49 protein-coding genes and 4 pseudogenes (2 of these 53 cut by a window edge) are annotated in these 56,776 nt (G+C 61.6%); 29 read left to right on the forward strand and 24 right to left on the reverse strand.

Translation table 11 applies throughout. From position 1 onward, the window contains the following. The 4 genes from ACVTFQ_RS21660 to ACVTFQ_RS21675 all read left to right on the forward strand — a co-directional run. Positions 1-729 carry the 3' portion of a LysR family transcriptional regulator gene (locus tag ACVTFQ_RS21660; protein ID WP_112949735.1) on the forward strand. 159 nt of this gene lie to the left of the window's left edge, so 729 of the gene's 888 nt are visible here — the last part of the coding sequence; its start codon lies beyond the left edge, outside the window; it ends in the stop codon at positions 727-729. 194 nt (positions 730-923) lie between these two features. Then, positions 924-1,412, forward strand: coding sequence for a hypothetical protein (locus ACVTFQ_RS21665; protein WP_413397548.1), 489 nt, complete (start codon positions 924-926; stop codon positions 1,410-1,412). After that, positions 1,409-1,807 carry a hypothetical protein gene (locus tag ACVTFQ_RS21670; protein ID WP_112949737.1) on the forward strand — a complete coding sequence of 133 codons (399 nt, stop codon included), beginning with the start codon at positions 1,409-1,411 and terminating at the stop codon, positions 1,805-1,807. Before ACVTFQ_RS21665 ends, ACVTFQ_RS21670 begins: the two co-directional genes overlap by 4 nt. Positions 1,808-2,050: 243 nt before the next feature. Next, complete coding sequence (locus ACVTFQ_RS21675; protein ID WP_112949738.1) at positions 2,051-2,329, forward strand: hypothetical protein; 279 nt, start codon at positions 2,051-2,053, stop codon at positions 2,327-2,329. 636 nt (positions 2,330-2,965) lie between these two features. Here the strand turns inward: ACVTFQ_RS21675 and ACVTFQ_RS21680 are convergent. After that, entirely contained in the window at positions 2,966-3,250 is a 285-nt protein-coding gene (locus ACVTFQ_RS21680; RefSeq protein ID WP_112949740.1) for a hypothetical protein, read from the reverse strand. 378 nt (positions 3,251-3,628) lie between these two features. Here ACVTFQ_RS21680 and ACVTFQ_RS21685 point away from each other — a divergent pair. Then, positions 3,629-3,883: pseudogene (locus ACVTFQ_RS21685) on the forward strand (IS110 family transposase); the annotation flags it as partial. Positions 3,884-3,993: 110 nt separating this feature from the next. On the opposite strand, the gene ACVTFQ_RS21690 reads toward ACVTFQ_RS21685, so the two are convergent. Genes ACVTFQ_RS21690 through ACVTFQ_RS21700 form a run of 3 tightly spaced genes read right to left on the reverse strand, consistent with a single transcriptional unit; the run spans position 3,994 to position 7,588 of the window. Further along, positions 3,994-4,998 (reverse strand): site-specific integrase, encoded by a 1,005-nt coding sequence (locus ACVTFQ_RS21690; RefSeq protein WP_269704331.1) that lies wholly within the window; start codon positions 4,996-4,998, stop codon positions 3,994-3,996. After that, positions 4,995-6,362: a tyrosine-type recombinase/integrase gene (locus ACVTFQ_RS21695; RefSeq protein ID WP_269704329.1), complete on the reverse strand. Its 1,368-nt coding sequence runs from the start codon at positions 6,360-6,362 to the stop codon at positions 4,995-4,997. The genes ACVTFQ_RS21690 and ACVTFQ_RS21695 overlap by 4 nt, the downstream gene beginning before the upstream one ends. Further along, the gene (locus tag ACVTFQ_RS21700; protein ID WP_269704327.1) at positions 6,359-7,588 is read right to left on the reverse strand and encodes a site-specific integrase; all 1,230 of its coding nucleotides are present in this window, start codon (positions 7,586-7,588) and stop codon (positions 6,359-6,361) included. The genes ACVTFQ_RS21695 and ACVTFQ_RS21700 overlap by 4 nt, the downstream gene beginning before the upstream one ends. 131 nt (positions 7,589-7,719) lie before the next feature. On the opposite strand from ACVTFQ_RS21700, the pseudogene ACVTFQ_RS21705 reads away from it, so the two are divergent. Beyond that, positions 7,720-8,496: pseudogene (locus ACVTFQ_RS21705) on the forward strand (IS110 family RNA-guided transposase); the annotation flags it as partial. Between the two features lie 262 nt (positions 8,497-8,758). On the opposite strand, the gene ACVTFQ_RS21710 reads toward ACVTFQ_RS21705, so the two are convergent. The 7 genes and pseudogenes from ACVTFQ_RS21710 to ACVTFQ_RS21740 form a co-directional block, all read right to left on the reverse strand. Further along, positions 8,759-9,948, reverse strand: a protein-coding gene (locus ACVTFQ_RS21710) for an IS3 family transposase (RefSeq protein ID WP_112989818.1) whose coding sequence is annotated in 2 segments (ribosomal slippage) — positions 8,759-9,696 and positions 9,696-9,948 — 1,191 coding nt in all. Because the reading frame shifts where the segments join, the coding sequence is not laid out codon by codon here. Between the two features lie 331 nt (positions 9,949-10,279). Further along, positions 10,280-11,398, reverse strand: a complete 1,119-nt coding sequence (locus tag ACVTFQ_RS21715) for an IS110 family RNA-guided transposase (RefSeq protein ID WP_112989820.1) — start codon at positions 11,396-11,398, stop codon at positions 10,280-10,282. A 386-nt stretch (positions 11,399-11,784) separates the two neighbouring features. Beyond that, positions 11,785-12,561, reverse strand: a pseudogene (locus tag ACVTFQ_RS21720) (IS110 family RNA-guided transposase); the annotation flags it as partial. Positions 12,562-12,645: 84 nt separating this feature from the next. Further along, positions 12,646-13,650 carry a site-specific integrase gene (locus ACVTFQ_RS21725; RefSeq protein WP_269704331.1) on the reverse strand — a complete coding sequence of 335 codons (1,005 nt, stop codon included), beginning with the start codon at positions 13,648-13,650 and terminating at the stop codon, positions 12,646-12,648. After that, on the reverse strand, positions 13,647-15,014 hold the full coding sequence (locus tag ACVTFQ_RS21730) for a tyrosine-type recombinase/integrase (protein ID WP_269704329.1): 1,368 nt from the start codon (positions 15,012-15,014) through the stop codon (positions 13,647-13,649). Before ACVTFQ_RS21730 ends, ACVTFQ_RS21725 begins: the two co-directional genes overlap by 4 nt. Continuing rightward, positions 15,011-16,240: a site-specific integrase gene (locus ACVTFQ_RS21735; RefSeq protein WP_269704327.1), complete on the reverse strand. Its 1,230-nt coding sequence runs from the start codon at positions 16,238-16,240 to the stop codon at positions 15,011-15,013. The genes ACVTFQ_RS21730 and ACVTFQ_RS21735 overlap by 4 nt, the downstream gene beginning before the upstream one ends. A 157-nt stretch (positions 16,241-16,397) precedes the next feature. Continuing rightward, positions 16,398-16,652: pseudogene (locus tag ACVTFQ_RS21740) on the reverse strand (IS110 family transposase); the annotation flags it as partial. A 480-nt stretch (positions 16,653-17,132) separates the two neighbouring features. Here ACVTFQ_RS21740 and ACVTFQ_RS21745 point away from each other — a divergent pair. The 6 genes from ACVTFQ_RS21745 (at position 17,133) to ACVTFQ_RS21770 (ending at position 23,367) form a co-directional block, all read left to right on the forward strand. Then, positions 17,133-17,855, forward strand: coding sequence for a FadR/GntR family transcriptional regulator (locus ACVTFQ_RS21745; RefSeq protein WP_112949487.1), 723 nt, complete (start codon positions 17,133-17,135; stop codon positions 17,853-17,855). Further along, positions 17,852-19,018, forward strand: coding sequence for a PLP-dependent transferase (locus ACVTFQ_RS21750; RefSeq protein WP_112949488.1), 1,167 nt, complete (start codon positions 17,852-17,854; stop codon positions 19,016-19,018). The genes ACVTFQ_RS21745 and ACVTFQ_RS21750 overlap by 4 nt, the downstream gene beginning before the upstream one ends. Before the next feature lie 42 nt (positions 19,019-19,060). Continuing rightward, positions 19,061-20,320: an ABC transporter substrate-binding protein gene (locus ACVTFQ_RS21755; protein ID WP_018901262.1), complete on the forward strand. Its 1,260-nt coding sequence runs from the start codon at positions 19,061-19,063 to the stop codon at positions 20,318-20,320. 214 nt (positions 20,321-20,534) lie between these two features. Beyond that, entirely contained in the window at positions 20,535-21,470 is a 936-nt protein-coding gene (locus ACVTFQ_RS21760) for a carbohydrate ABC transporter permease (RefSeq protein WP_018901263.1), read from the forward strand. A gap of 3 nt (positions 21,471-21,473) precedes the next feature. Next, positions 21,474-22,304, forward strand: coding sequence for a carbohydrate ABC transporter permease (locus ACVTFQ_RS21765; protein WP_047503993.1), 831 nt, complete (start codon positions 21,474-21,476; stop codon positions 22,302-22,304). A 4-nt stretch (positions 22,305-22,308) separates the two neighbouring features. Continuing rightward, positions 22,309-23,367, forward strand: a complete 1,059-nt coding sequence (locus tag ACVTFQ_RS21770; RefSeq protein ID WP_112949489.1) for an ABC transporter ATP-binding protein — start codon at positions 22,309-22,311, stop codon at positions 23,365-23,367. 6 nt (positions 23,368-23,373) lie between these two features. Here ACVTFQ_RS21770 and ACVTFQ_RS21775 read toward each other — a convergent pair whose 3' ends face one another. Together ACVTFQ_RS21775 and ACVTFQ_RS21780 are read right to left on the reverse strand one after the other, a co-directional pair. After that, complete coding sequence (locus ACVTFQ_RS21775; RefSeq protein WP_413391916.1) at positions 23,374-24,510, reverse strand: calcium:cation antiporter; 1,137 nt, start codon at positions 24,508-24,510, stop codon at positions 23,374-23,376. 107 nt (positions 24,511-24,617) lie between these two features. Next, a complete protein-coding gene (locus ACVTFQ_RS21780) occupies positions 24,618-25,547 on the reverse strand; it encodes a LysR family transcriptional regulator (protein ID WP_112949490.1) in 930 nt (309 codons plus the stop codon). A gap of 174 nt (positions 25,548-25,721) precedes the next feature. On the opposite strand from ACVTFQ_RS21780, the gene ACVTFQ_RS21785 reads away from it, so the two are divergent. From ACVTFQ_RS21785 to fhuB, 3 genes are read left to right on the forward strand one after another with little or no spacing between them, the layout of a single operon-like run. Continuing rightward, positions 25,722-27,851 carry a TonB-dependent siderophore receptor gene (locus ACVTFQ_RS21785; RefSeq protein WP_112949491.1) on the forward strand — a complete coding sequence of 710 codons (2,130 nt, stop codon included), beginning with the start codon at positions 25,722-25,724 and terminating at the stop codon, positions 27,849-27,851. Positions 27,852-27,871: 20 nt separating this feature from the next. After that, positions 27,872-28,777: an iron-siderophore ABC transporter substrate-binding protein gene (locus ACVTFQ_RS21790; RefSeq protein ID WP_112949492.1), complete on the forward strand. Its 906-nt coding sequence runs from the start codon at positions 27,872-27,874 to the stop codon at positions 28,775-28,777. Continuing rightward, positions 28,774-30,741, forward strand: coding sequence for a Fe(3+)-hydroxamate ABC transporter permease FhuB (fhuB, locus tag ACVTFQ_RS21795; protein ID WP_112949493.1), 1,968 nt, complete (start codon positions 28,774-28,776; stop codon positions 30,739-30,741). The genes ACVTFQ_RS21790 and fhuB overlap by 4 nt, the downstream gene beginning before the upstream one ends. Before the next feature lie 3 nt (positions 30,742-30,744). On the opposite strand, the gene ACVTFQ_RS21800 is transcribed toward fhuB, so the two are convergent. The 6 genes from ACVTFQ_RS21800 to ACVTFQ_RS21825 all read right to left on the reverse strand — a co-directional run bounded on the left by ACVTFQ_RS21800 (position 30,745) and on the right by ACVTFQ_RS21825 (position 37,484). Continuing rightward, positions 30,745-31,806: an Ldh family oxidoreductase gene (locus tag ACVTFQ_RS21800; RefSeq protein WP_112949494.1), complete on the reverse strand. Its 1,062-nt coding sequence runs from the start codon at positions 31,804-31,806 to the stop codon at positions 30,745-30,747. A gap of 35 nt (positions 31,807-31,841) precedes the next feature. Next, positions 31,842-32,807: a hydroxyacid dehydrogenase gene (locus ACVTFQ_RS21805; protein ID WP_112949495.1), complete on the reverse strand. Its 966-nt coding sequence runs from the start codon at positions 32,805-32,807 to the stop codon at positions 31,842-31,844. Between the two features lie 74 nt (positions 32,808-32,881). Beyond that, positions 32,882-33,871 carry a 4-hydroxythreonine-4-phosphate dehydrogenase PdxA gene (gene pdxA, locus ACVTFQ_RS21810; protein ID WP_112949496.1) on the reverse strand — a complete coding sequence of 330 codons (990 nt, stop codon included), beginning with the start codon at positions 33,869-33,871 and terminating at the stop codon, positions 32,882-32,884. A gap of 30 nt (positions 33,872-33,901) precedes the next feature. Then, entirely contained in the window at positions 33,902-35,035 is a 1,134-nt protein-coding gene (locus ACVTFQ_RS21815; RefSeq protein WP_112949497.1) for an iron-containing alcohol dehydrogenase, read from the reverse strand. Between the two features lie 346 nt (positions 35,036-35,381). Then, positions 35,382-36,566: a sialidase family protein gene (locus ACVTFQ_RS21820; protein ID WP_112949498.1), complete on the reverse strand. Its 1,185-nt coding sequence runs from the start codon at positions 36,564-36,566 to the stop codon at positions 35,382-35,384. A gap of 12 nt (positions 36,567-36,578) precedes the next feature. Next, positions 36,579-37,484 carry a dihydrodipicolinate synthase family protein gene (locus ACVTFQ_RS21825; protein WP_112949510.1) on the reverse strand — a complete coding sequence of 302 codons (906 nt, stop codon included), beginning with the start codon at positions 37,482-37,484 and terminating at the stop codon, positions 36,579-36,581. Positions 37,485-37,788: 304 nt separating this feature from the next. On the opposite strand from ACVTFQ_RS21825, the gene ACVTFQ_RS21830 reads away from it, so the two are divergent. The 8 genes from ACVTFQ_RS21830 (at position 37,789) to ACVTFQ_RS21865 (ending at position 46,197) form a co-directional block, all read left to right on the forward strand. Continuing rightward, positions 37,789-39,438, forward strand: coding sequence for an ABC transporter substrate-binding protein (locus tag ACVTFQ_RS21830; protein WP_111560449.1), 1,650 nt, complete (start codon positions 37,789-37,791; stop codon positions 39,436-39,438). Between the two features lie 158 nt (positions 39,439-39,596). Beyond that, on the forward strand, positions 39,597-40,553 hold the full coding sequence (locus tag ACVTFQ_RS21835; protein ID WP_026283501.1) for an ABC transporter permease: 957 nt from the start codon (positions 39,597-39,599) through the stop codon (positions 40,551-40,553). Between the two features lie 2 nt (positions 40,554-40,555). Continuing rightward, positions 40,556-41,515 carry an ABC transporter permease gene (locus ACVTFQ_RS21840; protein WP_112949499.1) on the forward strand — a complete coding sequence of 320 codons (960 nt, stop codon included), beginning with the start codon at positions 40,556-40,558 and terminating at the stop codon, positions 41,513-41,515. Next, positions 41,515-42,522: an ABC transporter ATP-binding protein gene (locus ACVTFQ_RS21845; RefSeq protein WP_018901280.1), complete on the forward strand. Its 1,008-nt coding sequence runs from the start codon at positions 41,515-41,517 to the stop codon at positions 42,520-42,522. Before ACVTFQ_RS21840 ends, ACVTFQ_RS21845 begins: the two co-directional genes overlap by 1 nt. Then, entirely contained in the window at positions 42,522-43,514 is a 993-nt protein-coding gene (locus ACVTFQ_RS21850) for an ABC transporter ATP-binding protein (protein ID WP_112949500.1), read from the forward strand. Before ACVTFQ_RS21845 ends, ACVTFQ_RS21850 begins: the two co-directional genes overlap by 1 nt. Then, a complete protein-coding gene (locus ACVTFQ_RS21855) occupies positions 43,511-44,572 on the forward strand; it encodes a four-carbon acid sugar kinase family protein (protein WP_112949501.1) in 1,062 nt (353 codons plus the stop codon). The genes ACVTFQ_RS21850 and ACVTFQ_RS21855 overlap by 4 nt, the downstream gene beginning before the upstream one ends. 19 nt (positions 44,573-44,591) lie before the next feature. Next, complete coding sequence (locus ACVTFQ_RS21860; protein WP_112949502.1) at positions 44,592-45,350, forward strand: FadR/GntR family transcriptional regulator; 759 nt, start codon at positions 44,592-44,594, stop codon at positions 45,348-45,350. A 79-nt stretch (positions 45,351-45,429) separates the two neighbouring features. Further along, positions 45,430-46,197 carry an SDR family oxidoreductase gene (locus ACVTFQ_RS21865; RefSeq protein WP_112949503.1) on the forward strand — a complete coding sequence of 256 codons (768 nt, stop codon included), beginning with the start codon at positions 45,430-45,432 and terminating at the stop codon, positions 46,195-46,197. Between the two features lie 18 nt (positions 46,198-46,215). Here ACVTFQ_RS21865 and uxuA read toward each other — a convergent pair whose 3' ends face one another. Both uxuA and ACVTFQ_RS21875 read right to left on the reverse strand, forming a co-directional pair. Continuing rightward, on the reverse strand, positions 46,216-47,403 hold the full coding sequence (gene uxuA, locus ACVTFQ_RS21870; protein ID WP_112949504.1) for a mannonate dehydratase: 1,188 nt from the start codon (positions 47,401-47,403) through the stop codon (positions 46,216-46,218). Positions 47,404-47,446: 43 nt separating this feature from the next. After that, positions 47,447-48,169, reverse strand: coding sequence for a GntR family transcriptional regulator (locus tag ACVTFQ_RS21875; protein ID WP_112437235.1), 723 nt, complete (start codon positions 48,167-48,169; stop codon positions 47,447-47,449). A gap of 212 nt (positions 48,170-48,381) precedes the next feature. On the opposite strand from ACVTFQ_RS21875, the gene ACVTFQ_RS21880 reads away from it, so the two are divergent. The 6 genes from ACVTFQ_RS21880 (at position 48,382) to recX (ending at position 53,421) form a co-directional block, all read left to right on the forward strand. Further along, positions 48,382-49,557 (forward strand): extracellular solute-binding protein, encoded by a 1,176-nt coding sequence (locus ACVTFQ_RS21880; protein ID WP_047503942.1) that lies wholly within the window; start codon positions 48,382-48,384, stop codon positions 49,555-49,557. A 57-nt stretch (positions 49,558-49,614) separates the two neighbouring features. Further along, complete coding sequence (locus ACVTFQ_RS21885; RefSeq protein WP_112949505.1) at positions 49,615-50,712, forward strand: ABC transporter ATP-binding protein; 1,098 nt, start codon at positions 49,615-49,617, stop codon at positions 50,710-50,712. Then, positions 50,709-51,587, forward strand: a complete 879-nt coding sequence (locus ACVTFQ_RS21890; RefSeq protein WP_470424002.1) for an ABC transporter permease — start codon at positions 50,709-50,711, stop codon at positions 51,585-51,587. The genes ACVTFQ_RS21885 and ACVTFQ_RS21890 overlap by 4 nt, the downstream gene beginning before the upstream one ends. Before the next feature lie 2 nt (positions 51,588-51,589). Further along, positions 51,590-52,432, forward strand: coding sequence for an ABC transporter permease (locus ACVTFQ_RS21895; RefSeq protein WP_112981189.1), 843 nt, complete (start codon positions 51,590-51,592; stop codon positions 52,430-52,432). Positions 52,433-52,554: 122 nt separating this feature from the next. After that, positions 52,555-52,770: a hypothetical protein gene (locus ACVTFQ_RS21900; protein WP_018901290.1), complete on the forward strand. Its 216-nt coding sequence runs from the start codon at positions 52,555-52,557 to the stop codon at positions 52,768-52,770. Between the two features lie 99 nt (positions 52,771-52,869). Beyond that, a complete protein-coding gene (gene recX / locus ACVTFQ_RS21905) occupies positions 52,870-53,421 on the forward strand; it encodes a recombination regulator RecX (protein WP_112989319.1) in 552 nt (183 codons plus the stop codon). A gap of 38 nt (positions 53,422-53,459) precedes the next feature. Here recX and lpdA read toward each other — a convergent pair whose 3' ends face one another. The 3 genes in view from lpdA to ACVTFQ_RS21920 are tightly spaced (at most 5 nt apart) and all read right to left on the reverse strand, a layout consistent with a single transcriptional unit that may run on beyond the window. Then, complete coding sequence (lpdA, locus tag ACVTFQ_RS21910) at positions 53,460-54,857, reverse strand: dihydrolipoyl dehydrogenase (RefSeq protein ID WP_112949507.1); 1,398 nt, start codon at positions 54,855-54,857, stop codon at positions 53,460-53,462. Positions 54,858-54,862: 5 nt separating this feature from the next. After that, a complete protein-coding gene (locus ACVTFQ_RS21915; RefSeq protein ID WP_112949508.1) occupies positions 54,863-56,125 on the reverse strand; it encodes a dihydrolipoamide acetyltransferase family protein in 1,263 nt (420 codons plus the stop codon). A gap of 2 nt (positions 56,126-56,127) precedes the next feature. Next, positions 56,128-56,776: the 3' portion of an alpha-ketoacid dehydrogenase subunit beta gene (locus ACVTFQ_RS21920; RefSeq protein ID WP_111560434.1), read on the reverse strand. It continues 365 nt past the right edge of the window; only the last 649 of its 1,014 coding nucleotides appear in the window; its start codon lies beyond the right edge, outside the window — the gene reads right to left on this strand; its stop codon occupies positions 56,128-56,130.

Here is a 56,776-nt window from a genome sequence, read left to right on the forward strand (position 1 = left end):
CGGGTCGAGCTGACGAGGGCAGGGGAGACCTTCTATGACCGCGCCGTCCGAATTCTCAGCGAGATGGAGCTGACGACCGAGCTGACACGGGCCGCGGGTGGAAGTCGCATCCGCCAGATCAAGATTGGTACCGTCTATCCGGCCACCATGGGCATGCTGCCCCTGTTCCTTGGCAAGATCGCCCGTAAGTTTCCCGACGTCCGCATCCACATTGCCTCAGGCAACACTGGAGACATTATACGCGGGCTTGAGACCGGGCAGCTCAACCTCGGATTCATCAGGCCGGTCGAGAACATTGGATCACTGCGCTTCTTCTCGGTTGCTCATGAACGCTATCTGCTGGCGGTTTCGGAGAGCAATCCTCTGGCTTCGCTCAACGAGATTTCGATCGAGGACCTTCGCGATCAGAAGATCATTGCCTTCAACCGGCAGAACCTCTCCTACACCGAACGGTATTTCAACGGGAAGTTCGAGGAATACGATCTGACCAAGAACGTCGCCTATAGCTGTGATGACACCTATTCGCTGGTCTCTCTCGTCTCCGCCGGTCTTGGCATCGGCTTCGCACCGGAATGGACGACCGATATCCCGAACCGCAGCTTCGTGCTCAAGAAGGTGAGGGGGATCGACTTCAAGATCGGGCTTGGCATTGCCTGGTCGAAGGAAGATCCGACAGCGTCACGCGATGATATCGTCGAGATCGCGAAGTCGATGGTGCGCCGAGGATAATCAGTCACGCCTAGCGTTGCTCTCGCCTGTCACCGCCATTTCGAGGTCAGCATCACCGCGTCCTGCCCCGGCTTTGCTCCTGCCGGCTCGCGCCGGCCGCAACGGCCTTGCCGTCCTGCTCTTCGTTTCGGCCCTACGGGTGCCAGCCGCCGCTCAGTGGTGTTCATGCCGCGAACTATGGCGTCGATCAGGCAATGCTGCCGTGGGATGTGTTCAATGGCATCTTCGCAGGCGTAGGTGGACCATTCGCGATCAAGCAAAGGCTTGCCGAACAAGAGGTCGCGCAAGGAACGACGTCAGGAGCGAAACCTCCTCTGTCGCCCACGCTACAACAAGCAATTAGTCTTTTCTCCAAATCCTCAGGGGTCCTGACCATTGGATCAACGGTTTTCGCTGACGTCCCGAACCGGGGAAATGCTGCGATTTTTACGGGTGCATCCGATGCGCAGATTAATCAGTTCTTCCTTGAACTTACCGGGGCATCAATCATGCCAGCGCCAAGGATAATACCAGGAAAGGGTACTCTCTACGTCGTCAGCACGCCAGAAGGCAGTTTTAATTTGAGAGATTTCTCATCGTCATCTGAACAAAGTGGTCCAGCATGGACGATCGACTTGCCTAAGGGAGCAGTTGGTATGACATACAATCCTGAGATAAAGTTCCTAAAAGGAGGCAATCCATGAGGAATATATATCAAATCGCTGATATTGTTCGAAATGTGTTTGGCCTTTCGGCCTCCGCTCTTTTCAGCGCAATCGACCCTGACGATTTACTCCCCCTGAAAGAGAAAAAGTGGGCTTTCTTCGAAGCGATCAAGCAGTTGCTAGACGCCGGGAAAATCAAGTTCATTGCTCCGGGGGCTGATTGCTACGTATCTCCAGCAAATCCATGTCCTAAATTGACAATACAAGACAGCGAATCGCATTGGAGCGCTACCGCAGAGGAAATCGTAGCCTCGCTTTCCGCTCAGTGGCCCATCCACATAGATGATGAAAACGACCCTGAACTAACAGTCTACTTCTACAGTATCCCGGCGATCATCTGGGTTGGTGACGATGGATCACTAGTGTCGTCGTAAAAGATCGCTCTTCATACCGTATCATTCAGCGATGGGAAAAGCCGCCAAGAAACGGAGCTGGGTTAGGCGAGGCTTGTTTAACGACGTTATCATCACTCGCGTAGGACGCTCGATGTCTGCTGCCGAGTTGACGCAGATGATTGGGCCCGATGCCGCAAAATCCCAACAATATCCGCCACAGAAGCAGGGCGGCGACTACCTCCCAAATATCAGCAACATAGCAATTCTTGAGAGGAAGTAGTTTTGAACATCGACAATGAGGTCATGCCTTGGCTTGACGGATATTCCATCGTTCGCTCGTCGTTTACAGGTGGCGAGTTTGGTGATCTTGAAAGACTTGAGATAGAAGCCGACAGCAAAATGGGAACAATCGAATTGTGGTCGGAAGGGTGGGTGTCATTCGATATATTTAACTTAACCATCGAAGAGCAGACTTTGAATCGGTTGCTGTCGCCCGACGAAGCAGAACTGATTCCGAATATCCTGCGGGAATTCTTCGCTGAAATGATCGTTTCCACTTAGTGCCGGGCAGGGAATAGCTTGCGCTGCCAGCAGGCTCGATGGCGCCAACGGCACAGACGCCTTGGGGCCCCGCCGCCTGTGCGGGGCGCCAGGCCTTTAACTTTCTCGGTGGCAACGCCTCGAAGACTGAACAGAGCGCCTCCGCCAGTGTTCCGGTCGTAACCAGCATCGAGGCTGGTCGTTCGTTACCGTTGCCGCGCAATCGGGAAACCGGCAACCGGGCAACATAACCGGTCGTGGCGTGCAGGTCGCGACGGACTCGGCATAATTTCCGCAGGACCGTAAACTCGCTCAGGGGCCAAACGCTCGATGCACGAGCCATTCGGACATAAGCGGTGCATACCTGTCGGTGCGATCATCAAGGTTGTCGGACATCGCATCTCGGAGAACACGTAGATCTGCGTCAAGCGTACCGAGCGCGATCACTTTGATTTCGCTACCCAGCCGATCTTCTACCAAAGACGCGACCCGCTTTGTAACATAGTCCGACATGACTGCCGAGACGATAATGAAGCGTCTGCTTTTCACTGTCTGCACGACATTGAGTATTGAAGTAGCGATTTCGAGCTCGTCCGCGATGACGGACTGGCAGAGCACGATGATAGGGTATACCGATTGCGGCCTCTCAATCACTTGCTATGCGATGGAGAACGCACGCTCGCCGCTGGGCAAGGCATATTTTCTGGGCACGGTCCAGATGAATGCGACACCGACCAGAAGGTGACTAAAGCGCTCCGCGAGCTTTGCCCCCATTTCCGAGAAGTCAAATCCCGATCCTATGAGATACACGGGCTCATCACGTTTGACGATTTTAGCGATCCGACGCGCCAAACAGTCCACTGCGAAATCGAGTGCAACGTCGAGCTCGGCTCGCGTAGCTTCGACATTGTAGATCGGATCGATCTCTTCAGGTATCTGCATGATAGCCCTCGATTGGGCCTCTAAACTGCTTCAGCGTTTCGAATGCGTCCCAGGCATCAATAGGGGGAGACTCCCAAAAGCCTTCTTCAATTCGTGCGATTGCTACAGCTAGCGTGCCAAAGCCCGTGCCTCCTGGAAAGCTGATTGATAGAATTACGCCGTCGGCCGCATGGTGATACTCATCTTGTCCCTTATTGACGACGCCGCATGAATGACTAGTTGGATCACAATCAAGAGCCGTTGGATCCTCTCAACTGAGCTTCTGATGTCGAGCCGGATTTTTCGGCGCCCATGACCTGATGTGATGGACGGCCTCCGCTCCCGGCATCGCGATATGCCAAGATGTCGCGTGTCGAACTCACATCAGGAGATGCGTCCATGGAGAAGGTTGCGATAATTGGCCTGGATATTGCCAAGCAGGTATTCCAGGTTCACGGGATCAATGAGGCTGGTGCTATCGTGTGCCGTCGTAGGCTTCGCCGAGACGATGTCGTTGCATTCTTCAAGGTATTGCCGCCATGCCTGATTGGGATCGAGGCTTGTGCAACGGGGCACTACTGGGCGCGGGTTCTCACGGCACTGGGGCACCAGGCTCGGTTGATGCCCGCGTCTTATGTTAAGCCGTACGTCAAGTTATGGCGAGGTGAGCATAACTTCACTAATCACGAGGTCGTCGTAATGCGGAGGAGCGCGGCCTGATCGGCGGATTTTCGCCGTTCTTGTCGATGTTCCTCCGCATTATTTCAGAGTGTGTCGAGCCAGGCGAGCACGCTGGCATCGCGCTTCCAGGATGGCTGGCTGCCGGGTGTGGCTGGAACGGCGACCTTTTCCAGGGCTTTCCGCTTCGTTTCCAGATTGGCCCTGGCATAGTGGTTGGTCGTGTCGAGGCTGACATGACCGAGCCAGCTTCGGATGACCGTAATGTCGACGCCGGCCGAGATGAGGTGCACGGCGGTGGCGTGCCGGAAGGCGTGTGGCGTTACGTGCTTGGCACGCAGCGTTGGCATGGTTTCGGCCGCCGCCTTCACGTAGGCGGCGAGCTTGAACCGGACCCCGGAGGCGCTGAGCGGCTCGCCATAGCGGTTGACGAACAGCCGCTGGTCGGGCGCCCGTGGTTGCCGTTCAAGCAGTTTCCGCAGCAACATCACGGTTTCTGGCCAGAGCGGACAGATACGTTCCTTCCGTCCCTTACCGGTCAAACGCACGCAACTCGGGCTTTCGAACCGGATTGCTTCTGGGCAAAGGTCGAGCGCTTCCTGTATTCGTGCGCCGCTGTTGTAGAGGAACGAGAGCAGCGCATGATCCCGCATGCCCTCAATGGTCGAACGATCTGGCTGAGCGAGGATCGCCGTCACTTCCGCCGGATCCAGATAGCTCGGTTCCGACACCGGAGCGCGCTTGATCGGTATGTTGAGGATTTCCACGCATTGCGCGATCGATCCAGGATCCCTTGTGGCCACGAAGTGGAAGAAGCTGCGGATCGCCGCAAGCCGGCAGTTGCGCGTGCCGATCGTACCGCCACGGTCATGTTCGGCGTGACTGAGGAACGCGGCGACCTCGCTGGCGGCCAGATCGGCCAGCGTGATCATAGCCACCTTCTTCCCAGTACGCTGGGCGACGAACCGGAGCAACAACCGCCAGGTATCGCGGTATGATCGGACTGTATGGATGGATGCGTTGCGCTGCTCGACCAGCCATTCGTAGAAGAACGCGCGCAGCAGGGCCGGGAACCGGTCAACCTTGCTCATGGCCGCATCTCCTGCCCCATGCTGAGGCACGGTGCGCCAACTGCCCGGAACCGCTCATTCGCGTAATGCAGCAGCTCCTGCGTGACGGTGATGTAGACCAATGTAGAGTTGATATCCCTATGGCCGAGATAGGTCGCGAGGAACGGCAGGCGATCCTGCGGGTTGATGCCCGTCCGGTACCATTCCAGGATTCTGTTCACGACCATCGAGTGGCGCAGGTCATGAACGCGAGGGCCCGCTTTTCCTCGCAATGGCTTCAACCCAGCGCGACGTATGACGTCAGAGAGCAACCACGTGATCATTTCCGGCGTGTAGTGACCGTCGCCTCGCTCGTGCCAGAACAAGCCGGAGCGCGCGTCCTGTGATCCACCGGCACGACGCCGTGCATCGACGTAGGCGCGAAGCTCGACTACAACGCTGTCGGGAAGCGGCAGTATCCGAGTCTTGAAGAACTTGGTCTGCCGGACGGTTACCGTACCGTCCCGCAGGTCAACGTCACCAAGATCGAGCCGGGCAAGCTCGCCGCGCCGCAAGCCTGCGCAATAGGCCAGCAGCAGCATTGTGTACATGCTCAGCGGCCGAAGCGGCACCCGTGGAGACGGATAGGTGCGGGCAACCTCGAGCATCCGCCGCACGTCGGCAGGCGAGTAGATATGAGCCTTTCGCCATTGCCTGGCCGCCTCCTTCCTCGGTCTCGGGTCCGGTCGCCGCACAGGTATCGACGGGTCGCGGTGACGAAGGATTTTCGCAAAGACGCGTTTGAGCTTTTCGCATTCCTCCACTTGGTGACGCGTGACATTCGTTGCCGCCCATCGATCAACCATGGCGCTCAGCGGTTCGGCCTCCGGTCCCGGATGCAGCTGCAGGAACCGGTCGAACCGCAAGAGCAACAGGGGCTGCGAAGTGTATTTGTATCCTCTGCGCCGCATCATCGCGACATGCTCAGCCATCATTTCGCCCAGCACGCTGCCGAACGGCCTGGGCTGGCGCAGTTCGGCGAGAGCCTGTTCCGGATCCCGCGACGCCAATGCCCGCCAGATGGGCATGCACTGCTTGATATTGCACGCATCTCGCAGAGCGGTGACGGGATTGCGTTCGATCGCGCCGATTTCCACCAGGCGTTCGAGGAACCGGTCAATGATGCGGGTGCGGTGTAGCCGCGTCGTCGCTGCCCAGCATTCGGCCGATTTACGCAGCCACGCAATCAGCACTTCCTGACCGAGTGCATCGTAACGTTCGGCCACATCCTGGAAGCCATGCAGGACCTGCCGATAACAGGCTCGGCTTTTCATGCTGTGCAGATCAAGGATCGCGACATGGCGGTCAATGATCGCGCGGTCGGGATCGGGCCAGCGGGCGGTCATGCCAGCACCTCCATTCCCGGCACGTCAAGCGCAATGGCCCTGAGGTCCTCGGTGGCGAGCTTGAGGTAGGGAGCCGTCGATCCCGTCGAACGGTGCCCCAGCACGTCGCCGATGACCTTTTGAGGCACCGCGACCCGCAACATCTCAACAGCGCGCGCATGGCGGAAGATATGGGGTCCACACTTACCAGGCGGTTGGACACCAGCGTCACGGAGCCACCGGCGAACCACGCTGTAAAGCTTGTCGAGCTTGCGATAGGGCGCGCGCGTGCGGAGGAAGATTTCCCTGGCGTCCGTCACGGGCCGCCCGGAACGCAGATAAGCAAGCAACGCTTCACCGACCGGCTCCATCAGGGGCAGCGATGTGCTGGCCCGCGTCTTGTGGTGGCGAACATGGATGGCTTCCGTCCGCCAGTCGATGTCCTCGATCCGCAGATTGCGGATCTCTCCAGACCGTAGCCCATATGTTGCAAGGAGTTGCAGGATTGCATGGTCCCGCAGCCCCGCTGGCGTCTTGTCCGCCCTCGCGGTTTCCAGCACCGCGGCGATCTGGTCTCGCTCCAGGATTGAGGGCACTCCTTCATATGCATAAAGCGTCGGAGCTATCACATGCCCTGACAGGTCCGTTGTGACGCGACCCGTGATGTGGAGATATCGCAGCAGCGAGCGAAGCCGCTCTGCGACAGACTTCAGCGAGCAGCGCGTCAGTTTCGGCGCGCGCAGATCCATGTAACGGTCTACGTCAACGACGCTCAGCCCCGCCAAGCCGCCGCTTCCGTAATCGATCTGCCAGGCAAGAAAGTTCCGGGCTTCCCACATCAGCGCTGCGACGCTGGAGCGAGCCAACCCGCGTTCCTCACGCAGCCAGATTTCGTATTCGTCACAAACTGCAAATCGGGCCACATCGGCCGCGCAGATAGGCTCGATTGCTGGCGGCCATTGACCGTGAGCAAGTCGCAACAGCGCATGAATTCCGGAGCGCGGAACCTCGTGCCAGCGTGCGCCGGGACGTCGACCACGCTCCTTTTCGAACTTTACGATCGCGTGCCGCAGGTATTGCTCTACCTGCACGTCGATCACGTCTGCGACCAGGATGCCCCGCTGTCCCAGATAATCGAGAAATCCAGATGCGTAGGTGCAGTAATTCCTCACCACGACCGGGCTGTATCGCTGACTGATAAGGGAGGAATTGAGTGCGGCAATTAGTTCGTGACGGATATAGGGCATTGGCGAGTCCTCTGTTGGTCGATTGACCCGCAGAGGTTCGGCACCGAATAATGCAAAGCAAGCCGATCGGAAAACAGCGAAAATCCGCCGATCAGGCCGCGCTCCTCCGCATTACGACGACCTCGTGATTAGTGAAGCGGCAGAAGAATGATGCGACCGACGCCGAAGCGATCTGCGAGGCTGTCACGCGGCCAACTATGCGCTTCGTTCCGGTGAAGAGCGAGGAGCAACAGAGCGTGCTGATGCTTCATCGTGTCCGCGAGCTTTTGATCCGACAACGAACGATGCTTGTGAACGCCTTGCGCGGACACCTGGCAGAGTTCGGCATCATTACGCGGCAGGGCGTTGCCGGTGTCGAAACGCTTATCGCGGTGGTCGAAGCCGGGGATCAAGATGTCATTCCGCCGCTTGCGCGTTCAGCACTTCTCTCGGTGGTAGGGCAGTTACGAGAGGTGCACGAGAAAATCGGCGAGATGGACCGCCAAATTCACACTTGGCATCGCGGGAACGAATTGAGCCGCCGCTTGGAGACGATCCCTGGAATCGGCCCGATTACTGCCAGTGCGATTGCCGCGACAGTTGCAGACGCGTCTCTCTTCAGATCCGGCCGACAATTGGCGGCGTGGATAGGCCTTGTACCACGGCAGAACTCATCGGGTGGCAAAGATCGTCTCGGGAGGATCAGCAAACAAGGTGATCCCTATCTCCGACGTCTTCTCGTCATTGGTGCGCACGCGGTCCTTCGCTTCAGTAAGAAGGGTAAAACGGCACCGACGCGTTGGGCGGCCGATCTTCTGGTGAAGAAGCCTTACAACGTCGTCGCCGTTGCTTTGGCAAACAAGATGGCGCGGATTGTGTGGGCACTGATGGCGACAGGCGGGCGCTTTGAGGGTACCGGCAGGCTCTGACAACCTGAGAGAATGCAGAAATTGGTGAGGTGCTGATGGTGTGATGGCGAACGGTCGAACCGGGATTGGAGAAACCCGATCAGTGGGTGCCGCTTGAAAGCGCGTTGACCTGTCTGGGATCCAATCAGCGGACTACATCAGGGCCAGCGGCATGAATAGGCCGCGATCAAAGGCCGAATACATGCCTGCACCCGACCAATCCGCCAGAAACGCCAAATTGCCCCTTGCCACGCGGAGGCCGTCCATACATGCCACTGAACTTTCATCCAGCGGCAATTAGAGCCTGGGCGGTTTTGAATACGCCAAGTGGCGCGGTGGTAGCAACCGGCGGAAATGCGTAGCTTTCATCTTGCGCAGCGTTGGAGCCGGTTGCGGCGATGGACCCGGCATAGTCTGCCGGGGTCTGGTATCCGAGCGATGAGTGCGGCCGGAAATTATTAAAATCCTCAGCCCATTCAGCAATGGCGCTTCGGGCATGATCGAGGCCAAAGAACAGGCTTTCGTTGAGCAGCTCGTCGCGCATCCGACCATTGAAACTTTCAACATAGCCGTTCTGCATCGGCTTTCCCGGCGCGATGTAGTGCCAGTCGACTTTATGATCCTTCGACCACGCGAGGATGGCGTTCGATGTGAACTCCGTGCCGTTGTCGGAGACGATCATTCCCGGTTTGCCTCGCCGTTCGATCAACGTCGTCAACTCGCGAGCAACACGACGGCCGGAGATTGAGGTGTCCGGGATTGCCGCCAGGCATTCGCGCGTCACATCATCAACGATATTGAGCACGCGAAACCTCCTTCCGCAAGCAAACTGGTCATGCACGAAGTCCAGCGACCAGCGGGCATTGGCCTTCGCTTCGACCAGGATCGGGGCGCGCGTGCCGACAGCACGCCGCCTGGCTTTCCGCTTGCGAACGGAAAGTCCTTCCTCGCGATAGAGCCGGTAGATGCGATTGACGCCAGACGGCTCTCCATCCCGCCGAAGCAGGATGAAAAGGCGTCGATAACCGAAGCGCCGCCGCTCATTGGCGAGGTCACGCAGCTTCTCCCGCAAGTCGACCTCCGGCGGTCGACTTGACCGATAACGGATCGTCTTGCGGTCGGCGGATATGATCTGGCAGGCCCGCCGCTCCGAAAGACCCATGATGGCCTTCAGATGCGTGACGGCTTCACGCTTGGCGGCAGGCCCTACCATTTTTTTGCGAGAAGCTCGCGGAGCGCGGCTGCATCAAGCATCTGTTCAGCCAGCAGCTTCTTCAGCCTGGCGTTCTCGTCCTCAAGCGTCTTCAGCCGCTTCGCCTCGGAGACTTCCATTCCGCCATATTTGGCTTTCCAGTTGTAAAACGTCGCTTCCGAAATTCCGTGCTTGCGGCAGAGGTCGGCTGCCTTCGCACCAGCCTCCTGCTCCTTCAGCACCGCAATAATCTGCTCTTCCGTAAATCTCTGCTTCTTCATTCGTCCGTCCTTTAATAGGCCGGACTCTCTTATGTTCATTTGCAAGCTCGTTAGGCGCGTTTTTTCTTTCGCCTTTGACGAGGAGGTCATGCGTAAAGCTGATGCACAAAGCAGGAGACAGGGCATTTAGACGACGGCTGGCATACTCTTATACGCGGGTTGGGTACCGCATTTCCGTGTGTTCGTCTGGGGCTGCCTCTGTCTAATCTCGGGCATGGATGTATCCGCCACATAGAGTCCGCGAGGGTTCCCCACCGGAGCCCTGCCTCCAACTTTGCACATCAGACAGATGATTGAGTTTCTCGATAATTTTCCGCCGACGGTCGGCGCTTTAAACCTTTGTTGCAGGAGCGACCTCCTGCCCAATCGCCCACAGGAACGCGGCCATTTCTCGCGCAATGGCGGTGACCGCGACGACCTTCGGCTTGCCTGCCGCGATTAGTTTTCGATAGCGCGCGCAAAGCCGTATTTGGCCTTTCCAGGCAATCTCGCGAACTGTCCTTGGCAGTCCCTCCAGCCGTGCCTGGATCGTCGGGCTTACCCGTGCAGGGAAGCGATATGTCCAAGCCCCTTCAATGAGAACTCTTCGAGCCCTTGTGTTACCCGCCTTGGTAATCCCACCACGCTTGACCCGTTCGCCCGTCGAGCTCTCCGACGGCACGAGGCCAAGATATGCCATCAACTGACGGGGATTATCAAAGCGCCTGACGTCGCCGATTTCGACGACAAAGGTGACCGCCGTCATGAACGCGACGCCGCGCATCGCTTGATAGGCGGCCACAACCGGCGCCATCGACCAGGAAGCTGCGGTCTCCGCCACCAACTTCGTTAGCCTGTCCAGACGCACGCCGGCATCCTCGATGGCCTGGCAATATTCTGCCAACAGGATTTGGTGGGCGGGGTGATCAAATCCCTGGCACGCCAGCCACCGTACATGGGCGCGCGTCCATGGCTTGCGTCCGGTATAGATGCGGCCGTGACGCAACAAGAAAGATTGAAGTTGCTGACGCGCCTGTTTCAGCGCGTCGTTGGCAGCTTCGCGGGCTCGTACCAGGTCGCGGATCGCCTCATGACCTTCGTCCGGAACCCAGACCGAGGTCAGTTCGCCCGCCCGGTGCAGCCGCGCCAGGCTTACGGCATCCCGGCGGTTTGTCTTCACCCGGTCGCCCGCACGCCTGGGCACGAGCGATGGTGCCACCACCACGCAGTCGTGTCCCAGTTCGATAATCTGACGGTAAAGGCCGTAACCGGTCGGACCTGCTTCGTAGCAAAAGTGAAGCTTCCCTCCACGCTTTGAAAGTCTGTTGACCATCGACGTCACAGACGCCGGTTCCGAGGAGATGTCGCCAAAAAACCGCACCTCGCCGTTGCGCGCTCCATCGGCAACCGCAACTGAAATCTTCGACTTGGATGTATCCAGGCCAATGAAGAATACGCTATCTTCTTTCATGGTTCGCCCTCGCTAAGCATGGGGCAAGGCTCCGGCCAATCCAGAGCAACCCCCGAATTCAGCTTACCGCGGGGGCGGGCCACACTCACCCCGCGAACATACGGTCTAATCCAATCTGGAGGAAATTCTCAGTGGCATGTATGGACGGCCTCCGCGTGGCAAGGGGCAATTTGGCGTTTCTGGCGGATTGGTCGGGTGCAGGCATGTATTCGGCCTTTGATCGCGGCCTATTCATGCCGCTGGCCCTGATGTAGTCCGCTGATTGGATCCCAGACAGGTCAACGCGCTTTCAAGCGGCACCCACTGATCGGGTTTCTCCAATCCCGGTTCGACCGTTCGCCATCACACCATCAGCACCTCACCAATTTCTGCATTCTCTCAGGTTGTCAGAGCCTGCCGGTACCCTCAAAGCGCCCGCCTGTCGCCATCAGTGCCCACACAATCCGCGCCATCTTGTTTGCCAAAGCAACGGCGACGACGTTGTAAGGCTTCTTCACCAGAAGATCGGCCGCCCAACGCGTCGGTGCCGTTTTACCCTTCTTACTGAAGCGAAGGACCGCGTGCGCACCAATGACGAGAAGACGTCGGAGATAGGGATCACCTTGTTTGCTGATCCTCCCGAGACGATCTTTGCCACCCGATGAGTTCTGCCGTGGTACAAGGCCTATCCACGCCGCCAATTGTCGGCCGGATCTGAAGAGAGACGCGTCTGCAACTGTCGCGGCAATCGCACTGGCAGTAATCGGGCCGATTCCAGGGATCGTCTCCAAGCGGCGGCTCAATTCGTTCCCGCGATGCCAAGTGTGAATCTGGCGGTCCATCTCGCCGATTTTCTCGTGCACCTCTCGTAACTGCCCTACCACCGAGAGAAGTGCTGAACGCGCAAGCGGCGGAATGACATCTTGATCCCCGGCTTCGACCACCGCGATAAGCGTTTCGACACCGGCAACGCCCTGCCGCGTAATGATGCCGAACTCTGCCAGGTGTCCGCGCAAGGCGTTCACAAGCATCGTTCGTTGTCGGATCAAAAGCTCGCGGACACGATGAAGCATCAGCACGCTCTGTTGCTCCTCGCTCTTCACCGGAACGAAGCGCATAGTTGGCCGCGTGACAGCCTCGCAGATCGCTTCGGCGTCGGTCGCATCATTCTTCTGCCGCTTCACTAATCACGAGGTCGTCGTAATGCGGAGGAGCGCGGCCTGATCGGCGGATTTTCGCCGTTCTTGTCGATGTTCCTCCGCATTATTTCAGAGTGTGTCGAGCCAGGCGAGCACGCTGGCATCGCGCTTCCAGGATGGCTGGCTGCCGGGTGTGGCTGGAACGGCGACCTTTTCCAGGGCTTTCCGCTTCGTTTCCAGATTGGCCCTGGCATAGTGGTTGGTCGTGTCGAGGCTGACATGACCGAGCCAGCTTCGGATGACCGTAATGTCGACGCCGGCCGAGATGAGGTGCACGGCGGTGGCGTGCCGGAAGGCGTGTGGCGTTACGTGCTTGGCACGCAGCGTTGGCATGGTTTCGGCCGCCGCCTTCACGTAGGCGGCGAGCTTGAACCGGACCCCGGAGGCGCTGAGCGGCTCGCCATAGCGGTTGACGAACAGCCGCTGGTCGGGCGCCCGTGGTTGCCGTTCAAGCAGTTTCCGCAGCAACATCACGGTTTCTGGCCAGAGCGGACAGATACGTTCCTTCCGTCCCTTACCGGTCAAACGCACGCAACTCGGGCTTTCGAACCGGATTGCTTCTGGGCAAAGGTCGAGCGCTTCCTGTATTCGTGCGCCGCTGTTGTAGAGGAACGAGAGCAGCGCATGATCCCGCATGCCCTCAATGGTCGAACGATCTGGCTGAGCGAGGATCGCCGTCACTTCCGCCGGATCCAGATAGCTCGGTTCCGACACCGGAGCGCGCTTGATCGGTATGTTGAGGATTTCCACGCATTGCGCGATCGATCCAGGATCCCTTGTGGCCACGAAGTGGAAGAAGCTGCGGATCGCCGCAAGCCGGCAGTTGCGCGTGCCGATCGTACCGCCACGGTCATGTTCGGCGTGACTGAGGAACGCGGCGACCTCGCTGGCGGCCAGATCGGCCAGCGTGATCATAGCCACCTTCTTCCCAGTACGCTGGGCGACGAACCGGAGCAACAACCGCCAGGTATCGCGGTATGATCGGACTGTATGGATGGATGCGTTGCGCTGCTCGACCAGCCATTCGTAGAAGAACGCGCGCAGCAGGGCCGGGAACCGGTCAACCTTGCTCATGGCCGCATCTCCTGCCCCATGCTGAGGCACGGTGCGCCAACTGCCCGGAACCGCTCATTCGCGTAATGCAGCAGCTCCTGCGTGACGGTGATGTAGACCAATGTAGAGTTGATATCCCTATGGCCGAGATAGGTCGCGAGGAACGGCAGGCGATCCTGCGGGTTGATGCCCGTCCGGTACCATTCCAGGATTCTGTTCACGACCATCGAGTGGCGCAGGTCATGAACGCGAGGGCCCGCTTTTCCTCGCAATGGCTTCAACCCAGCGCGACGTATGACGTCAGAGAGCAACCACGTGATCATTTCCGGCGTGTAGTGACCGTCGCCTCGCTCGTGCCAGAACAAGCCGGAGCGCGCGTCCTGTGATCCACCGGCACGACGCCGTGCATCGACGTAGGCGCGAAGCTCGACTACAACGCTGTCGGGAAGCGGCAGTATCCGAGTCTTGAAGAACTTGGTCTGCCGGACGGTTACCGTACCGTCCCGCAGGTCAACGTCACCAAGATCGAGCCGGGCAAGCTCGCCGCGCCGCAAGCCTGCGCAATAGGCCAGCAGCAGCATTGTGTACATGCTCAGCGGCCGAAGCGGCACCCGTGGAGACGGATAGGTGCGGGCAACCTCGAGCATCCGCCGCACGTCGGCAGGCGAGTAGATATGAGCCTTTCGCCATTGCCTGGCCGCCTCCTTCCTCGGTCTCGGGTCCGGTCGCCGCACAGGTATCGACGGGTCGCGGTGACGAAGGATTTTCGCAAAGACGCGTTTGAGCTTTTCGCATTCCTCCACTTGGTGACGCGTGACATTCGTTGCCGCCCATCGATCAACCATGGCGCTCAGCGGTTCGGCCTCCGGTCCCGGATGCAGCTGCAGGAACCGGTCGAACCGCAAGAGCAACAGGGGCTGCGAAGTGTATTTGTATCCTCTGCGCCGCATCATCGCGACATGCTCAGCCATCATTTCGCCCAGCACGCTGCCGAACGGCCTGGGCTGGCGCAGTTCGGCGAGAGCCTGTTCCGGATCCCGCGACGCCAATGCCCGCCAGATGGGCATGCACTGCTTGATATTGCACGCATCTCGCAGAGCGGTGACGGGATTGCGTTCGATCGCGCCGATTTCCACCAGGCGTTCGAGGAACCGGTCAATGATGCGGGTGCGGTGTAGCCGCGTCGTCGCTGCCCAGCATTCGGCCGATTTACGCAGCCACGCAATCAGCACTTCCTGACCGAGTGCATCGTAACGTTCGGCCACATCCTGGAAGCCATGCAGGACCTGCCGATAACAGGCTCGGCTTTTCATGCTGTGCAGATCAAGGATCGCGACATGGCGGTCAATGATCGCGCGGTCGGGATCGGGCCAGCGGGCGGTCATGCCAGCACCTCCATTCCCGGCACGTCAAGCGCAATGGCCCTGAGGTCCTCGGTGGCGAGCTTGAGGTAGGGAGCCGTCGATCCCGTCGAACGGTGCCCCAGCACGTCGCCGATGACCTTTTGAGGCACCGCGACCCGCAACATCTCAACAGCGCGCGCATGGCGGAAGATATGGGGTCCACACTTACCAGGCGGTTGGACACCAGCGTCACGGAGCCACCGGCGAACCACGCTGTAAAGCTTGTCGAGCTTGCGATAGGGCGCGCGCGTGCGGAGGAAGATTTCCCTGGCGTCCGTCACGGGCCGCCCGGAACGCAGATAAGCAAGCAACGCTTCACCGACCGGCTCCATCAGGGGCAGCGATGTGCTGGCCCGCGTCTTGTGGTGGCGAACATGGATGGCTTCCGTCCGCCAGTCGATGTCCTCGATCCGCAGATTGCGGATCTCTCCAGACCGTAGCCCATATGTTGCAAGGAGTTGCAGGATTGCATGGTCCCGCAGCCCCGCTGGCGTCTTGTCCGCCCTCGCGGTTTCCAGCACCGCGGCGATCTGGTCTCGCTCCAGGATTGAGGGCACTCCTTCATATGCATAAAGCGTCGGAGCTATCACATGCCCTGACAGGTCCGTTGTGACGCGACCCGTGATGTGGAGATATCGCAGCAGCGAGCGAAGCCGCTCTGCGACAGACTTCAGCGAGCAGCGCGTCAGTTTCGGCGCGCGCAGATCCATGTAACGGTCTACGTCAACGACGCTCAGCCCCGCCAAGCCGCCGCTTCCGTAATCGATCTGCCAGGCAAGAAAGTTCCGGGCTTCCCACATCAGCGCTGCGACGCTGGAGCGAGCCAACCCGCGTTCCTCACGCAGCCAGATTTCGTATTCGTCACAAACTGCAAATCGGGCCACATCGGCCGCGCAGATAGGCTCGATTGCTGGCGGCCATTGACCGTGAGCAAGTCGCAACAGCGCATGAATTCCGGAGCGCGGAACCTCGTGCCAGCGTGCGCCGGGACGTCGACCACGCTCCTTTTCGAACTTTACGATCGCGTGCCGCAGGTATTGCTCTACCTGCACGTCGATCACGTCTGCGACCAGGATGCCCCGCTGTCCCAGATAATCGAGAAATCCAGATGCGTAGGTGCAGTAATTCCTCACCACGACCGGGCTGTATCGCTGACTGATAAGGGAGGAATTGAGTGCGGCAATTAGTTCGTGACGGATATAGGGCATTGGCGAGTCCTCTGTTGGTCGATTGACCCGCAGAGGTTCGGCACCGAATAATGCAAAGCAAGCCGATCGGAAAACAGCGAAAATCCGCCGATCAGGCCGCGCTCCTCCGCATTACGACGACCTCGTGATTAGTCAAGTTATGGCGAGGTGAGCATAACTTTACGTAGGGCTTAACATAAGACGCGGGCATCAACCGAGCCTGGTGCCCCAGTGCCGTGAGAACCCGCGCCCAGTAGTGCCCTGTTGCACAAGCCTCGATCCCAATCAGGCATGGCGGCAATACCTTGAAGAATGCAACGACATCGTCTCGGCGAAGCCTACGACGGCACACGATAGCACCAGCCTCATTGATCCCGTGAACCTGGAATACCTGCTTGGCAATATCCAGGCCAATTATCGCAACCTTCTCCATGGACGCATCTCCTGATGTGAGTTCGACACGCGACATCTTGGCATATCGCGATGCCGGGAGCGGAGGCCGTCCATCACATCAGGTCACCCAGGTTCAACCAGTTGTCGTCGCTCTAATCGGGCTTCTCGGGTCGGCGGCCGATCCGGCGATAGTGATCTGACATGGAGCGCATATTCGGAATTCCGAACGTTCAGCGGAGCGGCTCAGAAACTATAATCTATCGCTTTGACCCACGGCCAGCCAGGTCATCGAGCGGCTAGTAGCCTAGGCTCATTGAAGATAATTTATTCAGTCAAAACAATGAGATTGAGTTTGGGGACATCAGTAGGATGAATTTGGCCCGCGCTATCAAGGAAATTGGCCACTGTAGCGCTGCAGAACCACAGACACCGGCATCTTGACGAGTCACTAATCTATGTGAAATGCTAAGATGTCAGACCAATTTAACCGATCGGCTGCCTAGAAAAATATTGGGGAACCATGAAGGCACCAAACAGCGATAGGCCGGTAATCCGGCCGCTTCCGGCGATGGATCGCGCGCGCCAGGTAACGGACGCGCTGGCGGACTATGTGGAGGATGCGCGCCTGCAGGCCGGCGACCGGCTGCCCGCCGAGCGCGAGCTGATGGCGGACCTCAGGGTTGGGCGCTCGACCATTCGCGAGGCAATCCGGCATTTCCAGGCGCTCGGCGTGATCGAGACGCGAAAGGGTAGCGGAACCTATCTGCTGAAGCCGATCTCCAAGGCGACCATTCATATGCCGCTGTCGCTGCATGCAACGGACCTGCGCAACGCCCTGCTGCAGACGCTGGAAGTGCGCCGCGGGATCGAGTGCGAGGCAGGCATGGTGGCCGCGAAGAAGCGCACCGCCCAGGATCTTGTTCTCATCGAAGAGAAGCTCAACGAGATGGAGCGCGTCCATCTGGAAAAGGGCACGTCGGGTCCCGAGGATCTCGCTTTCCACCTCGCCATCTATGACGCCAGCCACAATCCGCTGTTTCGCCAGCTTCTCGAGCAGATGCGCGAGACCTTCTGGCAATTCTGGCAGCACCCTTTCGAGCGGCAGGATTTTGCCCGCCGTTCCTTTCCCTTTCATCGCACGCTCTTCAACGCGATCGCCGCGCGCGATCCCGAGGCGGCGCGCGAAGAGACACTGAAAATCCTCGCGGTCGTCGAGGAAGACATCAAGGAAATGTCCCAATGAGCAACGGTTCAGACCCGTTCGAATTCGCATCCCTCATCACCGCGCACGACGAGGGTAACTTCGCCGAAGCCGTTGTGCCGCCGATCTTCCAGACATCGCTGTTCACCTTCTCCGATTACGACGAGATGATCGCCTCTTATCGCGGCGAAAAGGTGCGCCCGATCTACACCCGTGGCCTCAATCCGACGGTGCGCATGTTCGAGGAGATGCTGGCCAAGCTCGAGGGTGCGGAAGACGCGCTCGGTTTCGCCAGCGGCATGGCGGCGATTTCGTCGGCGGTGCTCGCCTTCGTGGAGCCCGGCGACCGCATCGTTGCGGTAAAGCATGTCTATCCCGATGCCTTCCGCCTGTTCGGCACGGTCCTCAAGCGCATGAGGGTCGAGGTGACCTATGTCGATGGCCGCGACGAGGAGGCCGTCGCCAAGGCGCTGCCCGGCGCAAAGCTGTTCTACATGGAGAGCCCGACGAGCTGGGTCATGGAAGCGCATGATGTCGGCGCTCTCGCCGCTCTGGCGAAGCAGCATGGTGTGATCTCCATGATCGACAACAGCTGGGCTAGCCCTGTGTTCCAGCGGCCGATCACGCTCGGCGTCGACCTCGTCATTCACTCGGCGTCCAAATATCTTGGCGGCCACAGCGATGTCGTGGCCGGCGTGGTGGCCGGCTCGAAGGAGATGGTCGCCCGCGTCAAGGCGGAGTCCTATCCCTATCTCGGCGGGAAGCTGTCGCCCTTCGATGCCTGGCTCCTGATCCGCGGCATGCGCACCTTGCCCATCCGCATGAAGGCGCACGAGGCGGCCGGCATGACGATCGCCAAGCGCCTGCAGGATCTCGATGTGGTCGAGACGGTCTGCCATCCCGGCCTCGCCAACCGCCTGCCTGCAGGCCTCAACGGCACGTCGGGGCTGTTCTCGTTCATATTCCGCGAAGGCGTCGATATCCGCGCCTTCGCCGATCACCTCAAGCTCTTCAAACTGGGAGTGAGCTGGGGTGGGCATGAAAGCCTGATCGTACCAGGCGAGGTCGTCCTTCAGCAGAAGGCACAGCCCAATTCCGCGCATACCTTCGGGATCCATGCGCGGTCCGTACGCCTCCATGCCGGCCTCGAAGGAACCGAGGCGTTGTGGAGAGACATCGAGGAGGCGCTTTCCGTCGCTTCGTAAAAGTCCAGAAACAGAGGAAAAACCTGGAAGGGGGAACTGAGCATGAAAAGACTGATAACCGCAACGCTGCTGGCCACGATGATGGCGGGTACGGCGATGGCCGACACGACGCTGAAGCTCGTCGAGGTGATCACCAGCCCCGAGCGCACCGAAACCCTGAAATCGCTTGTCGGCAAGTTTGAAGCCGCCAATCCCGGCACCAAGGTCGACATCATCTCGCTGCCCTGGAACGAAGCGTTCCAGAAGTTCGCGACCATGGTATCGGCAGGAGATACGCCTGACGTCATGGAAATGCCGGATACCTGGCTCTCGCTCTACGCCAACAACGGCATGCTCGAAAGCCTCGAGCCCTACCTCGAAAAGTGGGAGTACACCAAGGGGCTGACGCCACGCGCGCTGGAGCTCGGCCGCGACGTCAAGAACACCGCCTACATGCTGCCCTACGGCTTCTATCTGCGCGCGCTGTTCTACAACAAGAACCTCTTCAAGGAAGCCGGCGTTTCCGAGCCGCCGAAGACGATGGACGAATTCGTCGCCGCGTCTGAAAAAGTCTCCAAGCTCCCCGGCAAGTCCGGCTACTGCCTGCGCGGCGGACCGGGCGGCCTGAACGGCTGGGTGATGTTCGGCGCGACGATGGCCGGCTCCAACAAGTTCTTCAACGATGACGGCACCTCGACCATGAACAGCGAAGGCTGGACCAAGGGTCTCGAATGGGTGGTCGATCTCTACAAGAAGGGCCTGGCGCCGAAGGACAGCGTCAACTGGGGCTTCAACGAGACCGTCGCCGGCTTCTATTCCGGCACCTGCGCCATGCTCGACCAGGATCCGGATGCCCTGATCGCGGTGGCCCAGCGCATGAAGCCGGAAGACTTCGGCGTCACCAAGATGCCGGTCGGTCCGAGCGGCAAGGGCTTCACGACTATCGGCTTCGCCGGCTGGTCGATGTTCACCACCAGCCAGAACAAGGATCTGTCCTGGAAGCTGATCGAAACGCTTGAATCGCCCGAAGGCAACATCGAGTGGAACAAGCGCACCGGCGCGCTGCCGGTTCACACCTCGGCCGAGAAGGACCCCTTCTATGCGAGCGAGCAGTTCAAGGGCTGGTTCGATGAGCTGGCCGACAAGAACATCGTTCCGACCGTGATGCCGACCTACCTCGAGGAATTCGCCTTCTTCAAGGATTCGCTCGCCATCAAGACGACGCAGCAGGCGCTTCTCGGCGATATCACGCCGAAGGAACTGGCTGACCAGTGGGCGGACTATCTGACTAAGGCTCAGCAGAAGTACCTCGCGAAGAAGTAAGCGGGTGAAGAGGGGGCTTCGCATGTGTGGCCCCCTCATCCGCCTGCCGGCACCTTCTCCCCGTAGGGGCGAAGGGATGTGCTGCAACCTCTCCGTCTCTTCTCCCCTTAGGGAGAAGGTGGCCTGGGAAGGCTCAGGTGCAACTTGTTGCACCGGGGATAAGGGGGCACGAGTGCTGAAGCCGCAGTGAATCTCAACATGAAAGCCGCCCAAGATGACCATGACCGCCGATACGCTCGACAGTCGCCGTGACCGCAGGTCGTGGCTGAAGCGCGTCGCCGATGCCTCGGAACCCTATCTCTACAGCGCCCCATCGCTCGTCCTCATCATCGCCGTGATGCTGGTGCCGCTGGTGATCGGCGTGTCCTATGCGTTCCGCGATATCCAGCTTCTCAACCCCTTTTCCGGCGGCTTTGTCGGGCTCGAGCATTTTCGCGACCTCTCCAAGGATGCCGCCTTTTATGGCGCGCTGAAGAACACGCTCTGGTGGACCGGTGCCTCGGTCGTGCTGCAGTTCATCTTCGGGCTCATCCTCGCGCTTTTGCTCGACAAGCCGTTCTGGGGCCGGGGCCTCGTTCAGGCCTTGGTGTTCCTGCCCTGGGCCGTCCCGTCGTTTCTCGCCGGCCTCAACTGGGCCTGGCTGTTCAACCCCGTCATCGGGCCAATCCCGCACTGGCTCTACGCGCTCGGCCTGATGAGCGAGCCGCGCAACATCCTGTCCGACCCGCAATATGCCATGTGGGGACCGATCATCGCCAATGTCTGGTGGGGCATCCCCTTCTTCGCCATCACGCTGCTCGCAGCCCTTCAGGCAATCCCGCGTGACCTCTACGAAGCGGCCTCGATCGACGGCGCCACGTGGTTCCAGCGGTTCCGCTCGATCACGCTGCCGTTTCTCGCGCCAACGATCGCGATCACCGTGCTGCTGCGCACCGTATGGGTGTCGAACTTCGCCGATCTCATTGTCGTCATGACCGGCGGCGGCCCGGCCGACAGGACGCAGATCGTTGCCAGCTATATCTTCACCCAGGCGTTCAAGCGGCTCGACTTTGGTTACGCCTCGGCGATCGCGCTTGTGCTGCTGGTGTTGCTGCTCGCCTATTCCATGCTGATCATCCTGCTGCGGCAGACCCTGCTGAACAAGGATTGAGCCATGAGACGATCCATCATCCCCACTATCGCGCACCGTCTGGCGATCCTGTGCTACATCGTTTTCGCGCTGTTTCCGCTGTTCTGGCTGCTCAAGGTGTCCGTAACGCCAAACGACCTTCTCTATTCAGAGGGTGTCCGGATGTGGCCGTCGCGCACGACCTGGGAGCATTACAGCTTCGTCCTCCAGCACAGCGCCTTTCCGACATTCTTCAAGAACAGCCTGATCGTTTCGGCCTCGACCGCCGTCGTCGTCACGATCTGTGCCTCGCTCTCGGGCTACGCGCTCTCGCGCTTCAATTTCCGGGCGAAATACTGGATCGTGGCGCTAATGCTGCTCACGCAGATGTTCCCGCTGGTCATGCTGGTCGCGCCGATCTTCAAGATCCTGACGCCGCTGCATCTCACGAACAGCCTGACCGGCCTCGTCGTCGTCTACACCGCCTTCAACGTTCCCTTCGCGACCTTCCTGATGCAGTCCTTCTTCGACGGCATTCCTAAGGATCTCGAGGAAGCGGCAATGATCGACGGCGCGACGCAATTCACCGCGTTTCGCCAGATCATCCTGCCGCTGACATTGCCGGGGATCGCAGCCACGCTCGGCTTTGTCTTCACCGCGGCGTGGAGCGAGTTGCTCTTCGCGCTGATGCTGATCAACGGCAACGACGCCGCGACCTTCCCGGTCGGGCTACTGACCTTCGTGGGCAAATTCTCGGTGGACTTCGGACAAATGATGGCGGCGGGTGTTCTCGCGCTCATCCCGGCCGGTCTCTTCTTCCTTCTCATTCAGCGCTACCTCGTCCAGGGTCTCACAGCCGGCGCGGTCAAGGGTTAATCACATGGCATCGATCGATATCCAAAACGTCAAGAAATCCTTTGGTCATGTTCACGTCCTGCAGGACGTCGAGCTGAAGATCGAGGATGGCGAGTTCGTCGTGCTCGTCGGTCCGTCCGGCTGCGGCAAATCCACGCTGCTTAGGATGATCGCCGGCCTCGAGGACGTGACCTCGGGCGAGATCCGCATCGCCGGAAACCGGGTCAACGAGCTGCATCCGAAGGACCGTGACATCGCCATGGTGTTCCAGTCCTATGCGCTCTATCCGCACATGAACGTCGCCGGAAACATGAGCTACAGCCTGAAGCTCCGCAAGACGGCCAAGGACAAGATCGCCAGCGTCGTCGGCGCGGCTGCCTCCAAGCTCGGCCTCGACCCGCTGCTCGAACGTCGCCCCAAGGCGCTATCCGGTGGCCAGCGCCAGCGCGTCGCGATGGGGCGTGCGATCGTGCGTCAGCCCAAGGCGTTCCTGTTCGACGAGCCGCTGTCGAACCTCGATGCCCGCCTGCGCGAGCAGATGCGCGCCGAAATCAAGAAACTGCATGGCGACCTGAAGGCGACCTCGATCTACGTGACCCACGACCAGATCGAGGCAATGACGCTGGCGGACCGGATTGTTGCCATGTATGGCGGGGTGGTGCAGCAGGTGGGCAGCCCGCTCGAGCTCTATGATCGCCCCGCCAATCTCTTCGTCGCCGGTTTCATCGGTTCGCCGGGCATGAATTTCCTCGACGCGACCTACAAAAACGGCGGCGCGCAGCTGAAGGACGGCACGGTTATCGCGCTGTCCAATCCGCTCAAGCTTGCCGACGGCGACAAGGTGACGCTAGGCATTCGTCCAGAACATGTCGTCATGACGTCGGAAGAGACCGGAATGAAGGCAGGCGTCGAGCTGATCGAGCCGACGGGCTTCGGCATTATCCTGCACCTCTCGCTGCATGGGTTGCCGTTCAAGATCTTCACGCTCGATCGGGCGGCGCTGGCGGCGGGACCGGATGTCAATGTCAGCTTCCCCGCACAGCATGTTCATGTGTTCGACGCGAAAGGCGACAGGGCCAGCTGATCGCCTCTAAGTCTCGAAGATCAAGAGGACATAGGCGACGAAAAGAACGAGGTGCACCGCTCCCTGCATCAGATGCGTGCGGCCGCTGGAAAAGGTGATGATGCTCAAGGCGAGCGTCAGCACCAGCATGATCGGGCTGCTGTGATCCAGGCCAAGAATGACGGGATTTCCCGTGAGATGGCTGATGACAAGCATGGCGGGGACGGTGAGGCCGATGGTCGAAAGCACCGAGCCGAGGAAGATGTTGACCGATCGCTGCAGGTGATTGGCGACCGATGCGCGCACCGCGCTGATCGCCTCGGGCGTCGCGACCAGAACGGCCATGATCACGCCGCCAAGGGCCGCCGGCGCGCGCAGCGTCTCGATGAAATAGTCGATCGGCGGCGCCAGTTGCTCCACCAGGAATACGACCAGCGACATATAGAGAGCGAGCATCACGATCGGCCACCAGAGTGGCCCCTGGTGATCGTGGTGCCGACTTTGAGGTAGCGCTTCTTCCGTATCGTCTATGAAAAAGCCCCGGTGGCGTCCTGTCTGCAGCATCAGGAACACGCCGTACAGCCCGACCGAGATGAACGCCAGCACCGTCTGCTGGACGGTCGAATAGCCCGGTCCGCCGTTCGGGTGGGTAAAATTCGGCATGATCATGCTTAGCGTCGCCAAGGGCACAATTACGCCGAGATAGGCGTTCGCGCCTTGCAAGTTATGCCTCTGCTCATGCCGCCGCCAGGCACCAAGCAACAACGATAGCCCCACCATCCCGTTCAGGATGATCATGACGACGGCAAACAGGGTATCGCGGACCAGCGTCGGGTTGTTCTCGCCGTGTTGCATCACGGCGGTGATCGCCACGACCTCGATGGTGGTGATGGCGAGCGTCAGTATCAGCGTCCCGTAGGGCTCGCCCAGGCGCTCGGCAAGGTGATCGGCATGACGCACGACTGCTAGTGCCGAGCCGAGCACGACGGAGAAGAGCCAGATGAAGATCAGCGTCAGCCAGAGGGGATTGGCGAGCAGCGCGAACAGCGCCTGGCCGCGAAACAGGAAGGCGAGGCTTGTCAGCGCGCTGATCGCAAGGAACCACTCCCGCCGCAGCAAACTGCCGGTCGGAGGGCGGTGCAGCGTTCCCGCATCTGCTGTCACGTCGCAATCTCCCGCAGGTTTCCGCCCCAGATGATGAAAGCACGGGCCTTGATCGGCCTCAAGCTCAAATCAACCGAGCGTTTCGCGCGAGGTTGCTATCTTTGGGGTCAGAGGTTGCGTTTGCTGTGGGCGATGAACGCCCGAACAGTTGGAGACGCCTCGGTCTTTCTGTAGGCGACGACGAGATCGGACGTTACGTTGGCATGCGGCAGCGGCACGTATCGGATACCCGGCAGCCTGACGCATTCGAGCGATTTCGGCACGATCGCCACGCCTGCCCCGATCGCAACCATGCTGCCGATACCCGTAAAGTCCCAGGAAGTGGAGTTGATGTTCGGCTCGAAGCCCGCTTCCTTACAGGCGGCATGGGTCGTGCCGTGGAAGCCGACGTCGCGCGGTTGCTGCGGCGTCAGGAATGTCTCGCTAGAGAGAGCGGCAAGATTGGCGCCGCCTCGCTCCAGCGTCAGCGCATGCCCATCCGGCACCATCAGGACTAAGGGCTCGCGGCGGATGATATGGGTGGCAAGGCCATCCGGGATGGGCGCAGGGCCGCGGATGAAGGCGAAGTCGAGCAGTCCCTCGACGATGCGGGCGAGTTGCTTGCGCAGTTCCATCTCCGTCAGTTCGATCTCGACGCCGGGATGATCGCGCTTGTACGCCTTGATCGACTGCACGACGGCGCCGGAATAGGCGGCCGAGGCCACATATCCGATCGAGACCCGCCCGGTCTCCCCGCGACTGACCCTGTTGACCGCCACCATCGCGACATCCGCCTGCGCGAGGATCTTGGTCGCCTCGTCGTAGAGCACCTGGCCGGACTGCGTGAGATGGACGGACCGTCTCGTGCGATCGAGAAGCGACGTTCCGAGAATCTCCTCGAGGCTCATGATCTGCTGGCTCAGACCCGGCTGCGCGATGCCGAGCCTTGCGGCCGCGCGCTCGAAATTGCGCTCCTCGACAAGCGCCACGAAATATTTGAGGTGGCGCAGTTCAAAGGAAGGATTGCGGGCAGGCCTTCGTGAGTCCGGGTTCTTCATGTGAGGTGTGCTTCAGAATAATCATAAACTATGAGGGTCTGAAAATATCATAAGCAAGAATGATGAAAATACCCCCTGTTATTTATTGGATGAAATAGGATAAGGTGACTAAACAAGTCCAGTTTTCGGATCGTGACTGGATTGGGCGGCAGAGTGGCAAGACACCTTAGTTTCATGGAAGCGCTGGCAGCAACGGCAGTGGTAGGCGTATCGGTAGCGGCTCCGGGCCAGTTGCGCGCCGAGGATGGCGACAGCGCAACAGCGCTTGCACCGATCACCGTGCAGGCGAAGGGTACGGAAGATCCGAAGGCCCCCGTAAAGGGCTTCGTCGCGAAGACCAGTTCGACCGCGACCAAGACGGGGACGTCCTTGCTTGAGACGCAGCAATCCATCTCTGTCGTCACTACCGATCAGATTCGCGCCCAAGGCGCCGAAACGGTCGGGCAGGCGGTCGAATACACGCCCGGTGTTTCCGGCACGCCCTACGGCTCCGATCCGCGTTTCGATTCGCCGAGAATCCGAGGCTTTGATGGCCGCCAGTCGCAATATCTGAATAGCCTGAAGATGATGCGCACCGCCGGCGCGCCGGCGGTCGATCCCTATCAGCTGGAGCGCATCGAGGTCCTCAGGGGCCCGGCGTCGGTCATGTACGGCCAGGGTAATCCCGGCGGCATGATCAATCTGATCAGCAAGCGGCCGGTGTTCGAGCGTTTCGGCGAAGTCGGCCTGCAGGCCGGAAGCTATGACACCTATGGCTCGTTCTTCGATGTCGGCGGTCCGCTCAGCGACGGCTCGGACTTCGCCTACCGCGTCACGGGCCTCGTGCGCGCCGCCGGTGCCCAGACCGACAATCTCGATAACGATCGCTACTTCATCGCCCCGTCGCTGACATGGCAGCCCGGTGACGACACCAAGCTGACGATCCTGACCAGCGTCCAGCACGACAATCCGAGCACCCCGTCCAGCCTGCCGGCCCAGCTGACGCTCAACGCAACGAACAATCGGCTCTCTCGCGGCTTCTTCGTCGGCGATGAGAGCTTCGACCGTTCCTCGCGGACGCTGACAAACCTCGGTTACGAGTTCGAACATCGGCTGAACGACGTCTGGACCTTCCGCCAGAATGTTCGCTATTCCAATTTCGACTGGAGTTACCAAGCGCTCGGCATGGCCACCTCAGGTCTCGCCGCCGATGGCCGGACCATCAATCGCAACGCGACCTTCCAGGACGAAAACCTCAATACCTTCAACATCGACAACAACTTCCTGGCCGAATTCGATACCGGCGATGTCGAACACAAACTGCTTGTTGGCCTCGACTACCGTTACTTCTCCAACGATGCCAGCACGCAATTCTGGAGCGCGACGCCTCTCGATGCGTTCAATCCCGTCTATGGTGGTCCGATCAGGCTGACGTCCAAGACGACGGATGCGCACGTCGTCTCCGACCTGCAGCAGCTTGGCATCTATATCCAGGACGAGATGGCCTACAACAACTGGCGCGCGACGCTTGGCCTCCGGCAGGATTGGGCGAGCACGAGCGGCACCTCCTTGAATGGCAGAACCAACGTCGAGCGGCCGCTCGACAAGGATGACCAAAAGCTGACCGGCCGGGCCGGGCTGGGCTATGTCTTCGATAACGGCATTGCCCCCTATATCAGCTACGCCACCTCCTTCGAGCCGGTTCCGGTGCCGACAACAGGCCAGTTGCTCGACCCGACGACAGGTAAGCAGGTGGAAATCGGCGTCAAGTATCAGCCCGAGGGCTGGAATGGCTTCTTCTCCGCCGCCATCTTCGATCTCCGCCAGAACAACGTCTCCAACACCGTTGCTCTTCCAGGCGGCGGAACGACGATTGCTCAGATCGGCGAGGTGCATGCGCGGGGCCTCGAACTCGAAGGTGTGGCAAGTCTCACCGACGGGCTGGACCTGCACGCCGCCTACACGTACATGGACACGGAAATTCTGGGGCGAACGGACAATGGCAATCGGCTGGACAACGTTCCGGCGAATGCCGCAAGCCTTTGGCTCGATTACACCTTCCAGGAAGGAAGCGATCTCGATGGTTTCGGCATTGGCGGTGGCGTCAGATATGTGGGACAGCGCTATGGCGATACCGCCAATACATTCGATCTCGGTGGTGTCGCGCTTCTCGACGCTGCGATCCGTTACAAGAAGGATGGCGTTACCGCGTCGCTCAACCTCAAGAACATCGCGGACAAGAATTATGTCTCAAGCTGCTCCTCGTTCGGCTGCACCTATGGTGATGGCCGCACGGTCATGGCCAGGTTGAGTTTTGCCTGGTAGGCGGCAGATAAAGTGGGCGTATGGTTTCAGACAATTCCAACAAATCAGCTCTGATCGGGCGGCGGCAGGCTCTTGGCCTGCTCGCTGCCCTTGCCGTTGCATGGGATGCTAAGGCGGCTGTAACGCCAAGCCGCATCGCGGCGATCGACTGGGCGATGCTCGAAACGCTGATGGCGCTCGGCGTGACCCCGATCGCCGCGACGGAACTCCTTCAATTTCGCAGCGACGCCGTCGAGCCGGAGATCCCGTCTTCCGTCGTCGATCTCGGCCTGCGCGGGTCACCCAACTTCGAGCTGCTGCATCTGCTGAGGCCCGAACTCATCCTGATCTCGCCATTTTATGTCAGGCATCAGCCGGCGCTGGAGGCGATAGCCCCCATCTACTCGCTACCTTTCTACGTCCAGGGCGAACCGCCCTATGCCAAGGCGCTGAACGCGGTCTCGCAATTGGGCGGTGTGCTCGGTCGCGCCGATGCCGCGGCCAAGGTGCTGGCGGAGCAAGAGGCATTTCTGGCGGGCCTTCGCCAGCAGCTCGCTCCCTTCGCGGCGCGGCCGACCTACATCATCAATATCGGCGATTCCCGTCACTTCCGCGCCTTCGGCGCCGACAGCATGTTCGGAGACATCCTGCAGCGGCTCGGCCTGCCGAATGCCTGGACGGACCGATCGCGCTTCACCTTCGCAGCGCCGGTACCCATGGAAAACCTTGCCGCCAATCCAGAGGCGCGTATCGTCATCGTCTCCGATATCCCCGTCGAGGCGCGCAGCAGCCTTCGCAACAGCATGATCTGGAAGTCGCTCAAGCCGGTGAAGGAGGGACGCGTCGTCAACATCGGCAACGTCAACCCCTATGGCGGCATCACCGCCGGCCTTCGCTTCGCGCGGCTCTTGAGTGAAGCGCTCGGCAAAGGCGGAGAGACGCTTTGACATCTCGCACAGCCTGGATCTTCTTCGCCGCCGCGACAGCACTTGCGGTCCTGCTCTTCCTGCAGCAGGCACTCGCCTTCCTGCCGCTTTCCGCCTGGCCATCGCTGCCGCTCGTACCTGACGGCATGACCACCGAGCAGATCATCCTGGCCTACGGCGTATTCCCAAGAGCCGCCGTCGCCATATTGGCCGGCGCCGCACTTGGTCTTGCCGGCGCCTTGCTGCAGCGGCTGCTAAGAAACCCGATCGCCGATCCCTCGACATTGGGCGTCTCGGCTGGCGCCCAGCTTGCCATCGTCGCGACGACGCTGTTTTTCCCCGCGATCCTCGATGGCTACCGCGCGCTTGTGGCGCTTGCAGGTGCCGCCGGCGCAACGGCGCTGGTTTTCCTGCTCGGCTGGCGCCGCAGTTTCGATCCGGTCACCATGGTCGTGTCCGGACTGCTCGTCGGCATTACCTGCGGCGCATTGTCGGCCGCGATGACGCTTTCGCAGGGCGAATACCTCATGTCGCTGGTGACATGGAACGGCGGCGCGCTCGGCCAGCAGGATTGGTCGGTCGCCTCGACGCTGGCGCTGGAATTATTCGCGGGCCTTGCCGCCAGCATCCTGCTGCTGCGGCCATTGGCACTGTTCGGCCTCGGCGATAGCGGCGCGAAATCGCTCGGCGTCGGGCTCGTTGGCATACGGGTGGCGGTCGCGGTCATCGCGGTGGGCCTGGCGGCGGGTGTCGCAGCGAGCGTCGGTCTGGTCAGCTTCGTCGGCCTTGCTGGCCCCGCCCTGGTACGCGGCCTTGGCGTCAGGAAGCCGCATGCCATCATCCTCGCGTCGCCCATCGCGGGTGGCTTGTTGCTCTGGCTGTGCGATGGACTGGTGCAATTCCTCGGCTCCACCACCAGCGAGACCTTCCCGACCGGCGCGATGACCGCCCTGATCGGCGGCCCGCTGCTGCTCTGGCTGCTGCCGAGGGTGAAGCCGGTCGAGCTGCATGAGGAGCGTGCACATGTGACCGCGGCGAGGGCGCCGCGCACATGGCTGATCCTGCTTCTCGCTCTCTTGCCGGCGGTTGCTCTGCTGGTGCTTTTCCTGGCGCGGACTCCCGCCGGCTTCACACTGCTCTCGGCGCAGGACTTCACCGGTCTTCTTCCCATGCGCTGGCCACGACTGCTGGCCTCGGCCGCTGCGGGCAGCCTGCTCGCGATGGCGGGCACCATTCTGCAGCGGCTGACTGGCAATCCGATGGCAAGCCCGGAGGTCCTGGGCGTCAGCGGCGGCGCCGGTATCGGCTTCGCGGCGGCGATCACCATCGTGCCGGCCGCAGGCGTCGCCGAGCTTTTCGCCGGCGCAGGCATAGGCTCCATGATCGTGATGATCATCGTCGTCGCCTTTGCCAGCCGGCGCCAGCTGTCGCCCGAACGGCTGCTGCTCGCAGGCATCGCCATCAGTTCGCTGACGTCGGCTATTCTGTCGGCGCTGCTAGCGATCGGCGATCAGCGCTCATGGCAGATCCTGTCCTGGCTCGGCGGCTCGTCCAACACGGCAACGCCGGCGTCGTCGATCGTACTCGCGGTTCTGGCGATCGCCTGCACCGGCATCGTGCTCTTCTTCACGCGCTGGCTGACGATCCTGCCGCTTGGCAACGCGGTGCCAGTTGCGCTCGGCGTGCCGGTGCGCTCGGCGCGCACCGCGATGATCTTCGTTGCCGGGCTTGCGACCGGCGCGGCGTCGCTGCTGGTCGGGCCTTTAAGTTTCGTGGGGCTGATGGGACCGCATATCGCGCACCGCGCGGGCTTCATGAAGCCGGCGCATCAGCTTCTGGCGTCGTCGGCGATTGGCGCACTGCTGATGATCATCGCCGATCTCGGCGCTCGCACGGCGACTTTCCCTTACGAGTTGCCGCTGGGTCTGTTCGCGGCGCTCGCCGGCGCGCCCTATCTCGTCTGGCTCATCGCCCGCAGGCGGTGAGCGTCAAGACGATACTGGCGGCATTGCGACGCCGAGCCGCTCGGCATGCCCGCGTAGCCCATCGATAATCCCCGGAAACAGGCGCACGCCGTCGGCAAGCGCGCCGCGCTTGCGCGCTAGCCCGTTTTCGCCGGGCAGGCGGACGCGCTCGACGCCGGGGCGCGGCGGATTGTCGTGGCAGGCCTCGACGAGCCATCCAGTCTGGCGCAGGAAAGCATCACGACCGCCGAAGGCGGACGGATCGAACACCTGCACCGTGACGGCGGCATTTGTCCCCTTCGGCGCGTCGGCGCGGCCATAGCCTGATAGCGCCTGCGTGAAGGCTTCGACGTGCAGCGCCATGCCGTATCCCTTCTGACCGTGGTCCAGCCCACCGGTCGGGAGCAGCGTGCCGCCGCTTTCGATGACCTTAGGGTCGCGGCTGGGGTTGCCGTCTGCGTCCATCAGCCACTCATGCTCGTATTGACGGCCTTCGCGGATCAGGCGTTGCGCCATGTTGGCCGTGGTGATCGAGGCGCTGATATCGATCAGGATCGGATCGCCCGACGTCGGAATGCCGTGCGCCACGGGGTTTGGCGTATAGACGCCCCTGCGGCCGCCGAATGGCGCGACCTGTGCGCCGGAAGGGCTTGAGCTTGCGATACTCACCATGTAGCCCCTTTCCGTCGCGATCGACAGATAGGCGGCAAGGCAGCCGATATGGTGGCTGTTTGCGATGGTGATCGTCGCCGTGCCATATGTCTCGGCTCTGTCGCAGGCGAGCTTTACCGCCTGTGACGTCAGCCATGCGCCGGGCAGGCGTTTCCCGGCCCAGGCGACCGCGGGTCCACGATCCGATATAACCTCGGGGCTGCCCTCGCGCGTCATCACGCCGTCGGCGATGCTCTGCAGATACCAGCCGGCGAGCGCCAGGCCATGGGTCGTGTGCCCCATCAAATCTGCTTCTACAAGATAGCGGGCCACGGCCTCGGCTTTGTCGTCCTCAAGGCCAGCGGCCGCGTACAGGTCCTTGGCAAAGCTGCGCAGCGTGTCCGGCGCGTAGCGGATATCGTTGGTGTCGCTCACCAGTCTCTCCGTCGGTTGTTGAAGCTGCGATGTGCTCAGCGCGCGAGAAAGCGCGGCTCGAGCGCTTTTCCATCCAGCGCATCCAGAACATTCCTTGCCGCCATCACCGAAACCGCGCGCTTGGCATCAACAGTCACGCCCGCCACATGCGGCGAAACTAGCGTGTTGGGCAGCTGGAACAGCGGATTGTCGGCGCCAGGCGGCTCGCGCTCGAAGCTGTCGAGGCCAGCGCCGGCGAGATGGCCATCCTGCAGCGCGCGGACAAGGGCTGATTCATCAACGACTTCGCCACGTGCGGTATTGATCAGCAGCGAACCGCGTTTCATCAGCCCGATGCGGCGGGCATCGATCAGCTTGTTCGTCTCCGGCGTCAGCGGACAGTGCAGGCTGACGATATCCGACGACGCAAGCAGCGTATCCAGATCGGTCTCGCGGCGAACGCCTGAGACAAAGGCGCTCTGGGGCGTATGTGGATCGAAGGCGATAATCTCCATGCCGATGGCGCCGGCCATTTTTGCAAGCGTCTGGCCGATGAAGCCGAAGCCGACGATGCCGAGCGTCTGGCCGCGCAGCTCGCGGCCCTGATACTGGTTCTTGTCCCAGATGCCGTCACGGATCAACGCGTCCTGGCGCGGCAGATCCTTGGCGAGCGCCATGATCATGGCGAGCGCGTGTTCGGCGACCGAATGGCCGTTGCTGCCTGTTGTCATCGATACCGGAATGCCGAGCGCGGTGGCGGCCGCGACGTCGATGTCGTTGGTCCCGACCCCATGCTTGGCGATATGCTTGAGCCCTCCGCCGGCCTTCATCTCCTCAGGCCCGAGCTTATCGGCCAGCAGGCGGATGATGACCGCATCCGGCTTGTGGGCCTTCATGATGTCGATCACGGCCTGGCGGTCGATATATGGCTCCGTCGTCACGACCGTGGCACCGGCTTCAACCAGCAACGAGAACCCTTCCGGCGCCAGCTGGCCGCCGAGCACGATAACCGTCTTGTCCATTGCGCATCTCCTCCCGAGAGAATGGCAGGCCGCGGCGCGCGATGGCGCCAGGGCGTTCCAGATCTCCGTTAGGATTAGGCTGCCTGACGACGCGGCGAGCGGGCCATCAGTCGGGCATAGGCGATCGCAGATAGCATGTTGACGTGATTGGCCTTGCCGGTGCCGGCGATGTCGAAGGCAGTGCCGTGATCCACCGAGACGCGGTCGATCGGCAGGCCGAGCGAGACGTTGACGGCCGTCTCGAACGCCACGAGCTTGATCGGGATATGTCCCTGGTCGTGATATTGCGCGATCACCAGATCGAAGGCGCCGTTATAGGCACGGGCGAAGACGGTATCAGCCGAGATCGGCCCGACGACGTCGATGCCCTTGGCCTGCGCCAGTTCGACGGCGGGCGCCAGGAATTCGGTGTCCTCGGTGCCGAACAGGCCGTTTTCGCCGCAATGCGGGTTGAGACCGGCAACGGCGATACGCGCCTTCTTGCCGAGCCGCAGGAAATGCTTGTGCCCGGCTTCGATGGTCGCCAGCACGCGCTCCGTGCGCGCCCGCTCGATCGCGCCCTTCAGCGAGATATGCGTGGAGACGTGAATGGTGTTGAGGCGCTCGGAGGCGAGCAGCATGAAGGAGCTCTTCGAGCCGGTCAGGTGCGCCAGAAGCCCCGTATGGCCATCGAAGTGATGGCCGGCGAGGTTCATCGCCTCCTTGTTGATCGGCGCGGTCACGATGACATCGGCCTCGCCGGACATCGCAAGCTCCACGGCACGCGTGATATAACGAACCGAAGCGTCGCCCGCGACCGGGCTGACCTTGCCGATTTCGGGGAGGGCAGCACCCAGGTCCACCTCGTCGACAGCGATCAGGCCCTCGCCAGCGGAACCGGCAGGCACGAAGCGCAGGCCGGTCTCGGCCGAACAATTGGCGCGTTCAAGCGCTTCGGTGTTGCCGACGATGACGAAATCGCGGCGCTCGATCTCAGGTAACGTCGCCAGCGCCTTGACGATCACCTCGGGGCCGACACCGGCGGGATCACCCAGCGTCACCGCGACCTTTGCATTTCTGTCCATCAGTCACATTCCTTATTGGATCAAACGCACCTAGTAGGCGGCTTCGTATATCGAACGTATGTCGGCGCGCGCGAGATCGCGCGGGTTATTGTCGAGAAGGCGGCGAATGGCGAAGGCATCGTCCGCCATGGCGTCGAGATCGCTATCCGGTACGCCAAGCGCCGAGAGCTTCATTTCGATGCCGAGATCGGCGCAGAAGCTATAGGCGGCATCGAAGACCGACTGTACGTCGTCCGATGTCTTGCGGCCAAGCGCGTCCATCACCGCCCGCGTCTTCTCGGGGGCCGATGGCGTGTTGAAGGCCAGCACATGCGGGAAGATCAGCGCGTTCGCGGCCCCGTGGGCGATATGCCAGCGCGTGCCGAGGGGATAGGCCAGCGCATGGCCGCCAGCCGTGTTGACCGGGCCGAGACAGAAGCCGCCGTAAAGCGAGGCGAGCGCCAGCCCGGCGCGGGCTTCCGCGTCGGCGCCATCTTTCACGGCGCGGGCGAGATATTTACCGACCAGCCGCGTTCCCTCGATCGCGTAGAGGTCGATCATCGGGTGTGCCTTGCGATTGGTGAAGGCCTCGACGCAATGCGCCATGGCGTCGACACCGGTGGCCGCGGTCGTGCGGGCCGGAACCGTGAAGGTCAGCGCCGGATCGATGACGGCGATATCGGCCAGCATGTGAATGCTCTCGACGGCAAGCTTGGCCATCGTTTCGGGATCTGTGACCAGCGCGCGAATGCCCGCCTCGCTCCCCGTTCCAGCCGTGGTCGGCACTTGCGCCAGCGCGACGCGGCGGGGTCCGTTAACCTTGTTCGGACCGACGACGTCGCGCAGCGTCTGCGACGAGCCGGCAAGAACAGCCGCCAACTTCGCAAGATCCATCGCACTGCCGCCGCCGAAACCGACGACCAGCTGCGCATCCGCCGCGTTGGCGGCCGCAAGCACCTTGTCGAGATTGGCCGTGTCGGGCTCAGGCGTGACATCGGCGAAGACCGTGATTTCACCCTTGAGACCGAGCGTGTCGACACGCGTGGCATTGAATGCGTCGGAAATGACCAGGATGCGGGCATAGCCCTTGTCGCTCGCCCATTTCCCCAGGCGCTCCGCCGTCCCGACGCCGAACTCGATGATTTCGGGCCTGATGATTGTGATAGGCGAATCCAAGCTGACCACCGGATTACTCCTCCCCCTGCGGTATCGCGGCATCTTTCGGCGCCGCCAAGATGTAAATTTGTTATACCAGCTGTGTCGCCTTGGCAAGCTTGGACATCAAATTTGGCTGGAAAAATGCGATGTGGTGGGATAACCGGCCATTGCACTAGTTCCTATGGAGATTTATCTAATTGAAATCGCGCACTTAATTGATGAAAGGAGAAGCTTGTCGCCCGCAGCCGCGCTTCAAGCGACGCGCCCAAGCATGAGCAATAAATTTGTAAAGTCAAAGCAACAAACTACCAGATCGGCGTGCCAAACAGGTCTGCTGGCACGCCGAGTTTACAAGCGACGCACAATTCCGGCGTCAGCCGACGGCATCCGGAGACAGCCGCACATATTTGATTGCGCGCCGGTAGTAGGTGTAGGCGATATGCACCGTGCCGTCGGCCCCTTGGGTGATCGACGGATAGGAAAACTCGCGGTTGACGGCGTCCTTCGAGTTGTTGCTCAGGCAGTAGCCATCGCCGGTATCGAGGTCGATCCGGCGCGGAAAGCTGCGGCCGCCATCCGTCGAAAAGGCAAGGCTGAGCGGCGCGCGCGGCACGCCCCATATCGCCTTGCGCCTCTGGCTGGGCTCACTGGCGACGGGTGCGGCCGCCTCATCCCCTTCGATTTCGTCATAGAGCGACAGGCGCCGCGCATCGGACATCGAGGCGTTGCAGTGGTTGTAAACCATTGCGATCGAACCGTTTTCCAGCTTCACCGCCTGAATGGACGAGTTGTTGTTCGGTAGGTCGGTCGGCTCCGGCGCGCTCCAGCTCTCGCCGTCGCGCGAGCGGCTGGACAGTACGGATTCGGCGAAACGGTTGCGATAGAAGGCGACGAATTCGCCATCTGGCAGGGGCACGATGTTCATGTGCACCGCGCCGATGCTGTCGGGCACCTCGGTCATCGCCCAGCTTTTGCCGGCGTCGCGCGAGATCAGCACGCCCGCGGTATCGGCGTCACCCGTCCAGCGTTCGCCGGGCAGTCCGATACAGCGAAAAACCGGCAACAGCCAGGTGCCGGCGCCATTTACGACGATCGGTTGGCGCACGAATGTGCCGGGAATATCGCACAGCACGCGGACCTCGCCAAAGGTGCGGCCGCCATCCGTGGAGATCCGACATTTGACAACCGAGCCATCCTGGTTGCCGGATGTCTGCGACGTGTAAAGCAGCCAGACATCTTCGCCAGGCGCGTTGAAAATCAACGGATTCTGCTCGGATTTTGCCGGATCGTCCGACATCTTTTCCGGCTGCGACCATTGCGTTGAACCAGGCGTCAGGCGCGACATGTAAATCGAGATGTCGCCCATGCCCTCCATCGTGCCGCCGAACCAGACGCAGGTCAGCGTCCCATCCGGCAGGAAGGCCAGGTTGGCGGCGTGGTTCTGGATGCAGGGGGAGGGGAGATAGGCGTCGAAACGCCCGCTCTCGCTGGGATTGGCGATGATTTCGCCGGTCATAAGAGCCGGAACGGCGTCCGGTTGCAAACCCGTGAAGGCCATGGTCGTCCTCCTTTAAGGCAGTGTCTTGTAGGCTTCGGCAAGCGATGCGTAGTCGGCGTCGCTGATCGGCATCAGCGGCGCGCGCGTGCGCTTCCAGGCCGGGTTGCCGGTCTTCAGGCCGACCATCGCCTTGATCGTCGGGATCTGCACATAGGAGTTGGACAAAGTACGGTAGGCGTTGATGCGCGCCTGCGCTGTCTCGACGGCAGCGGCACCGCTTTCGTCATGGACCTTGTCATAGACGGTGCGCAGCGAATCCGCGACGAGGTTGGAGGTTGCGGTGATGCAACCGGCGCCGCCGGCCTTCAGCAACGGCAGCAGCAGCGGATCGGCGCCTGCGAGAACAGAGAAGCCGGGATAGGCGGCGATGATTGCCTGCATGTTGTTGAAATCGCCCGCCGATTCCTTGATGCCGACAACCGTGTCCGGGAAGGCTTCGATCAGTCGGCCAATCAGCGGAACCGACAGTGGAACGCCAGAAACCTGCGGAATATGATAGAGGATGACCTGCAGCTTGCTGTCGGCGATCTTCTCCAGGATCTGCGAATAGGCGGTAAACAGGCCGTCGTCGGAAACGCCCTTGTAATAGAAGGGCGGCAGCATCACGACCTTGGTGACGCCGAGCGACAGGGCATGCTTGGTGAGATCGACCGTCTCCTGGATGGCGACGACGCCGGTGCCGGGCAGCAGCTTGTCGGCGGGAATGCCGGCCTTTAGTGCCGCCTCGAGGATCGCCTTGCGTTCGCTCGACGAAAACGAGTTTGCCTCGCCCGTGGTGCCGAGCAGCGCCACGCCGTGGCATCCCTCGGACAGCAGTCGCTGGCAGTGTTCGGTGAAGAGGCCGAGATCCGGACTTCCATCGGCATTGAGTGGGGTTGCGGCGGCGCTATAGACACCGGTGATCTTGTGCTTGTTCATGTCGTCCTCCTCGGATGAACGCCGCATATGGCGGCAAAAGGCGGGAAACCCGGCCTGCAAGATACGGTTTTCTTCATCCTCGTCCGGCATGTTGTCAATATGACAATAAGCATTCCAATCGATCGTATTTTTCAAGTCATTGAAAATATGTGATAAAATTTTTGTCGATTTTGTCAAAGTGTGGATGAATTAATTTTTGTTGACATATTTACATTATCGAGCGAGTGTCTGCGCCATGTCATGACGCACTTTCGGGATGGAGCGAAAGAGCCAGGCGTCATCGGTTTTGTCATGGGAGGATGGAATGACTGATCGGACGAATGAAAATAACGGCCAGAATAGCGGAATGTCGCGTCGCGAGGCGCTGAAGCTCGGCCTCGCCGCGGGCGTTGGCCTGACGGTTTTTGGCCTGAATGCACGCATCGTGCTCGCCGATGACGGCCAGGTGCTGAAGGTCGCCAACCCGGCGTTCAACCAGGATTGGTCGCCGCTGCGCGGCGGCGGCGTTCCGTTCCGCTGGAACTCGATCTGGTGGGCCTCGCCGATGTATTTCGACAGCGAAGGCAAGATCAAGCCTTACGTCTTCACCAGCTGGGAATCGCCTGACAACAAGGTCTGGACCTTCAAGATCGACCCGAAGGCGACCTTCTCCGATGGCAGCAAGATCACCTCGGCCGACGTCAAGGGTTCCTGGGAAGTCGCTTCCATGCCCAACACCAAGAGCCAGCGCGCCGACCAGGTGCTGAGCAAGGTTCAGGGCTACAAGGAAATCGGCGCCGGTTCCGGCAATGAACTGACGGGCGTCGCAACACCTGACGAAGGCACCGTCGTGGTCACGCTGACGGAAGCCGATCCGATCTTCTTCATGCGTCTGGCCAACCACATCGCGCCGATCACCAAGGCCGCGCAGTCCCGCGGCAGCGACGGCGAGGAAGTGGCCGACTGGTACAAGCCCGACAGCAGCGCCGTCTATTCCGGCCCGTTCAAGCTCACCAGCATCGATATCGACGCCGGCAAGCTGGTGTTTGAGCCGAACGAGAACTTCTTCGGCCCGAAGCCGAAGCTGGCACGCATCGAAATCACCTCGATCGAAGACAACGTCACCGCGACGTCGCTCATCAAGTCGGGCGAGTTCAACGCCCATACCGAGCTCGTCACGTCGACGATCATCCAGGACCTCGGCCCCGAATTCTCCGCCGGCCCGCTGATCCCGACGAGCCAGCACTTCTGGTTCAATGTCACCCGCGCACCGATGGACGATCCGAAGGTCCGCCAGGCGCTGATCATGGCGATCGATCGCGACGGCCTCTTCAAGGCGTCCTATCCCGATGGTCCGCACAAGAAGGCCGACCAGATCCTGAACTCGGTCCCCGGCGCCGACAATTCCGGCTTCGAGCCCTTCCCCTATGATCCGGCAGCCGCCAAGAAGCTGCTGGCCGAATCCAGCTACGGCGGCCCTGAGCGCCTGCCGAAGATCCTCTTCGTCGGCATCTCCGCCCCGGCCATCCAGGCAGCGGCGCAGTACATTGCCGAACAGTGGCGCCAGAACCTCGGCATCACCGCCGTCGACATGAAGCCGCAGCAGGACTCTTATGCCGGTCCGGACCAGAACGCGGTGCAGATCTTCCGCGATGACGTCGGCACCCGTGTTCCTGACGCCGTCTCCTATCTCGCCGGCTGCATCGCCTCGACCTCGTCCAATGCCCAGAACAAGCTTGGCGGATACAAGAACGACAAGGTCGATGCCGCACTCGCGGAAGCCGCGACCAAGGCGGCGGACGATCCCGATCGCATCAAGCTCGCCCAGGATGCCCAGAAGGCATTCCGCGAGGATTGGGCCTTCATTCCGTGGTACTCTCAGGCGATGTCGCGCTGGGCCACCAAGGAGGTCAAGGGCATGGAGAAGAATCTCGACTGGCAGGTCGTGGCGCCCTGGGACATTTCGATCGGCTGAGCCGGTTAGAAACCTACGAACAGATAGCCCACCCGTGATTGGATACTGGGCAACTTAGCAACCGCGCGAAGACCGCAAGGCCTTCGCGCAAGTTTCAAGAAGACATCGCATGTCCGCGTGAGCGCGGAAACGTGTCTACCAACCGGTGGGAGGTGACCTTGTTACGCTACGTGCTAACCCGGTTTGCCATCTGGATTCCGTCAGTCCTCATTGTCATGCTGGCCGTCTATGCGTTGGCTTTCTATGGCGCTGGCGATCCGATCAAGCTGATCTTTCTGCGCGCGCCTGGCGATGTCGCCTATAACCCGCAGCGCATCGAAGCCATCCGCGAAAGTGCTGGCCTGAACAGGCCCTTCATCGAGCAGTTCGGCCTTTACATCTGGAACCTACTGCACGGCCAGTTCGGCAATTCGCTGACATCGGGCCGCTCGGTTTGGGCCATGGTCTCGGCTGCAGCCCCGGTTTCGTTCAAGCTGGCGCTCTGTTCCATCATCCTCACGACGGTCATTGCCATTCCGCTCGGCATGATCGCCGCGATGAACCAGAACAGCCGCCTTGATTACACGATCCTCGGCTCTGCTCTCTTCCTCTGGGCGATCCCGGCCTATGTCGCCGGCCCGCTGCTGATGGTTGGCCTGATCGTGCTGATGCCGATGATCAAGGTGCCCTATGGCTGGGGCGGCGTCTTCGACGTGCGCATCCTCTTGCCGCTGATCGTCCTTTCCTTCCAGCCGATCGCGCTGATCGTGCGCCAGACGCGCGCCGCCGTCATCGAGGTGCTGTCGGAGGATTTCGTCCGCACAGCCCGCGCCAAGGGCGTGCCTGAAATGGTGGTGGCGCTGCGCCATATCCTGCGCCCGGTGCTGACGCCCGTCGTCACCCAGCTCGGCCTGATCATGATCACCATCGTCAACGGCGCGATCTTCGTCGAGCTCGTCTTCGGTCTGCCCGGCCTCGGCCGCCTGACCGTGCAGGCGCTCACCAATTCGGACTATCCCGTCATTCTGGCGATCACGCTTATCGGATCCTTCCTGGTGATGATGTCGAACCTTCTGGTCGATGTTCTTTACCCGCTGCTTGATCCGCGTGCCAACGATGCAAGAAGGAGCCGCTGACCATGTCCGCCATCCCTCTCTCTCCCGTCGCTCAGCAAGAAGAGGCCCCCGTCAGCCTGTGGCGCGATGCCTGGTATCGCCTGAAGCGTAACAAGCTTTCCGTCTTCGGTCTCGCGGTCGTGCTCATTTTGGCCTTCGCCGCGATTTTCGGCCCCTATTTGACGCCCTATGACTATCTGAGCCAGGACCTGCAGGCCCGAAACGCCGTTCCGTCGCTGGCGCATCTCTTCGGAACCGACGATCTCGGCCGCGACGTCTTCAGCCGCGTCGTCTTCGGCACACGCACGGCCTTCCTGGTCGCGGTCATCGTCACCGTCATCGCGGTCTTCATCGGCACGCTACTCGGCGCCATCGCCGGCTTCTTCGGTAATCCGTTCGATCGCGTCATCATGTGGCTGACAGACATGACCATGTCGGTGCCCAACCTGCTTCTCGTCGTCGTCATCAACGCATCGCTGAAGTCGCCGATCACCAAGTGGATGGAAGCGCAGTATCTGGCGACCCTCAATCCTTTCTACCGCCAGACGATCTGGGTCGATTTCATGCTGGTCTTCGGCTCGATGGCGCTGATCTCCTGGCCGCCCTATGCACGCCTCGTTCGCGCCCAGGTCCTGTCGATCCGCAGCCGTCCCTATATCACGGCCGCCCAGGCGCTCGGTCTGTCGAACTGGATCATCATGAAGCGCTACGTCATTCCGAACGCGCTTGGTCCGCTGATCGTCTCGGTCAGCGCCGGTCTCGGCACGGCCATGGTGTTGGAAAGCGCCTTCAGCTTCCTCGGCGTCGGCGTCAATCCGCCCACGCCCAGCTGGGGCAACATGATCTCCGACGGTCTGCGTGTCTGGCAGCACTATCCGCACCTGCTCGCCGCTCCGGCCGCCGTCCTCGGCCTTGCCTCGGTCGCCTTCAGCTTCCTCGGCGATGGTCTCAACGACGCCCTCAATCCGCGGGGTTCCAAATAATGAACACGACGCGATCCAATGAGAAACTGCTCGATGTGCGCGGCCTGACCGTCGAGATCGACGGCAGGAACGGCCCGGCGGTCGTGGTCGATGGCATCGACCTCCACGTCAACAAGGGCGAAACGCTCGGCGTTGTCGGCGAATCCGGCTGCGGCAAGAGCCTGACCATGCTGAGCCTGATGCGACTGCTGCCGAACAAGATCAAGGTCACCAAGGGCTCCGCAAGCTTCGATGGTCACGACCTGCAGAAGATGTCGAACAAGGAACTGCGCAAGGTGCGCGGCGGCGATATCGGCTTCGTCTTCCAGGATCCGATGACCTCGCTCAACCCGGTCATGCGCATCGGCGACCAGATCTGCGAACCGCTGATCTACCACCGCGGCATGAAGAAAGCCGAGGCGCGCACCCGCGCCGTCGAGCTTCTGCGCCTCGTCGGCATCCCGGGCCCGGAAGAACGGCTGCAGGCCTACCCGCACGAGCTCTCCGGCGGCATGCGCCAGCGCGTGATGATCGCGATCGGCCTTGCCTGCAATCCGAAACTGCTGATCGCCGATGAACCGACGACGGCGCTTGACGTCACCATCCAGGCGCAGATCGTCGATCTGGTGAAGGACCTGCGCGCCAAGCTCGGCATGTCCGTCGTCTGGATCACCCACGACCTGGCGCTGATCGCCGGTCTCGTCGACCGCGTCGCCGTGCTTTACGCCGGCACCGTGGTCGAGGATGCGCCTGTCGACGAGCTCTATGCTCGCCCAAGCCATCCCTATACGCGCGGCCTCCTGGCCTCGATCCCGAAGCTGTCGGACGCGCCCGCAAGCCGTCTGAGCTCGATCGGCGGCACGCCGCCGGAGCCCGGCCGCCGCCCCAAGGGCTGCCCCTTTGCCCCGCGCTGTCCGTTGGCGGAAGCCGTCTGCCACGAGCGCGTGCCGAAACTCGAGCCTATTTCAGGCGCCGGAAACCACCGCACCGCCTGCTTCGTCGTCCAGAAAATGCAGGAGGCCGCGTGATGGGTGCCCAACCGCTGCTCAAGGTCGAAAAACTCGTCAAGCATTTCCACGTCAAGCTCGGTGCCTTTGGCGAGCGTTCGGCGACGGTCTATGCGCTCGACAACGTCAATCTCGACATCATGGAGGGCGAGACGCTCTCGCTCGTCGGCGAATCCGGTTGCGGCAAGTCGACGACGGGCTTCACCATCCTCAACCTCTACAAGGCGACCTCGGGTAAGGTCGTTTACAAGGGTCAGGATCTGGCGACGCTGGATGAAAAGCAGATGCGGCCCTTCCGCCGCGACCTGCAGATCGTCTTCCAGGATCCCTATTCGACGCTCAACCCGCGTATGACGATCGGCGAGGCAGTGGGCGAACCGATCCTCTTCCACAAGCTCTGCACCAAGGCCGAGCTGAAGGACCGCGTGGCGGCACTGCTCACCGACGTCGGCTTGCCGACCCGCTTCGCGCAGCGCTATCCGCACGAGCTTTCCGGCGGCCAGCGCCAGCGCGTCGTCATTGCCCGCGCGCTCGCCTGTCAGCCGAAGTTCATCGTCTGCGACGAGGCGATCTCGGCGCTCGACGTCTCGATCCAGGCGCAGATCATCAACCTGCTGCTCGACCTGCAGGAAAAATACGGCCTGACCTACTTGTTTATCGCCCACGACCTTGCCGTCGTGCGCCATATCAGCACCCGCGTCGGCGTCATGTATCTCGGCCGCCTTGCGGAGCTCGCGACCCGCGAGGAACTGTTCGAAAACCCGCTGCACCCCTACACCAAGGCGTTGTTGTCGGCCGTCCCGGAGACCGATCCGGAAATTGAGCGCACCCGCACCCGCCAGATCCTACAGGGCGACGTGCCAAGCCCGCTCAACCCGCCGAGCGGCTGTCGCTTCCATTCGCGATGCCCGATCGCCATGGATGTCTGCAGCAAGGTCGTGCCGGAGTGGAAGGAAGCCAAGCCCGGCCATCTCGTCGCCTGCCACGCGGTCAACACGGGACAGGCTGCATGACGTTGAAGGTCGCGATCATCGCCGACGATTTGACCGGCGCGCTCGACACGGGAACCCCCTTCGTCGACGCCGGTCTTTCCGTCGCCGTGGCGATCGAGATCGAGGCCATCGAGGACGCTCTGGCGACTGGTTCCGAGGTGGTGGTGGTTAACACCGCCTCGCGCGCCCTCCCGGAGGGGGAAGCGGCGAGAAGGGCCGGCCTCGCGGCCAGCGCTCTTCTTGCCGCACACCCCGATATCGTCCTGAAGAAGATCGATTCCCGGCTGAAGGGCAATGTGGCGGCCGAAAGCGCGGCTATTGCCGCGATCTTCGGCCATCGCGAGATCACCATCGCGCCAGCCATTCCTGACCAGGAACGCTTCACTCGCGACGGCCATGTGATCGGGCGCGGCGTCGATAAGCCGTTGTCGGTTTCCGCTCTTTTCGAAGGCCGTGACGACTGGGCCGTTGTCGTCGATGCCGACAGCGATGCGGATTTGGACCGGCTCGTCTCCGGGCATGATTGGCAGACGACGCTTGCCGTCGGCGCGCGTGGTCTCGGCAGCGCCATTGCCCGTCGCCTTCGCCGCGCACGCGATGCGATGACTGTATTCGAACCGGCCCGCAACACACTTTTCGCATTCGGCTCACGCGACCCGATCACCGCCGCGCAGATGGCCCGGCTCGAGGCATCGGGCACTCTGCGTGTGTCGATTTCAGCGCCGATGGGCGCGCTCTATGAGACAGAAACGCTGAGCTTGCCGGCGCTGCTGTGCTGCACCGGGGAAATGTCGGAAGACGCGGTCGCCGTCGCTGATCGTTTCGCCAAGGGTGTTCAATCGGCGATCGAGCGGACGCAACCTGATATGCTGATGGTCGGCGGTGGTGATACGGCGCTGGCGGTGTTTCGCGCGCTTGGCGTTCGCACACTTTTGCCCAAGGGGGAAATAGAGGCGGGGATACCCTGGTTCGACGTGACCGATGTCGATGGTCGCCATTTCCGTTGCGCGGTAAAATCCGGGGGCTTTGGGAATTGCGATAGTTTGCTAAGACTGATTCCTCAGAATCAGGCGGCGTAAAGTAATGCCGGCGGGGAGAATGGACGTGGATGAAGCAAACGGTGCGCCGGCAACCCCGGCGCCGAAGCCGGAGCGCGGCAAGCCCATGAAACTGGTGGACCGTGTGTTCGATCAGTTGCAGGAGCGTATTCGTGCCGGAAACTATCCGCCGGATTCAAGGCTGCCCGGCGAGCACGAGCTGGCGTCCATGCTTGGCGTTTCCCGGCCTATCGTTCGCGATGCGCTGGCCAAGCTGCGCGACCAGGGCATGGTCTATGCCCGCCAGGGCGCCGGCACCTTCGTCAGCGGCAATAGCTCGCCGACGACGCATCTTTCCTATTCGCCGGTCAAGACGATCGCCGATATCCAGCGCTGCTACGAATTCCGCCTGACGATCGAGCCGGCCGCCGCCTATTTCGCCGCCAAGCGCCGCGACGAGGCCGCGATCCAGAAGATAGCCTCGGCGCTGGCCGATCTCAGGGAGGCCACGAGCCATCAGCTGCACCGGACCGACGCGGATTTCAATTTCCACCGCGCCGTGACCGAAGCCGCCAACAACCACTATTACACAGCCTCGATCGATGCGCTCAAAGCCCACATCGCGGTTGGCATGCATCTCCACGGTCTGTCCCTGCTGGGGCCGAGACCAGGTCTCGAACAGGTCTTCCAGGAGCACAACACCATCTACAAGGCGATTGCCGAAGGCCGGGCCGAAGAGGCGCGCGACCTGATGCAGTCGCATCTCGAAGGCTCTCGCGATCGATTGTTCGAGGGCAGGGCGCTCGATCTCTCCTTCTGATGCTTTTGGGCGTCGGGTGGCTTGCCGCCACAGCGTTTCGCGCGCATGTAGACCGGATCAGGCTGCATGGAGATTTGGCATGACGTTTCCACTGTTCGACCTCACAGGCAAGCGCGCGCTGGTGACGGGATCGTCGCAAGGCATCGGGCTGACCTTGGCGCGAGGGCTCGCCGAACACTGCGCGTCGGTCGTGATCAATGGTCGCGACGCCGGCAAGCTCGCCGCGGCATCGCGTAGCCTGTCGGAAGCCGGGCACGATGTTCATGTCTCCACCTTCGATGTCACGGATCACGACGAGGTGAAGAGCGCCGTCGATGCGATCGAGCGTGATATCGGGCCGATCGACATCCTCGTCAACAATGCCGGCATGCAGTTTCGCGCGCCGCTCGATGTGTTTCCATCGGACAAATGGGACCAGCTGCTGCGCACCAACATTTCCAGCGTCTTTTACGTCAGCCAGTCGGTTGCAACGCATATGATCGCGCGGGGCCGTGGCAAGATCATCAACATCGCATCCGTGCAAAGTGAATTGGCCCGCCCGGGCATCGCGCCATATACGGCAACCAAGGGCGCGGTGAAAAACCTAACGCGCGGAATGTCGGCCGATTGGGCCAAGCACGGCCTGCAGGCAAATGCCATCGCGCCGGGCTATTTCGATACGCCTCTCAATCAGGCGCTGGTCGACAGCGAGGAATTCACCGCGTGGCTGGAAAAGCGAACGCCCGCCGGACGCTGGGGCAATATCGACGAGCTCATCGGCGCCGCCGTGTTTCTGGCAGCGCCGGCATCGTCTTTCGTCAATGGCCACACGCTTTATGTCGATGGCGGCATCACCACCTCTCTGTGAGAGGTGGTCGCACTCTTGTCAGGTCGGCGGTGCGCCAAGTGCGTGGAGGATGCCACGTAGCTCGGCAAGGCCTCTCAAGCGACCGATCGCCGGATAGCCTGGCGTCGTGATCTTGGTGAGGTCGTCGAGCATGCGGTGGCCGTGGTCCGAGCGGAAAACGATCGTCTCGTCGGCCTTGCGATTGCGGTCCTCCGCGACCAGTTCCTTCAGCACGGCGACCATGTCGACATCGCCTTCCAGGTGAGCGCTCTCGTGGAAGCTGCGGCCGTCGCCTTCGCGTTTGGTCGCGCGCAGATGCGCGAAATGAATACGGGACGCGAACCGTCGTGCGATGGCGGGCAGGTCGTTATCAGCACGTACGCCGAGACTGCCGGTGCAATAGCACATCCCGTTCGCCGGCGACGGGACAGCATTGAACAGCGCCGCATAATCCTCGGCGGTGGAGGCGATGCGCGGCAGGCCGAACAGCGAGCGCGGCGGGTCGTCTGGATGAAGCGTCAGCTTGACGCCACGTGCTTCGGCCACCGGCGCCACAGCCTCGAGAAACTCGATGAGATGCTGGCGCAACCGGCCGGCGTCGATGCCGACATAGGCGGCGAGGCGGTCGCGAAATTCCGGGATGGTCAGCGGCTCGGTGGTCGATCCCGGCAAGGCCGAGGTGATGTTGCGGGTGATGTCGGCAATGTCGCTCTCCGACATGGCTTCGAATGCGGCGCGGGCGCGGGCTTTGTCTTCCTGCGAGTAGGCCGCATCGGCGCCGTCGCGCTGAAGAATGAACAGATCGAAGGCGGCGAACTTCTCGTGGTCGAACCGCATCGCCGTCGCGCCGGTGTCGATCTCGTGGTCGAGGTCGGTTCGGGTCCAGTCGACGACGGGCATGAAATTGTAACAGACGATCGGGATGCCGCAGGCTGCCACCGCCTCAAGGCTTGCGATCCACGCCTCGATCTCCGCTTTCGCCTGCCCACCCTTGCGCTTCACCGCATCGGGAATAGGAATGCTCTCTACAACCGACCAGGTGAGCGTCGAGCGCCCCGGTGGCGTCATCTCGATCATCGCCTGGCGCTCGCGCACCTCGGCCTCGGTCCACGCGCGGCCGATCGGCACCTGGTGCAGCGATGACACGATGTTGGTTGCCCCGGTCTGCCTCACCTCGTCGAGCGCGACCGGCGCATCCGGTCCGAACCATCTCCAACCCTGCCGCATCTGTTTCCTCCTTCAATGCCTTTTGTTTTGGTGTCGCTGTTCGTCAGCAAAAATAGTCGGGGTAGCGCGTGCGCAGCTCCGCCACATCGGGGATGACGGCGCTCAGATGATGCGTCATCGCGGCGCGCGCGGCCTCTACGTCATGCGCGGCGATCGCGTCGCGGATGATCGCATGCTCACCGACAACATTCTCCATGCGGCCGAGCACCGGCAGCGTCAGCCGCCGCGCACGGTCGATCTGAACCTTGACGGATTTGAGGATACCCCAGATGCCTGGATAGCCGGCAATCTGCGCGATCGCCTCGTGAAAGGCCTCATCCTCTTCGTGAAAGCCCGAGGTGTCGCCCAGTATGGAGAGCGCCCGCTGGCGCGTGATGATGGCGTCGAGGCGAGACAGATCAGCCGCCGAGGCGATCTCCGCTGCGCGCTCGACCGTCGTGCCCTCCAGCGCCTTGCGCACGACGACGGCCTCGGGGATCGCCGATACCGGCACGCGCGACACGACGGTGCCCGACTGCGGATAGATATCGACCAGCCCGCCTTCCGACAGCCTGAGCAGAGCCTCGCGAACGGGCGTTCGGCTGACCGCGAAATCCTCGGCGATCCGTTTTTCCTGCAGCGCCATGCCGGGTGGCATCTTGAGCGAGACGATATCGTTGTAGAGCCGGTCGAAAATGGCGTCCGCCGTCGTGACGCGCCGCAGCTTTGCCGGCCGCTCGGCCTGCGCCGAAAGCTCGGGAATGGCGGTGGCTGCGGCTGGATGCATGTAGGGCCCTAACGTTGACTTGAGTGTGCATACTAGTATATCAATTCTACATGGCTGCCAAGATACACAGCGGAGGAACGGTGTTTCTGGCAAGGAATTCAGGAGGTTCCAAACAAAGCCGGCCAGAAAATCCGACCGCATAAATGGATCAGGATACGCACGTGCACGGAGTTGGTGTGCTCTGTGCGGCCAAAAGAGGAGGAGAGAACAGCATGAAATTTACCCGCAGAACATTCGTCGCAACCGCAGCCAGCGCTGCCGTTGCCGCCATGCTTCCCGTCAAGGTGTGGGCGCAGGCCAAGAAGCCCGCAAGCCCCGTGACCATCACCATCGCTGACGTCGCCGGCAACCTGGCGCTGACGCAGGGGATGTTTGAAGCCTATGCATCCGAAAAAGCCGATTGGGTTTCGAACTTCGCCTTCACTAAAGCGCCGGCCCCCGAACTGCCCGGAAAGATCAAGGCGCAGCAGGCGGCCGGAAAGGTCGATATCGACCTCGTGCTGACCGGTACGGACGCGCTCTCGGCCGGTCTCGACCAGGGCCTCTGGCTCGATCTCGCCGCGCACAAGGCGGACCTACCCGACATCGAAAAGATCCTGCAGCCGCAGGCATTCAAGATGCAGGCGCTCGCCAAGGATCAGGGCATCGTCATCACCTATTACCCATCGGGCCCGCTGATCGAATACATGCCCGACAAGGTCGCCACGCCGCCGAAATCGGCGCCCGAACTTCTGGAATGGGCGAAGGCCAACAAGAACCGCTTCATCTACGCCCGCCCTGCCAATTCCGGCCCCGGCCGCACCTTCCTCATGGGCCTGCCCTATCTGCTCGGTGACAGCGATCCCCGTGATCCGGTCAAGGGTTGGGACAAGACCTGGGAATATCTGGCGGCACTTGGCGAGCACATCGAATATTACCCGACCGGCACCGGTCAGGTGATGAAGGAACTCGGCGAGGGGACGCGCGACATCGTTGTCTCCACCACTGGCTGGGACATCAACCCGCGTGCGCTCGGCATCGTTCCCGCCGAGGCGAAGGTGCAGAAGCTTGAGGGCTTCCATTGGGTGACGGATGCGCACTACGCCGTGATCCCCAAGGGCGTCTCAGACGAGAAGATCGCGGTGCTGATCGACGTCTTGAACTACATTCTGCAGCCCAAGCAGCAGGCGATCGCCTATGACGCCGGCTATTTCTATCCGGGACCCGCGGTCAAGGACGTGACGATTGAGATGGCGCCACAGGAAAGCCAGGACACGATCAAGGAGTTCGGCCGTCCAGAATATGCCGACTGGATCGCCAACAATCCGCTGGAGGTGCCGCTTGAGCCGAAGCAGCTCGTCGAGGCCTTCCGGATCTGGGACGAAAAGATCGGTGCCAAGAAGGGCTGATCGCTGACATCGCCGGCGCCGGTTGTCATAGCCGGTGCCGGCCATTTCCGTCGTGACATGGAGAGTGGTTTGAACTCGGTAGCGAATACGGTGGCCTCTTCGCGCGGCACCGCGCGTCTTGAACTCGATGGGCTGAGCCGCTCGTTCGGCGCCTATAACGCGCTCGATGGCATTGATCTTGCGATCGAGCCCGGCGAATTCGTGGCGCTGCTCGGCCCGTCGGGCTGCGGCAAGTCCACGGCGCTCAACTGTATCGCCGGCCTTCTGGGGCTGTCCGGTGGGGAGATCCGGCTGGGTGGCAAGCGCATCGACCAGCTTGAGCCCGAGCGTCGCGGGTTCGGAATGGTGTTTCAGAGCTACGCGCTTTTCCCGCATATGAGCGTGCGCAAGAATGTCGGCTTCGGTCTGACCATGCAGGGCATCAAGGGACCAGAGGCCGACAAGCGGATCAATGACGCCTTGGCGCTGGTGCGCCTGGAAAGCCAGGCGGACAAATTGCCCGGGCAGCTCTCCGGCGGCCAGCAGCAGCGCGTGGCGATCGCCCGTGCCATCGTCATCCGCCCGCCTATCGTGCTCATGGACGAGCCCTTGTCCAATCTCGACGCCAAGCTGCGTCTGGAGATGCGCGCCGAAATCCGCGGCATCCACGATCAGATCGGCTCGACGACCATTTACGTCACGCATGACCAGGACGAGGCGCTGTCGCTGGCCGACCGTATCGTCGTCATGAGCCAGGGACACATCGAGCAGATCGGCTCTCCGCAGGATCTCTATCAGCGCCCCGTCAATGTCGGCGTTGCCGACTTCATGGGCTTTCGCACCCGCGTGCCCGGCAAGGTCGTTTCGGTCTCAGGCGACGAAGCGGAGATCGACGTCGCCGGTGCGCGCATTACCGGGACGATGCGCACACCGCTCAAGCCCGGCGACGCCGCTACCCTCTCAGTGCGCCCCGAAGATCTGGTGGCGGCCGACGAGGGGATCGCGGCCACCGTATCAAGCATGGAATATCGCGGCCGCGCCTTCTTCGGGCTGGCGCGCTCGGCCGACGGATCTGACCTCTATTTCCGCGCCGACGACGCGTTGCCCCGCGGAACAGCAACGCGGCTGAAGCCGATCGCGGGCAGGGCGCTGGTATTCGGGGACAGCGCACGATGAGCGCGCCGTCGCTTCGAACGCGGTTGGCTGCCCGGGGCTTCGACGGCACCACCATGCTGATCCTCCCCGGCCTTGCCTTCATGATCGCGCTGTTCGTCTATCCGTTTCTCTATGGCGTCGTGGATTCGCTGACGCCGAAGGACGGCGCATGGTACGCCAACTACGCCAAGTTCTTCAGCGATCCCTTCCAGTACAACACCATCGGCGCGACGCTCTGGCTGGCGCTGCCGGTAACGATCATCAATCTCGCCTTCGCCGTGCCGGTCGCTTTCCGTGTCCGGCTGATGCACCGCCAGCGTCTGCTGACGACCATTCTGGTGCTGCCGATCACGCTCGGCACAGTTTTCGTCGCCGATGGCTTGCTGACATTTCTCGGACCGCGCGGCTGGTTCAACCACACGCTTCTCATGATCGGCATCATCGACAATCCGATCAAGCTGACGAACAATTACTGGGGCGTCTTCGCGTCGCTCCTGATCACCGGCTTCCCGTTCGCCTTCCTGCTGACGCTGTCTTACATCACCGGCATCGATCCGGCGATCGAGCAGGCCGCCGCCACGCTTGGCGCCGGCCCGAGGCAGCGTTTCATACGCGTTTTCCTGCCGCTGCTGGTGCCGGGGCTTGCGGTGACGTTCTGCCTTGCCTTCGTTCAGGCGTTCGCCGTGTTTCCGTCGGCCGTGTTGCTGGGAGCACCGGCAGGCCCGACCCGTGTCATCTCGATTGCCGCCTATCAGGCCGCGTTCGAGCAGTATGATCACTCGCTGGGTTCGGCGATCGCGCTCATCATGGGCGGCGTCGAGCTTCTAGTGGTGCTGGCCGTTCTCGGCGCACGCTCGTCCTTCTACCGCGGCCCCGCCGGCGGCACGAAAGGCTGACCATGATCCGCGACCAAGGCCTCACCTCGAAGATCTGGCGTTTCGCCATATGGGCGCTGGCCACACTCTTCGTCCTCAATTTGCTGGCGGTCATTGCCGCCGTCGTCGTCAACTCGTTCGCGACACGATGGCTGGGCACATGGCTGCCGGCTGGCTGGACAACGAAATGGTATTTCAGCGCTTGGAAGGAATTCCAGCTCTCCAGCGTCGTCCTCGTCACCTTCGAGATCGTCTTCACCGTCGTCATCATTTCCGGCATTCTCGGCGTGATGACTGCCTATGCCCTGGCGCGCCGCGATTTCGCGGGCAAGCGCGTGGTCATTCTGCTCTTCCTTCTGCCGCTGCTGATCCCGCCGCTCACCTACGGCATTCCGCTTGCGACGGTGCTTTATCAGCTCGGACTTGGTGGAACCTTCTGGGGCGTCGTTCTGATCAACGTGGTGCCGTCGCTTCCCTTCGTGGTGCTGGTGATGATCCCCTTCATCGAGCAGATCGACCCGCGCATCGAAGCCGCCGCCCGTGTCTTCGGCGCAGGCACCACCAGCCTGTTCCTGCGCATCCTGCTGCCGCTGCTCCTGCCCGGCATGCTGGCAGCGCTGCTCTTGGTGCTGGTTCGCACCATCGCGATGTTCGAGCTCACCTTCCTCATCGCCGGGCCGACCACGCAGACCCTCGTCGTATCGCTCTATTATGCCGTGTTTGCATCCGGCGTGCGGGCTGGCCAGTCGATCGATGCCATGGCGGTCGTCTACATGGTGACGACGCTGTTCTGGCTGGTGATCGCGCTGCAGTTCGTCAACCCGACGCAGATCGTCGCGAGGGCAAAGCAGCAGCCCGCGCACTGAGCCGGGCCGCTCGCTTCCTTCTGTTAACAGAAAACTTATTGAGTAGGGCGGGTGTTCTTGACTATCGGCAGGTGGCTGCCAAGTATTGTGGGCGTGACGGTCATTTCTTGAGGAATTTGATCATGGCGCAGTACAAAGAGACCAACCGCTTTCACTGTGAGAGCAGTTCGGGCGCGCATTACGTTGTTATCGAGCAGATCCTGACATCGCGTTTGGCGCTTGATGTCGCAACGCATCCGCGCACAGATTACGTTACCGACACCGGCGAGATCGCCGAGCGGCTGGATGACGATACCTTCCTTCTGCTTCTGTCGGCGGAGGTCCTGCACGTGGCTTGAGGCGATGTGAGGCAGGAGAGTGCTGGAAATCCCGGCCGGATGGCTTTAACTGGCTGAAACGACCTGCTCCAGGCGATTCTGGACGCGATCCGGAACGCCATGGCCGACGAAGACACGCAATCCGACATACCGACCAGCCGCATGCAAAGCTGGGCACGCAACTCGACCATCTACCGTCTCGGCCGGCAGATGATGACCGAGAAGCAGTTGGCCGATGCGATCTCGCGCAAGGCCAAACAAAAGTTCGAGGACATATCCGAAGCTCAGGTCAAGGCGCTCGCCGATCTCGCGGTCAAGTTCGGCCACGAGCAGGGCGGATTGAACGATGTCGTCTACGCCGAGATCAGCGTGCGCTCCGGCGTGCGCAGCGGCCGGTCGAAGCGGATCATGGCGCAGAAGCTCGCGATCAAGGGCATCGACCGCGAGACCGCCGTCATCGCGCTCGAGGAGAGCGACGATCTCGTGGCTGCGATCAACTTCGCCCGCAAACGCGGCTTCGGCCCCTTCCGGCGCGCGGAGGCCGACGAGAAGCGCTACAACAAGGAAATGTCCGCCTTCGCCCGCAACGGCTTCGGTTTCGAATTGGGACGCTCGGTTCTCGGCATGAGCCGCGATGAAGCCGAGACCGTGCTTGACGAGCGACGGGCGTAGACACAGGCTGCAGAACTCGAACTTCTGCCGTGCCGGCCTCACATGTGCAACGCATGGCCAAGCGCTTTGAGCGCCGCTTCCTGAACGGCTTCGCTGCGGGTCGGATGGGCGTGGATCGTTCCAGCAATATCCTCCAGGCGAGCGCACGTCTCGATCGCCAGCGCAAACGCCGCCGACAATTCGGAAACGCCGCGCCCGACCGCTTGCAGGCCGAGCACGAGATTGGTATCGGCGCGCGCCACCACACGCACGAAGCCATCCTCGGATTGCATGGTCATGGCGCGGCCATTGGCCGAGAAAGGGAACTGGCCAACGCGGATCTCGTAGCCCTGCGCGCGGGCCTCCTCTGGCGACAAGCCGGCGCTGACGATTTCCGGGTCCGTGAAGCAGACGGCGGGAATGCAGCGCTTGTCCCAGCTCCGCGGACGGCCGGCGATGATTTCCGCCACCATCTCGCCCTGCGCCATTGCCCGGTGCGCAAGCATCGGTTCGCCGGTGATGTCACCAATGGCATAAACCCCGCGCATCGACGTGCGGCACCGGTCGTCAATGCGTAGATAAGGCCCGGCGCGGTCGAGATCGAGTTCCTCCAATCCCGCGTCTGTTGTTCGTGGCCTACGCCCGACGGTGACGAGTATCCTGTCAGCCGGCAGCTTGATCTCGCGGCCATCGGCCTGCTCGATGATCAGGCTTTCGCCGGCATCGGACAGCGCCTTTGCCTTAGCTCCGAGGTGAAGATCAATGCCGCGCTCCTTCAGCGCCTTAGCAACAGGTTTGACAAGCTCGGCGTCGTATAGCGGCAGGATCTGGCCCGTCGCCTCGACGATTGTGACCGAGGAGCCAAGCTTGGCGAAGGCTGTGCCGAGTTCCAGGCCGATATAGCCGGCGCCGACAACCACCAGTCTTTCCGGCACGCTGTGCAGCGCCAGCGCCTCCGTGGAGGAGATCACCCTTCCACCAAATGGAAGCCCCGGCAGTTCGACCGGCTCGGAGCCCGCCGCGATCACGATATTCTCCGCGCGGATGAGCTGTGCGCCGGTCTCCGTCTCGACCTCCACCGTCTTCCCGTCGCGGAACCGCGCCCGGCCATGGACCTGCTTCACCCGCGCCTTCTGCAGCAAGGCGGCAACGCCACCGGTGAGACGGCCGACAATGCCGTCTTTCCAGGCGATCGTCCTGGCGAGATCGATCGCCACTCCCTCGGCACGGATGCCAAGCCGGTCTCGACCGCTCGCCATCCGGCGCGCAGCGTCGAATTCGTCAGCAACATGGATGAGCGCCTTGGAGGGAATGCAGCCGATATTGAGGCAGGTGCCGCCCGGTTTTTCCATTTCGACGATTACGGTGTCGATGCCCATTTGACCCGCGCGGATCGCGCAGACGTAACCGCCGGGCCCCGCGCCGATGACCAGCAATTTGCAGATGATCTCTTTCATGGCCCTCAGCCTTCGATGAAAATCAGCGCCGGCGTTTCAAGCAGCGCGCGGATGCGCTGTATGAAGGTCGCCGCGTCCCAGCCGTCGATGATGCGATGGTCGAAGCTGGAGGAAAGGTTCATCATCTTGCGCGGCACGAATTGCGTCCCATCCCAGGCGGGGCGGGTGGCGATCTTGTTGACGCCGATGATCGCGACCTCAGGATGGTTGATGACAGGCGTCGAGACGATCCCCCCAAGCGCGCCCAGCGAGCTTATCGTGATGGTTGAGCCCGTCAGTTCGTCACGCGTCGCGGTTCCGTTGCGCGCGGCATCGGCAAGGCGCGCCATCTCGGCGGCGCAGTCCCAGATCGTGCGGGCCTCGGCGTGACGTACGACCGGTACCACGAGGCCGGCAGGCGTCTGTGCGGCTATGCCAATGTGAACACCACCGGAGCGGGTAAGGATGCCGGCATCGTCGTTGAAGGTGGCGTTTATATCCGGCTGGTCGACGACGGCCTTGACGATCGCCCGCATCAGGAAGGGAAGGATCGTCAGTTTCGGATGATCTGGCTTGTGGTCCCGGTTCATCGTCGCCCGCAAATCCTCCAGCGCCGTCATGTCGATTTCCTCGACATAGGTGATATGCGGGATGCGCGAGGTGGAGAGCGACATCTTCTCGGCGATCCGTCGCCGCATGCCGGTGAGTTTCACGTCCTCGGTGGTAGTATTCCGGGCGAACAGGGCAGGGGCTGCAAGCGAAGACGCACCGCGCGCGAGATATTGCTCGACATCTTCGCGCAAAATGCGTCCGTCCGGACGGTTTGGCGACACCTGCCTGAGATCGACGCCGCTTTCACGTGCGAAGAGACGCACGGAAGGCGACGCCAGTGGCTTTTGCTGCGGTCCGCTGCTTGTCGGCTGGGACAGCGTTTGCTTGGCTTGCGTCGGTTGCGGCCGAGCAGGGGCTTCGCTTTCACAGGCAGCGGCGGACGGCTTCTCTGTCGCCAGGGGCGCTGGCTGAGCGGGTGCCGACGCCTCATCTCCATCCGCCGTCTCTATCCTCACCAGTGGCGCTTTTACGGCCACGGTATCTCCCACTTCGGCGCCAAGCCAGGTCACCGTACCGCTGACCGGCGACGGGATCTCCACCGTCGCCTTATCAGTCATCACGGCCGCGATCACCATGTCCTCGCGAACCGGATCGCCGGCCTTCACGTGCCATTCGACCAGCTCCGCCTCGGCCACGCCTTCTCCGACATCGGGCATCTTGATCGTGAACTCGCCCATCCTCACGCCTCCATGACTTCGGCAAGCGCCCGTCCGACGCGCGCTGGGCCGGGGAAATAGTCCCACTCCTGCGCATGCGGATAGGGCGTATCCCAGCCCGCGACCCGCACGATCGGCGCCTCCAGATGGTAGAAGCAATGCTCCTGGAGCAACGCGACGATCTCGGCCCCGAAGCCCGACGTCAGCGTTGCTTCATGAACCACGACGCAGCGGCCGGTCTTCGACACGGATTGCACGATGGTATCGAGGTCGAGCGGCAAAAGGCTGCGCAGATCGATCACCTCGGCATCGACACCGGTGTCTTCCGCCGCCGCGAGCGCCACATGCACCATCGTTCCATAGGCAATGACCGTGACCCCGCTTCCGGCGCGGCGGATTTCAGCCTTGCCGATCGGGATCGCATAGTGGTCTTCCGGCACTTCGCCGAGCTCGTGCTTCGACCATGGCGTGACCGGACGCTCGTGGTGGCCATCGAAGGGTCCATTGTAAAGCCGCTTCGGTTCGAGAAACATCACCGGGTCCGGATCCTCGATCGCGGCGATGAGGAGCCCCTTGGCGTCATAGGGGTTGGAGGGAACGACCACTTTCAGGCCGCAGACATGGGTAAACAGCGCTTCCGGGCTCTGGCTGTGCGTCTGCCCGCCGAATATC

The sequence above is a fragment of the Rhizobium sp. O111 genome, assembly GCF_055616315.1.

Excerpts from the sequence above, each read along its gene's own strand:
- ACVTFQ_RS21665 (WP_413397548.1), top strand. The coding sequence starts at position 924 with ATGCTGCCGTGGGATGTGTTCAATGGCATCTTCGCAGGCGTAGGTGGA.
- ACVTFQ_RS21670 (WP_112949737.1), top strand. The coding sequence starts at position 1,409 with ATGAGGAATATATATCAAATCGCTGATATTGTTCGAAATGTGTTTGGC.
- ACVTFQ_RS21680 (WP_112949740.1), bottom strand. The coding sequence starts at position 3,250 with ATGCAGATACCTGAAGAGATCGATCCGATCTACAATGTCGAAGCTACG.
- ACVTFQ_RS21690 (WP_269704331.1), bottom strand. The coding sequence starts at position 4,998 with ATGAGCAAGGTTGACCGGTTCCCGGCCCTGCTGCGCGCGTTCTTCTAC.
- ACVTFQ_RS21695 (WP_269704329.1), bottom strand. The coding sequence starts at position 6,362 with ATGACCGCCCGCTGGCCCGATCCCGACCGCGCGATCATTGACCGCCAT.
- ACVTFQ_RS21700 (WP_269704327.1), bottom strand. The coding sequence starts at position 7,588 with ATGCCCTATATCCGTCACGAACTAATTGCCGCACTCAATTCCTCCCTT.
- ACVTFQ_RS21715 (WP_112989820.1), bottom strand. The coding sequence starts at position 11,398 with ATGAAAGAAGATAGCGTATTCTTCATTGGCCTGGATACATCCAAGTCG.
- ACVTFQ_RS21725 (WP_269704331.1), bottom strand. The coding sequence starts at position 13,650 with ATGAGCAAGGTTGACCGGTTCCCGGCCCTGCTGCGCGCGTTCTTCTAC.
- ACVTFQ_RS21730 (WP_269704329.1), bottom strand. The coding sequence starts at position 15,014 with ATGACCGCCCGCTGGCCCGATCCCGACCGCGCGATCATTGACCGCCAT.
- ACVTFQ_RS21735 (WP_269704327.1), bottom strand. The coding sequence starts at position 16,240 with ATGCCCTATATCCGTCACGAACTAATTGCCGCACTCAATTCCTCCCTT.
- ACVTFQ_RS21745 (WP_112949487.1), top strand. The coding sequence starts at position 17,133 with ATGAAGGCACCAAACAGCGATAGGCCGGTAATCCGGCCGCTTCCGGCG.
- ACVTFQ_RS21750 (WP_112949488.1), top strand. The coding sequence starts at position 17,852 with ATGAGCAACGGTTCAGACCCGTTCGAATTCGCATCCCTCATCACCGCG.
- ACVTFQ_RS21755 (WP_018901262.1), top strand. The coding sequence starts at position 19,061 with ATGAAAAGACTGATAACCGCAACGCTGCTGGCCACGATGATGGCGGGT.
- ACVTFQ_RS21760 (WP_018901263.1), top strand. The coding sequence starts at position 20,535 with ATGACCATGACCGCCGATACGCTCGACAGTCGCCGTGACCGCAGGTCG.
- ACVTFQ_RS21765 (WP_047503993.1), top strand. The coding sequence starts at position 21,474 with ATGAGACGATCCATCATCCCCACTATCGCGCACCGTCTGGCGATCCTG.
- ACVTFQ_RS21770 (WP_112949489.1), top strand. The coding sequence starts at position 22,309 with ATGGCATCGATCGATATCCAAAACGTCAAGAAATCCTTTGGTCATGTT.
- ACVTFQ_RS21780 (WP_112949490.1), bottom strand. The coding sequence starts at position 25,547 with ATGAAGAACCCGGACTCACGAAGGCCTGCCCGCAATCCTTCCTTTGAA.
- ACVTFQ_RS21785 (WP_112949491.1), top strand. The coding sequence starts at position 25,722 with ATGGAAGCGCTGGCAGCAACGGCAGTGGTAGGCGTATCGGTAGCGGCT.
- ACVTFQ_RS21790 (WP_112949492.1), top strand. The coding sequence starts at position 27,872 with ATGGTTTCAGACAATTCCAACAAATCAGCTCTGATCGGGCGGCGGCAG.
- ACVTFQ_RS21805 (WP_112949495.1), bottom strand. The coding sequence starts at position 32,807 with ATGGACAAGACGGTTATCGTGCTCGGCGGCCAGCTGGCGCCGGAAGGG.
- pdxA (WP_112949496.1), bottom strand. The coding sequence starts at position 33,871 with ATGGACAGAAATGCAAAGGTCGCGGTGACGCTGGGTGATCCCGCCGGT.
- ACVTFQ_RS21820 (WP_112949498.1), bottom strand. The coding sequence starts at position 36,566 with ATGGCCTTCACGGGTTTGCAACCGGACGCCGTTCCGGCTCTTATGACC.
- ACVTFQ_RS21825 (WP_112949510.1), bottom strand. The coding sequence starts at position 37,484 with ATGAACAAGCACAAGATCACCGGTGTCTATAGCGCCGCCGCAACCCCA.
- ACVTFQ_RS21830 (WP_111560449.1), top strand. The coding sequence starts at position 37,789 with ATGACTGATCGGACGAATGAAAATAACGGCCAGAATAGCGGAATGTCG.
- ACVTFQ_RS21840 (WP_112949499.1), top strand. The coding sequence starts at position 40,556 with ATGTCCGCCATCCCTCTCTCTCCCGTCGCTCAGCAAGAAGAGGCCCCC.
- ACVTFQ_RS21845 (WP_018901280.1), top strand. The coding sequence starts at position 41,515 with ATGAACACGACGCGATCCAATGAGAAACTGCTCGATGTGCGCGGCCTG.
- ACVTFQ_RS21850 (WP_112949500.1), top strand. The coding sequence starts at position 42,522 with ATGGGTGCCCAACCGCTGCTCAAGGTCGAAAAACTCGTCAAGCATTTC.
- ACVTFQ_RS21855 (WP_112949501.1), top strand. The coding sequence starts at position 43,511 with ATGACGTTGAAGGTCGCGATCATCGCCGACGATTTGACCGGCGCGCTC.
- ACVTFQ_RS21860 (WP_112949502.1), top strand. The coding sequence starts at position 44,592 with ATGGACGTGGATGAAGCAAACGGTGCGCCGGCAACCCCGGCGCCGAAG.
- ACVTFQ_RS21865 (WP_112949503.1), top strand. The coding sequence starts at position 45,430 with ATGACGTTTCCACTGTTCGACCTCACAGGCAAGCGCGCGCTGGTGACG.
- uxuA (WP_112949504.1), bottom strand. The coding sequence starts at position 47,403 with ATGCGGCAGGGTTGGAGATGGTTCGGACCGGATGCGCCGGTCGCGCTC.
- ACVTFQ_RS21875 (WP_112437235.1), bottom strand. The coding sequence starts at position 48,169 with ATGCATCCAGCCGCAGCCACCGCCATTCCCGAGCTTTCGGCGCAGGCC.
- ACVTFQ_RS21880 (WP_047503942.1), top strand. The coding sequence starts at position 48,382 with ATGAAATTTACCCGCAGAACATTCGTCGCAACCGCAGCCAGCGCTGCC.
- ACVTFQ_RS21885 (WP_112949505.1), top strand. The coding sequence starts at position 49,615 with ATGGAGAGTGGTTTGAACTCGGTAGCGAATACGGTGGCCTCTTCGCGC.
- ACVTFQ_RS21890 (WP_470424002.1), top strand. The coding sequence starts at position 50,709 with ATGAGCGCGCCGTCGCTTCGAACGCGGTTGGCTGCCCGGGGCTTCGAC.
- ACVTFQ_RS21895 (WP_112981189.1), top strand. The coding sequence starts at position 51,590 with ATGATCCGCGACCAAGGCCTCACCTCGAAGATCTGGCGTTTCGCCATA.
- ACVTFQ_RS21900 (WP_018901290.1), top strand. The coding sequence starts at position 52,555 with ATGGCGCAGTACAAAGAGACCAACCGCTTTCACTGTGAGAGCAGTTCG.
- recX (WP_112989319.1), top strand. The coding sequence starts at position 52,870 with ATGGCCGACGAAGACACGCAATCCGACATACCGACCAGCCGCATGCAA.
- lpdA (WP_112949507.1), bottom strand. The coding sequence starts at position 54,857 with ATGAAAGAGATCATCTGCAAATTGCTGGTCATCGGCGCGGGGCCCGGC.
- ACVTFQ_RS21915 (WP_112949508.1), bottom strand. The coding sequence starts at position 56,125 with ATGGGCGAGTTCACGATCAAGATGCCCGATGTCGGAGAAGGCGTGGCC.